Below are 57,287 nucleotides of genomic sequence, written 5' to 3'. Positions count from 1 at the left end.
GTAGTTGCCGGCCCGGATCTTGGCGAGCTTGGTATTCATGCGGAACATTGAATTCTCCTTGGGTACTTGTTTTCTTGGTTGGGATGCCGCCGTTTTCCGGGCAGCGGTGCGGAAGGGGTTCATCTTTCGCCCGGGGCGGCGATGCGGCGGCCATCCGGGTCGAACAGGTGCAATCCGGCCGGGTCGATGCTGAGACGGACGACGTCGCCCATGGCGACGGTGGGGGCGCCGACGGCCTGCAGCACCACCGGCGTGCCGTCGCTGAGGACAATGTGGATCAGCGTCAGGCCGCCGAGATGCTCGGTCAGGGTGACGCGACCGCCGAGCGGGCCGTCGGCCGACAGCAGCAAGGCCTCCGGACGGATGCCGACGCTGAGGGGGCTTCCCTCTCCGAGCGTCACCGGCTGCCGTAGCGCGATGGCGCTGCCGTCGGCAAGGCGCGCTTCGGCGGCGCCGGCCAGACGCGCCGGCAGGATGTTCATCTGCGGCGAGCCGATGAAACGGGCGACGAACAGGTTCTGCGGCCGCTCGTAGAGGCGGACCGGCGTGGCCACCTGTTCGAGCGTGCCCTTGTTGACGACGGCGATCTTGGTGGCCAGCGTCATCGCTTCCACCTGATCGTGCGTCACGTAGATCATGGTGGTGCCAAGCTTCTGATGCAGCTCGGCGATCTCCACCCGCATCTGCATGCGCAGGGCGGCGTCGAGGTTGGATAGCGGCTCGTCGAACAGGAAGACCTTGGGATTGCGGACGATCGCCCTGCCCATGGCGACGCGCTGGCGCTGGCCGCCGGAGAGCTGGCGCGGGTAGCGATCGAGCAGATCGGTGAGGCCGAGAATGCTGGCGCTGGCCCTGATCTTCTCGGCCGCCTCCGCCTGGGGCATCTTGGCGAGGCGCAGGGAAAAGCCCATATTCTGCGCCACCGTCATATGCGGATAGAGCGCATAGTTCTGGAACACCATGGCGATGTCGCGGTGCTTGGGCGGCACGTCGTTCATCACGTCGCCGTCGATCACCACCTCGCCGCCGCTGATGGTTTCGAGGCCCGCGATCATGCGAAGCAGGGTGGATTTGCCGCAGCCCGAGGGGCCGACCAGAACGACAAAGGCGCCGTCTTCGATTTCGAGGTCGATGCCATGGATGACCTCGAAAGCACCGTAGGCCTTGGTGACGGATCTGAGGGAAACGGGTGCCATTACGGTCTCCGTGGGGCTGCAAGACCGGCCGAGCCGAGAATGGGCTGGTGGCTGGCGATGGAATGGATGAGCAGGCAGCCGGCGGTGAAGCTGTCGCCGAGGCCGACGGTCGAGGCGGGCCGTTCGAGATAGGGCGCGGCGACGCAGACAACCCGGCGGCCATCCGTCAGGGCGGAGATCGATGGCGCAGGCAAGGGCTCAAAGCGCGCGCCGTGCGGCACCCGGGGGTGGGAGGAGGGCTGGCCGGCCTCGGCGCGGGAAGCGGCGAGCAGGCAGCCCATGGCGAGGGCATCCATCTCCACCAGGGCGTCGCCTCGGGTGACGGCCAACGCCCAGCCATCGGCATGCACGACCAGCCGGTCGACGCCGAGCCGGCGCGACAGCTCGTCCGCCTGCGCCAGCGGGTCGTCGCCCGGCACCAGGCCGCGCAGTTCGTTCTGATTGAGGCCGATCGACGTCACCACGGGCGAAAGGGCGGTCAGCGTGGCGTCGAGCGTTCCCGGCCAGGGATAGGCGCCGAGTTCCAGGTGGACGACCGACAGACCGGCCTTACGCCAGGCGTGTGCCGCATTCGAGAGGCGCTCGAGGACGGGCGGCAACTCGGCCAGCGGAACGGTGTTGGGCGATGACAACAGACCGGCCCGCAACTGATGCCCGTTCGCCGCGACCCAGCGGTCGAACGTTGCATCCTCATGCAGGGCTTCATCGGCGAAGCGGACGATGATGCGGGTCGACCGTTCGGCCACGAAACCGGGCAGGGGCCGGCCGGCGGTATACTCGATGATGTAATGCGCCGGCTTATCTTGGAGTGCCGGCCAGCGACGCTTCGGCGAGCCGATCGCGGTGTCGCTTTCGGCCAGGCCTATGCCGGCATGCAGCGAGGCGAGCTCTTCGGGGCCGACCTCGCCCAGGGCAAGCAGGGACGGCGCGCCGATTGCCGCCAGCGTCCAGGCCGCCTGGGCCGACGTGCCGCCGATCGCCGTGCCGCCCGGCAGCGTGTGCGGATCGAAGAAGGCGGGGCCGTCCGGCCAGTCGTTCATCAGCATTTCGCCGCCGCGGCCGGCCTTGGCGCGCGCCATCAGTTCGGCGAACAGACGGCGGGCCCCGGCATCGGGATGCTCGGCCAGCAGCGGCGCGACGGCGTGCAGATCGATGCGCCGGTCGAGACAGACGGCGAAGCCGGTGACCAGCCTGGTTGCTTCGCTGACGATGGCTGGCACTTCGGCGGCGAGCCGGTCATACGCGCTGGGCCAGTCGATCGATGAGATGTGGATGGTCTGGGGGCTGTTCATGGTGGTCATTCCTTGACCGCGCCCTGCGTCAGCCCCTGGATGATCCAGCGCTGGAAGGCGAGCACCAGCAGCACCAGCGGCAGCGTCACCACCACCGAGGCGGCGGCGAGATCGCCCCAGGGGACGTAGTAGAGGTTGGTGAAGTTGGCGATGCCGACGGGAATGGTCTGGCGCTCGACGCCCGAGGTGAAGGCGAGCGCGAACATGAACTCGTTCCAGGCCATGATGAAGGCGAGCAGGCCGGTGGTGACGAAGCCGGGCAGCGACATCGGCAGGATGACCGAGACCAGCAGACGCAAGGGACCGGCGCCATCGATGATGGCGGCTTCGTCGATTTCGCGGGGAATGGTCTGGAAGTAGCCGAACAGCACCCAGATCACCAGCGGCAGCCCGAGCGACAGATAGATGATCACCAGGATGGTGTAGGTGTTCATCAGGCCGAGCGACGACGCGGCGAGGTAGAGCGGCGCGACGATGGCGATCTGCGGGAACATCGACACCGACAGGATCAGCGCCAGGATGCCGAAGTGGTAGTAGACGCGCAGCCGGGCGAGAGCGAAGGCGGCGCCGCCGCCGATGGCCAGGCAGAACAGGGTGGTCAGCCCCGCCACGATGGCCGAGTTGATGATGTAGAGGTGAAACTGCTTCTCGACGAAGATGTTGTAGAAATGGTCGAGCGTGCCGGGCCAGGGCAGGAAGCTGGGCGTCGGCGACGACAGCAGTCGGTCTTCCTGGAAGGAGGTGGAGACCTGCCACAGGAAGGGCGCCACCGACCAGACGACGATCAGCGCCGAGGCGATGTAAAGCGCGATGCGGGTGATCAAGAGTTGGGCGCGCCAGGACGACAGCATGGGTTTCCTCCTCAGCCGTTGTCGCGCCGCATGCGGCGAACGATGAACAGGCCGAAGCCAAGGGCGATGAGAGCCTCGGTGATGAACATGGCCGCCGACAGCGCGCTGCCGTAGCCGAAGTCGAGGCCCGAGAAGAGAACCTTGTAGGACAGGGTCGACAGCACCTCGGTGGAGTCGGCCGGACCGCCGCCCGTCAGCACGTAGACCAGGTCGAAGATGCGGAAGGCGTCGAGGGCGCGGAACATGCCGGCGATCAAGAGCGTGGTGAACAACAGCGGCAGGCGGATCGACCAGAAGCATTGCCAGGGGCCGGCACCGTCGATGCGCGCGGCCTCGACCAGCGAATGCGGCACCGTCTGCAATCCGGCGAGCAGCAGCAGCGCCATGAAGGGCGTCGTCTTCCAGACGTCGGCGATGATGATGGTGAGAAGCGCCGTCTGGCTGTCGCCATACCAGTTGACGTAGCCGTCGATCAGGCCGGTCTGCATCAGCAGCCAGTTGACCACGCCGTGCTGGCCGTCGAACAGCCAGCCGAACATCTTGGAGGTGACCACCGTGGGGATGGCCCAGGGAACCAGCATCGCGGCCCTCACCCAGCCCCGTCCCTTGAAGGTCTCGTAGAGCACGATGGCCATGGCCATGCCGAGCACCGTCTCGAGAAGGGTGGAGGCGGCGGTGAACAGCATGGTGTGACGCCAGGCCGACCAGAAATCCGGGTCAGCCGTCAGCCGAACGTAGTTGGAGAGACCGACGAAGGCGTCTTCCTGGGTCGACAGCATGGTGTTGCGCAAGGAGAGGCGCAGGCCGTCGATGACCGGATAGACGGAGACGGTGAGGAGGGTGAAGGCCGCGGGCAGGAGAAAGAGCAGAGGCGCCCACCGTTCGGCACGGCTCCTCTGCGTCAGTCGCTTGCTCCGTCGGCTGTCGGCCAAGCGGCCGACCGACGGAAGCGTGGTCATGCGCCGACGATGCCCTCAAGCTTGGCCTTGGCTTCCTTGAGCGCGTCGGCGACGTTGCCGTTGGTGACCGCCTTGGAGACGGCCGACTGCAGCGCCAGCGACACCTGGGAGTATTTCGGCGTCACCGGGCGCGCCGTGGCGCCGACGAACACCGGCTTCAGCGTCTGCATGAACGGCTGCGCCTTGCCGAGTTCGGCACTGTCGAACACGGCCGGCCGGCTTGGCGCGAGACCGAGCTCGGTGGCGAACAGCAGCTGCGTCTCCGGGCTCGACAGCCACTTCAGGAATTCGACCGAGGCGTCCCGGTTCTTGGTCGAGGCGTTGACGCCATACTGATAGCCGCCGAGGCAGGCCGCGCTCTTGCCCTTGGCGAAATGCGGCAGCGGCACGACGCCGACCTTGTCGACCACCGAGGAGGCCTTGGCGTCCTGACAGATCGGATAGACGTAGGACCAGTTGCGCAGGAAGGCGACGTCGCCGCCGGTGAATGGCGTGCGCGACGGCTCCTCGTCCCAGCTGCGGACGTCCGGCGGGCTGATCTTGTACTTCTCGATGGTGTCGTACATGAACTGCACGGCTTCCACCGCCGCGTCGTCGGCGATGTGCACGGTCTTGCCGTCGTCGCCGAGGATGCTGCCGCCGTTGGAGGTGACGAATTCCACCAGGTCGCAGATCAGCACCTCGGCCTGCTTGGCCTGCCAGGAGAAGCCGATCTTCGCCTTGCCGGCCTTCATGATATCGGTGGCGGCGGCGACCAGTTCCTCCCAGGTCTCCGGTGCCTTGGAGACGAGATCCTTGCGGTAATAGAGCATGCCGCTATCGACATACCAGGGCAGGGCGGTCAGCTTGCCCTGCCACTTGCAGGCGGCCAGCACGCCGGGGAAATAGGCGGCGGCCTCATTGGCGGTGACATACTCGTCGAGCGGCAGAGCCCAGCCGGCGCCGGCAAACTCGGCGATCCACACGACATCCTGGGTGAAGACGTCGGGCGAGCCGTCCTTCTTGGCGAGGCGTTGCACCAGGCCCTGGTGGACTTCGGTGGAAGAGCTGGGCGGCGGCAGCTCGTCATAGCGAACGAGAATGCGGCTCTGGGACTGGTTGAAGACGTCCACCATCTCGGCGACGGTCCGCTTGCCGAAGAACTTGGCGCTGGCAAACGTGATGTTGGTACGGTCGGCGGCCGAGGCCACCGAGGTCAGCTTCAGGATGGCTGGGGCGGCCAACACGCCGCCGGTGGTGATGCCAGCCACTTTCAGAAATTGGCGGCGCCCGACAGACGCGGGCTTGCCGACATGATCGTCATGGTCAGTCATGCGTTCTCACTCCCTTGCACTCGCGGGTTTCGTCCAATTGGCGAAACTTCTCTCATGAGCGGGCTGATAAAAGCCGCATAAAGTCGAACTGTCAAGCATAAAGCAGCATTAGTTTGTGCGCTATTTTGCGTCTTTATACCACTTTGTGACGCAAAACCCGGTATGATAGGGTCGGCGCGACGCTCAAGCGATTGCAACGGCAGGCCAGACGACGATGACTACAGAGGATGTTGACAAGACCGGTTCGGACGCCACGCTGCCGGCGCGGCGGCGGGCCGACATCCTGCGACTTGCCCAGCAATTGGGGCAGATTACCGTGACGGACATGAGTGCGCGCTTCGACGTGTCGCTGGATACCATCCGCCGCGATCTCGATATTCTCGCCGAACAGGGTCTGGTCAGCCGAATTCATGGCGGTGCGCTCCCGGCCTCGGGCATGGCGACGGCGGATACGCCGTTCGATCTCCGCATGAAGTCGCATCATGCGGCAAAAACACGCATCGGCCGGGCCGCGGCGGAACTGGTCGGCGATGGCGAGACGCTGCTGGTCAACGGCGGCACCACTACCATCGCCTTCGCCGCAGCGCTGGACATGCGGCGGCGCCTCACGATCGTCACCAACAATCTTGGGCTGCCGTCCGCCGTACCGCCGGCGGCCATCCTCAATCTCTATCTGCTCGGCGGCGAAATCCGCAGCGGCGCCCAGGTGACGGTGGGGCCCATTGGCTTCGTCGGCACCGGCGCCATCACCGCCGATACCGCCGTCATCGGCGTGGGCGGGGTCGACGCCACCGGCTTCTGGACCAGCCACCTCTCCGAGGCCACCATGATGGCCGCGATGATCGAGGCGGCACGGCGGACGATCATTCTGGCCGACAGCCGCAAGTTCGGGCGCCACGCCTTCGCCAAGGTCGCCTCGCTCGAACGCGTGTTCGCGCTGGTCACCGACGCGCCGCCCCCGCCCGACATTCAGGCGGCGCTCGAAGCGGCGGGCACGCTGCTCATCGTGGTGCCTGACGACGGCGAAGCCGGCGCAGGCTGATCCTTCAGCCTCCTTCCACCTTGATGGCGCCGGTCATGATGCCGACCACGTCGGCCATGGTATGGGTTTTCGGCGAGACGACCGCTGCCCGGCGGCCGAGCCGCATGATGCAGATGCGGTCGGCCAGATCGAACACGTTGGGCATGTTGTGGCTGATCAGCACCACCGGCAGGCCACGGTCGCGGATCGCCCGGATCAGTTCCAACACCTGGCCGGTTTCGCGGACGCCGAGGGCGGCGGTCGGCTCGTCCATGATCACCAGCTTGCTGGCGAACACCGCCGCCCGGGCCACGGCAACGCCCTGGCGCTGGCCGCCCGAGAGGTTCTCGACGAGGCTGTTGATCGACGGCAGGCGGAACTTCAGCTCGGCCATGGCCGCCGCCGCCCCCTCGCGCATGCGGCGCTTGTCGAGCCGGCGGAACACGCTGCCGAGGATGCCCGACGACAAGAGCTCGCGGCCCAGGAACAGGTTGCTCGGAATGTCGAGGGCGGGGGCGACGGCGAGGTCCTGGTAGACCGTCTCGATGCCGCGATGGCGGGCGTCGAGCGGTCCCTTGAAATGCACCAGCTGGCCGTCGAGCAGGATCTCGCCGCTGTCGGGCACCACGGCGCCGGTCAGCGTCTTGATCAGCGTCGATTTGCCGGCGCCGTTGTCGCCGACGACGGCCAGGATCTCGCCGGCGCGCAGGTCGAAATCGACGCCGTCGAGGGCGACGACATGGCCGTAGCTCTTGACGATCTTGCGGGCTTCGAGCACGACGCGGACGGTATTGCCGGGCTGGGGCTTGGCGGCGAGGGCAGACATCAGCGCCTCCTGCGGGAAAGCTGGTCGAAGGCGACGGCGACGATCACCAGGATGCCGGTGACGAGGTCCTGCCAGAGCGGATCGATGCCGGCGAGCGTCAGGCCGTTGCGGAGGACGCCGACGATCAACGCGCCGATCAGCGTGCCGACCAGGCCGCCACGACCGCCGAACAGGCTGGTGCCGCCGATCACCACGGCGGTGATGGAATCGAGGTTGGCCGTCTGAAGCGCGTTGGGGTCGGCGTTGGGGATGCGGCCGAGGGCGAGCCAGGCGGTGATGCCGTAGATCAGGCCGGCCAGCGCGTAGACCTGCAACAGGTGCAGGCGGACGGGAATGCCGACGAGGCGCGCCGCTTCCGGATTGTTGCCGATGGCGTAGAGGTGGCGGCCCCAGCGCGTTTCGTTGAGCAGATACCAGACGATGGCGTAGAGCAGCAGCATGGCGATGACGCCATAGGTGAGCACGAAGCTGCCGACGCGGAAGGTGTTGCCGGTCAGGCCGAGGAAATCGTCCTGCACCGGGAAGGCGCCGCCCTTGGAGATGAGGCGCAAGGCGGCCGTCAGGATGCCGAGGGTGCCCAAGGTGACGATGAAGGGTGGCAGATCGAGCCGGCTGACCAGCGCTCCGGCGACGAAGCCCGACAGCGTGCACAGGGACACCGCGAACAGCATCGACAGCACGGGATCATAGCCGAGGAGCACCAGCTTGCCGGCGACGATGGTGCCGAGCACGCAGATGGCGCCCACCGCCAGATCGATGCCGGCGGTGAGGATCACCAGCGTCTGGCCGATGGCCAGCGTGCCCACCACGATGGTCTGCTGCAGGATGATCGACTGGTTGTGGGGGGCGAGAAAGCGCGGATTGGTGATGGCGAACACCAGGCAGAAGGCCAAGAGGACCAGAATGGGCCCGACGGCGGGAATGGCCTTGGTTCGCGAAAACAGCCCGGCGCTGGCCTCGGGGGCAGACGGGGTTGCGCTGCTCATGGGGACCTCGCAACTGACAGGATTTGAAGGCGAACCGGCGGACGCGTGGCGGTCCGCCGGCCCGGGAGGGCGCTCATCGGCCGGTCAGGGGGAAGTCAACCGATGATGACGCCAAATACCGTCCCTCAACGAAGGGATCAGTCGCCCCAGCAGTTCTGGAGGCCCCACGCGCTGTCCTTGGAGTCGAGCCCCGGCATCGGCTTGTCGGTGATCAGGTAGGAGCCGGTGTTGACGAAGCCTGTGGGCTTCTTGCCGGACGCCGCATAGTCGGCCACCGCGTCGACGCCCATCGAGGCCATCTTGTAGGGGAACTGCATCACCGTCGCCGCGATGATGCCGGCCTTGACGTTGCGCACGCCGGCGCAGCCGCCGTCGATCGAGGTCAGGACCACGTCCTTTTCCTTGCCGAACGACTTCAGCGCCTGATAGCCGCCGGCCGCCGCCGGTTCGTTGATGGTGTAGACGACGTTGATGTCGCCGTTCTTGGACAGAAGGTTCTCCATGCCCACCTGGCCCTTGTCCTGGGCGCCGTTGGTGATGGCGGCGCCGGCGATGGCCGGGTCGCCCTCGGCAATGCCGAAGCCCTTCAGGAAGCCGTTGTGGCGGAAGGTGTCGACCGTGCCGCCGGGCGTGCCGTCGAGCATGGCGATCACCGGCTTCTTGTCGCCGAGCGCGGCCTTGGCATAGGCGCCCTGCTGGACGCCGGCCTGGAAGTTGTCGGTGGCGAAGGTGGCATCGACCGCATCAGCCGGGTCGGTGGCCGTGTCGAGAGCGATCACCAGCACGCCGGCGTCACGCGCCTTCTTGATGACCCCGAGCATGCCCGAGGAGTTGTTGGGCGTGACCAGAATGCCCTTGGCGCCGGCCGAGATCAGGTCCTCGATGGCGGCCACCTGGCCCTCGTTGTCGCCGTCGAACTTGCCGGCGCGGGCGATCAGCTTCAGGCCCTTGGTCTTGGCTTCGGCTTCGGCCGCCTGACGCATCTTGACGAAGAAGGGGTTGACCTCGGTCTTGGTCACCAGGCCGACGATGACGTCGTCTGCCTGCGCATAGGAGACGCCAATCGCGCCGGCCAGACCGAAGGCGATGGCGAACACCGCGCAACCCGCCGTGAGCTGCGACAACGCGTAACGAGACCTGTCGTGATGAGAAGTCTGCATGTTTTCCTCCCGGGTTTTGTCTGGAGCCGGTTCCTCGTCGGCTCCATGGCCATCCTCCGAGGCCACCTCGATTTGACACCTATTAAGGATGGAGTCAAACATAAACGATTTATATTTGTATATTTTTATCCAAAAGTAGGCTTTGGTTTGGCTGTGGCGGCTGTCACGCGGATGTCGGGCGCAGCGCCGCCCTGCGGACCGATCCGGCGCATCGCCGCGCGCACCGGCGCCAGATCGGCCATCTGGCAATAGGCGGAAAACAGCAGCTCGTAGCGCGCCGATCGCTGCGAGTCGGGGGTGAACATGCGCCGGGACCGGGCGCCGAAACGGGCGGCGCCTTCCTTGAAATCGGCGACGACGCCGGCCGCGACGGCGCCGTGGATGGCCGCCCCGCTTGCCGTGGCGTGGGCGATGGTCGGCAGCTCGATCTCCCGGCCGAGGACATCGGCCATGATCGCCACCAGCAGCGGGTTGGTCTCGGCGAGGCCGGAGGTCATCACCAGCCGCCGCGTGTCGAGGCCGCCGGCATTGGCCAATTCGAGCACCCGGCGCGTGCCGTAGCAGAGCGCCTCCATCAGCGCCCGGTAGATGCCGGCCGCCGTGGTGTCGAGGCCGAAGCCCATCAAGAGGCCTGATAGCCGCGAATCCGCGTGGGGAACGCGGTTGCCGTTCCACCAGTCGAGGCCGACGAGGTGGTTGTCGCCGGGCGCCAGCGTTGCCGCCTCGGCGTTGTAGGCGGCAAAGCTCGCCGAGAGATCGGGGCCGCGCGGAAAGGTGCGGACGAACCAGGCCAGCAGGTCGCCGAACGCAGCCTGTCCCGCTTCGTAGAGCCAGAGGTTCGGCAGGGAGCCGCCATGGGCGACGCCTTCGAGGCCGACCGGCAGGGGAACGCGGCGTTCGGCCAGAAACAGATAGCCGGCCGAGGTGCCGAGCGCGCCGACCATGGTGCCGCCCTCGACGGCGCCGACGGCCGGCAGCACGGCATGCGAGTCGATGATCGCTACCGCCACGGTGGCCGGCCCGAGGATACCGGTGCGGCGGCGCCAGTCGTCGGTCAGCTCGCCGGCCGGACTGCCCGCCGGCAACGGCCGGGCAAGGCGGGCTTCAAGGCCGGGCACGATGCCCGGGGGATAGCCGGCGGCGGCGGAATACTGCGCCTTGTAGGCGGCAAAGCCGAGATTGCGGGCCTCGCGGCCGGTGAGCCGCAGCACCATCCAGTCGCCGGCTTCCATGAAGCGGTCGGCCGCCGCCCAGACATCAGGCGCTTCGGCCGCGATCTCCGCCGCCTTGGCCAGCAGCCATTCGCCGGAGAGGCGGCCGCCGAAATCGTCGAGAAACGCGCCGCCGGCCGCGTTGATCGCGTCGGCATAGCGCTGGGCGCTGTGCTTCCAGAGTTTGACGTAGGCGTGCGGCTCGCCCGGCATAAGCGCCGACAGGGGCGTGCCGTCGGTCGTGGTCGGCAGGGGCGAGGAGGCGGTGAAGTCGAGGCCGATCGCCAAGATGTGGCGGTCTCGCCCGAGGCGGGCCAGCACTTCCTCGGCGGCGGTGAGATAGTCGCCGGGATCCTGCAGCGCGAAGCCCGGGGGCAGCGGCGTTCCCTGAGGCAGCGATCCGCTCATCACACCATGGCGGTAGGGCGAGGCGTGATGATCGACGGCGACGCCCGAACCGGCGTCGATCAGCACGCCGCGCACCGACAGCGTTCCGAAATCGAGGCCGATGAGATAACGCCCGTCCATGTCGCCGCTCCCAACCGACACTGGCGTTCTTCGCGCCATGAAGCCTTCGGCGGCAGGGCGCCTGCCGGCCGCGGTCTTCTAGTCAGGCCTGATGTGATCAAAAGTCAATATCATTTTGTATATTTCTATACATAAGTAACAGCAACGAGGCCCTTGGCGCTTTCACTGAGGACGTTTATTGGCTACATCTGGTTGAGTAGGAGACAATCGGATGCCCATCAGAGACGGCGTTGGCGATACCGCGGCGCTGACCAATGCCAGCGACATTTTTTCTCTGATTGCCACCGGTACGGCTGTCTCGCGCTCGGCGCTGCTCGAGAGGTCGGGCCTGTCGCGGGTGACGGTGACGCAACGGCTCAACGCGCTGATCGCCGCCGACCTGATCGGCGAGGCGGCTGAGACGCTGCCGAGCGGCGGACGGCCCACCCGCGTGCTCACCGTCAATCGCCAGGTCGGCCATGTGCTGGTCGCCAATATCGGCGAATCCCACCTGCATCTGGCGCTGATGTCGCCGGACCTCATGATGATTGCCCAGAGCACGCTGCGTTACGAGGTGGCGGAGGGGCCGACGGCGACGCTGAACCGGATTGCCGACGGGTTTCGTCAGTTGCAGGCTGAGACGGGCGACAACGGCATCCTGCTCGGCATCGGCCTCAGCCTGCCGGCGCCGGTGGATTACAAGCGCGGCCGTGTCGTCGGCCCGTCGGTCATGCGCGGCTGGGACGACGTCGACATCATCGGACCGATGGCCGCCCATTTCGATGCGCCCGTCTATGTCGACAACGACGTCAACCTGATGACCCTCTACGAGTATCGCCGGCATTTCCAGCTCGCCGACGACATCCTGTACATCAAGGTGGGCACCGGCATCGGCGCCGGCTTCATCGCCGACGGCAAGATCTTTCGCGGCGCCCATGGCGCCTCCGGCGATATCGGCCACATCCAGTTCGATTCCGACGATCCGCCGCTCTGCCGCTGCGGCAAGCTCGGCTGCGTCGAGGCCCGCGCCGCCGGCTGGGCCATTGCCCGCGACCTGCGCGCGCTCGGCTTCAAGGCGGAGAATGCCCGCGACGTCATCGCCCTCGTCGACGAGCAGGTGCCCGAGGCGATCATGCTGCTGCGCAAGGCCGGCCGCGTCATCGGCGAGGTGACGGCCGACGTCGTCAGCATCCTCAATCCCGGCCTGATCGTGGTGGGCGGCACGCTGGCGCGCGGCGGCGACTTCCTGCTGTCCGGTATCCGCGAGCTGGTCTATCAGCGCTGCCTGCCGCTAGCGACGCGCGAACTCAACATCGTCCTCGCCCCGCCGCAGGCCGACATCGCCCTCTTGGGCACCGGCCAACTGGTGGTCGACAACGTCTTCTCCCCACCCGGCGCCGCCGACCTCCTCAACCGCATCGTCGCCAGCATGACCCGCCCGGTCGCCGATCGACCGGAAGGGGCGAGGCGCAGAGTGCGAAGGGCTGGGTGATTTTGCGCGGACCGTGGCTTCGACAAGGTCGGGGGAGCCCCCAGTCTTGCTGACTTCTGGTAGAAATGCTCCACTCCCGGTATAGGGAAGGGCCATAGGCTGGGCGTCGGAGGAGCGGAATGAAGTATATGCTTTTCGGGCTTCGGGCCGCTGCCTATGTGGTGCTTTCATTTGCTTGCGCAGGCTTTGCGTTGGCTGACGACTGGACTTGCACCCAGCCGCCTACTGCAAACATCAGTAAAGGCATCGAGAAACTTTCGGGATCGAAACAATTCGAATCGATTGATCGGCGTGCCGTCGATTTTATTGAAAGACCTCTCAAGAAACGTCTTGGATTCAAATCGAGTATCGTTTCATGTCACGGCTCATCCTGTCGTATCGGACGGGAATTCATCCGCTTCATTGATGGGAAAATAGAGCTCCCGACCCGGGAAATGCCAATGTCCATTTGCTGGGTACACGATCCGCACATTGCGTACTGTGATAGAGTGGCTTGCTCACCTCCCCCGGAGAATCATTCCGTCGTTTATCTTTGGGATGATGGAGAATTGAGTCTGAGCTTGGATAAGTTGAAAACGAAAGAAAACCAGCTTCCCATCAATGAAGTTCATGAGAATAATTTGGCTTACGACCCAGACGTCAAGGACTATCATTCAAGAGTCGTTGGCGTTGCTAGGGATGCGTCTGTGATGATATTTTTGGAGACATACAATAAAAGGTGATCGGGACGACTCCCGATACACGCCTGCATCGGCATCGCATCAGTCCAGGCCCTCTCCAAGTTGCAGGAGATGGTCCTGAACTGGGTGGGGCAAGAGACAGCCTTGATGCCAATGTGCCGCGTTGCGCGAATGAAAACCGCTCGGTAGAACGCAAGAAGCGGTCGCTACAGACCGCCTTCCCTCACGCAAAGATCGCTGGCATTTCCGCGGCGAGTTCCTGGATGGTTTTCAGGACTTGCTTGAGGTGGTGGCGCATGGCGGCTTCGGCGCGGTCGGGGTCCTGGGTTTCGATGGCCTTGAAGATTTCGGCGTGCTGGTCGGTGAGCAGCAGCATGTGCGCCTTGTTGGGCAGGCTCAGGAAGCGGACGCGGTCCATCTGGCCCTTGACGCTCTGAATGAGGCGCCAGGAGCGCGGCATGCCGGTGCCTTCGCTGATGGTGCGGTGGAAGGCCTCGTCGAGCGGCATGTAGTCTTCCGGCGAGCCGGCGGTCGCGGCGTGGCGCTGGTCGTCGATCAGGCGGGAGAGGTCGCGGATCAGGGTGGGCGAGGGCTGCTCGGCGGCGCGGCGGACGACGGCCGCCTCCAGCGCTTCGCGCAGGAACTGCGCTTCCATCACCTCGGCGACGCGGATGGGAGAGACGACGGTGCCGCGCTGCGGGAAGACGTCGACCAGCGTTTCGTCGGCAAGGCGGATCAGCGCCTCGCGCACCGGCGTGCGGCTGACGCCGAGCCGCAGCGCCAGTTCCTTCTCGCTCAAGGCCTCGTTGGGCTTGAACGTCAGGCCGATGATCATCCGCTTCAGGAGGCCATAGACCTGGGCACCGATCGGCTGCTTGGGATCGAGCTCATATCCGGCGGCGGCAGTTGGCAACACGTTGGTTTCTCCTGTGAGATACTACCATGGCATATCCCGGCGCCGGCTGTCCAGATGGACGTCCGTGGGGCCTTGAGGCGGGCGCGGCCGGCGGGGCAGCTTTCTCCCATGGTCGAAACGGGTTGTGCGCATCGTCAGAACATGGATGATGCGTTGCCTTGTCCTGCTGGCTTGCCCGGCAGGGTCTGCCCCGAACAGCGCCCCCCGACGGCTGCATATTCGTTTTGAAGCGAACAGCACAGAGCGAACATGCACCTAAGCGAAGAGAGCTCGACATGTTGGCAAAAGGAACGTTCAAGGTCGCCGATTTCAAGCGCGCCAATCTGGCCCTGCCGGCGTCGGTGACGACGGCGCTCCCCGTCGGCGTGAGCACGATGGAAAAGACCTATGCCGGCGATATCGTCGGCCGGTCCACCACGATCTTTACCGCCGCCTTCGATCCGGCAACGGGCGTCGGCTCCTACGTGGCCATGGAGAGCTTCGAAGGGAGGATCGGCGGCCAAAGCGGCACCTTCAACTTCCTCCACTCGGCCTCGACCAAGGGCAGCGACCGGTCCAATGAGTTCTTCGCCATCGCCGAAGGCAGCGGCACCGGCGACTTCAAGGGCATACGCGGCAGCGGCGGCATTTCCGTTGACGCAGAAGCTCACCGCATCTGGTTCGATTACGAGATTGGGTAGGGGGCATATGGGAGCCCGATATGACCGGCCCGCGATCTCGTCCTGAGATCCTTCGCTTTCGCGAAGGAAGACAATCTATATATTTATTTTCATTGTATAAGGCTGTCTTCCTCCGCGAAGGCGGGGGATCTCAGGCAGGATGGAGCTGCTAGGCCGATATCGCACTCCCGCATCAATCCAGCGTCGCCGCGATCGCGCGGACCCTTTCGACAAGCCACGTGAGCCCGGGATCGGTCTCGGTGGACACATGGCGCGCCAGGCTGATGGGGAAGGCGTCGATGGTGAGGGGCGGATCGAAGACCTGAAGGCCGAAGGCGGCGCCGAACTGTCGCGCCAATCTTGCCGGCACCGTGGCGATGAGATCACTGGCGGCGACGGCGGCAAAGGCGGTGAGAAACATCGGCACGCTGGCGCGGACACGACGCGTGATCCCTTCACGGCTGAGTGCCTCGTCGACAGCGCCTGAAAACCCGCCCGAGAACGACACCAGCAGGTGTTCGAGGTCGAGATAGAGAGCCAGATCGAGGGCATCGGCGATCCGCGGATGGCCCTGGCGCGCCACCACGGAGAAGCGCTCCCACACCAGGGTTTCTGTCAGGAATTCATCGGTGGTCCCGTAGAAGCGCCCAATCGCCAGATCAAGCTCGTCCTTGCGCAAGGCGTCGAGCGCGGCCTTCCCAACGGCGAACCGGGTTGCCAATCGTGTTGCCGGTGCCTCGTCGGCCAGTCGCTTGACGAGGGGCGGGCCGAACAGCGTGGCGACGAGATCGTTGGCCGCCAGTCGGAACTGCCTGGCGGATGTCGCCGGTTCGAAAACACCGCCGCTATTGATCAGGTTCCGCGTGACGCGCATCAGGTCGCGAATCCGCGGAGCAAGCTCGAGCGCGCGGCGCGTCGGGGTCAAGCCATCGGGCCGCCTTGAAAAGAGAGGGTCGTCGAAAAGTTCGCGCAGCCGCGACAGCGCATGGCTGACGGCCGACTGGCTAAGGCCAAGCCGGTCGGCAACAACGGTCGTCCGCTGATGGCGAAGCAGTTCATCGAAAATCAGCAGCAGGGAGAAATCGAGGCGCCTGATCTTAGTTTGATCGATATCCATTATGAACGGATATCAGTTTGATGGTGGCTCGGACAAGCCTATCGTTGGCCGACCAAGCCCTTCGGTCGGATCGAGGCGACGGCCGGCGACAGAACATTCCGAGGATATTCAATGACCATCGAGTATATTCGCTATGAGCTGAACAAGCACCGCGGAGAGGAACTGATTGCCGCCTACGCAAAAGCTGCGGACGCATTGAAGGCATCGCCCGAATGCCTCGGCTTTGACCTTGCTGCATGTGAGGAAGCGGCCAACAGCTTCATCCTGCGCATCCGCTGGAGTTCGACCAGCGATCACCTTCAGAAGTTTCGGAAAGGGCCAAACTTCCCGCCGTTCCTGGCTGCCATCCAGCCCTTCATCGGCGAGATCGCCGAGATGCGCCATTATGCCGCCACCGGCGTGGAGTGGTCGCGATGAGCACTGGATCGGAGACTGCGGCGGGAACGCCGACACTTTGCGACTGGGTCGGTGGCCCGGCCGCCATCGCCGCGCTGACGGCGCGCTTCTACGAAAAGGTCGACGGCGATCCGCTGCTCGGCCCGCTGTTTGCCGACAAGGCACCCGACCACGCCGCGCATGTGGCCGCGTTCATCACCGAAGTGTTCGGCGGAGGCCGCCCTTACAGCGACGGCGGCGGATCGCATGCCGGCATGATCCGGCACCATCTCGGGCGTCACCTCACCGAGGCCCAGCGCAGCCGATGGCTGGCGCTGATGCTGGAGGCGGCCAATGAGATCGGTATGCCCGACGACCCGGAATTCCGCTCCGCGCTGGTCGGCTATCTTGAATGGGGCACGCGTATCGCCGTGATCAATTCCCAGCCGGGCGTCGCTCAACCAGGGGTCGACGCTGCCATGCCGCGCTGGGATTGGGGGCCGCCGGGCGGGCCGTATCGCGGGTGACGATCCGAACACCTCCTGGCTCGCCGCGCCCCGCCTAGGAGACGCGGCCGGCCCGGAAGGCCTCGATGGTCTTGATGGCGCCGCGCAGTTCCGCGAGGCCCTTGAGGCGGCCGACGAAGGAATAGCCGGGGTTGGACTTCTGGCCGACGTCGTCACCGAGCAGGTGGCCGTGGTCGGGGCGGAAGGGGATTTCGGCGTCCGCCCGGCCGACGGAGCGGCGGCGCTCCTCCTCGCTGAGGATGGCCGCGGCGACGGAGATCAGGTCGGTGTCGCCGCCGAGATGATCGGCCTCGTAGAAGGAGCCGTCCGCCTCGTGCTTGACGTTCCTGAGATGGACGAAGTGGATGCGCGGACCGAATTCCTTGGCCATGGCCACGAGGTCGTTCTTCGTATTGGAGCCGAAGGAGCCGGTGCAGAGCGTCAGGCCGCAGGCCTCCTGAGGCACCGCCTCGAACATCTTGCGGACGTCGTCGGCCGTCGACATGACGCGCGGCAGGCCGAAGATCGGGAAGGACGGATCGTCGGCGTGGATGCAGAGGCGGGCGCCTTCCTCCTCGGCCACCGGCGTGATCTCCCTGAGGAACTCCACCAGGTTGGCGCGGAGATCGTCGGTGCTGATCTCCGAATAGAGCGCGAGCATGTCGCGGAAGCTGTCGCGGGTATAGGCGAAATCGCGGGCCGGCAGCCAGTCGATCAGGTTGCGTTCCAGCTCGGAGAGTTCGTCGGGGCTCTTGGCGGCAAGGCGCGTCCGGGCGGCGGCGATCTCGCCGGCGGTATAGTCCGCCTCGGCCCCCTTGCGCTTCAGCACGAACAGGTCGTAGGCGGCGAAATCCACCTTGTCGTAACGCAGCGCGTAGCCGCCGTTCGGCAGCTTGAACATCAGGTTGGTGCGGCTCCAGTCGGTGATGACCATGAAGTTGTAGCAGATGGTCTTGATGCCGGAGCGGGCGACGTTGCGGATCGACTGTTTGTAATTGTCGATCTTCTCTCGGTAGTTGCCGGTGCGCGTCTTGATCTCCTCGCCGACGCCGATGCTCTCGACGACGGACCAGACAAGGCCGGCGGCCTCCACTTCCGCCTTGCGCTTTTCGATCTCCTCCACCGACCACACCTGACCCTGGTTCATGTGGTGGAGGGCGGTGACGATGCCGGTGGCGCCGGCCTGCCGGGCCTTCTGAAGGCTGACGGGATCATCGGGGCCGAACCAGCGCCAGGTCTCTTGCATTGTGGGGTCCTCCAGGGATTGGTTGGCCCAGAGCGGCAGATGCCCGGACCTATCCGGGCTGCCGCTCCAAGGTTTGTTTGCGCATCGGATTTTTCCGAAAAGCGGGGCCACTTTTCGGTCCGATGCGTTGATTAGTGGAACAGGAAAGCAGTGAGCGTGGCGGGCACGCCACGAACGAGCAGGCTCCTGAGGTGTTGGGTCGTCACCTTGCGGAAAGGGGCATTGCCGGAGATGGCGGCCGGGAAGATCTCGCTGACGGCGAACAGCGCGTCGGCCAGCGCCACCGGGTCGTCGCCATGCTCGGCGGCGATCGCCGTCAGGCGGGCCGCCATCGGGTCGGCCACCGTCCAGGTCCGCCCGCTGCCGTCGCGCTGGCGCAGGAAGGCCATCCAGGCGGCGACGGTGAGCGGCACCACCCGCGGCGCCCTGCCGATCGCGATGCGTTCGATGGCGGGGGCGAGGAGGCGCGGACCGAGCTTCTGCGAACCGTCGGAGGAGATCTGCAGCGTCAGGTGGCGGATGCCCGGATTGCGGAAGCGCGCCGCGAGGTCATGGGTATAGGCGGCGACATCGGTGCCCGGCACCGGCGGCACGGTGGGGATGAGGTCGTCGTCCCAGAGGTGGCGGATGATCTTGGGCAACTGCGGATCGGCCATGGCGTCGGCCACCGTCTCAATGCCGGCGAGAACGCTGAGATAGGCGAGCGTCGAATGGGCGCCGTTGAGGCAGCGGAGCTTCATGGTCTCGAAGGGGTGGACGTCATTGGTCAAAATGGCGCCGACCTTGTCCCAGGCCGGACGGCCGGAGGGGAAGCGATCCTCGATCACCCATTGATGGAAGGGCTCGGCCACCACCGGCCATGCGTCGGTGAGGCGGAGGCCGGCGATGACGGTGGCGCGGTCCGGCTCCTTGGTGGCCGGGGTGATGCGGTCGACCATGGAGGAGGGGAAGGCGACGCTGTCGGCGATGTAGTGGCCGAGGTCGGCGTCGCGTAGCGCCGCAAAGCGGGTCACCACCGCCTTCGTGATCCTGCCATTTTGTGGCAGGTTGTCGCAGGAGAGGACGGTGAAGGGCGGCACGCCGGCCGCCCGGCGCAGGCGCAGCGCCTCGACGATCAGGCCCGGCAGACTGCGGGGATGCATGGGGTCGACGAGATCGGCCGTCACCATCGGGTGCGCCTCGTTGAGGCGGCCAGTGGCGGGATCGTGGCAGTAGCCCTTCTCGGTGACGGTGATGGTGACGATGCGGATCTCCGGTTTCGTCATTACCTTGAGCACGGCGGCGAGCTCGGTACCGGCATTCAGCACGTCGAGGAAGGCGCCGATCACCCGGAGCCTGTCGTCGCCGTTCTCGCGGCAGAGCAGGGTGTAGAGTCCGTCCTGCGGTTTCAGGGCGTCGATGACGTCGGGCGAGCGGAAGTTGACGCCGACGATGCCCCAATCGCTGGCTCCGGCGGCCAGCACGTCGTCGGTGTAGACGCCGAGATGGGCGCGGGCAAAGGCGCCGAGCCCCAGGTGGACGATGCCGGGCGTCACCTTGGTCCGGTCATAGGCGGGGCGGCCGACGCTGGCGGGCAGCTTGGCGAGGCGGGCATTGCCGAGGCGCTTCTCAGCGGCGGACGTCGGCTTGGTGTCAGGCATTGCATGGGTCCCGATCAAAGACGGTAAGCCTTCTTGGCAAGGCGGTAGGCGAGGTCATGCGCCACTTCGTGGGCGTCGTCGAGGCCTAGCCTGTGCTCGGCAACCAAACGGGCGAGGAAGCCGCAGTCGACGCGACGGGAGACGTCGTGGCGGGCCGGGATAGACAGGAAGGCGCGGGTGTCGTCGTTGAAGCCGACGGTGTTGTAGAAGCCGGCCGTCTCGGTCATCTGCTCGCGGTAGCGGCGCATGCCCTCGGGGCTGTCGTGGAACCACCAGGCCGGGCCGAGGCGCAGGGCAGGGTAGTGGCCGGCGAGCGGTGCCAGCTCGCGCGAATAGACCGTCTCGTCCAGCGTGAACAGGATAATGGTGAGGTCGGCCCGGTTGCCGAAGCGGGCGAGCAGCGGGCGGAGCTCCTCGACATAGCCGGTGGGACCGGGGATGTCGGCGCCCTTATCCTTGCCGAAGGTGCGGAAGATCTCAGGGTTATGGTCGCGGCGGGAACCGGGATGGATCTGCAGGACCAGACCGTCAACCGTCGACATCTGGGCCATCTCGGTCAGCATCTGGGCGCGGAACAGCTCGGCGTCCTCGGCCGATGCGCTGCCGGTGCGGACGCGATCGTAGAGGGCGGCGGCATCCTCTGCCTGAAGATCGGCGGTGCGGGCGGTCGGGTGGCCGTGGTCGGTGGATGTGGCGCCGCCCACCTCCATGAAGTAGCGGCGGCGGTCGGCCAGCGCTGCGAGATAGCCCTGGTAGGTCGACGTGTCCTTGCCGGTGAGGCGGCCGAGCGCCTGGAGATTGTCGGCAAAGCCGGTGAAGGCCGGGTCGACCACCGGGTCGGGCCGGAAGGCGGTGACGACACGGCCTTTCCAGCCGCTCTCGCGGATCTTGCGGTGATGGCGGAGATCGTCGAGCGGGCTTTCGGTGGTGGCGATCACCTCGATGTTGAAGCGCTCGTAGAGGGCGCGCGGCCGGAACTCCGGCTTTTGCAGCGCTTCGGCGATGGTGTCGTAGAGACGGTCGGCGTTGTCCTTGGTGGGCACCTCGGTGATGCCGAACACCGTCTCGAAGGCGTGGGTCAGCCAGAGGAAGGAGGGCGTGCCGCGATAGAGGTGGAAGTTCTCGGCGAGGATGCGCCAGATCTTGCGCTTGTCGGTTTCCACCGGGCCGCCGTCGAGGCGGGGGATGCCCACCTGTTCGGGACGAATCCCTTGCGAATAGAGCATGCGGTGGACGTAGTGGTCGGGGATGACGAACAGGGTGGCTGGATCGGCGAAGGGCTGATCGTCGGCAAACCAGGCGGGGTCGGTATGTCCGTGCGGGCTGATGATCGGCAGCTTGGCGACGCCGGCGTAGAGGTCGCGGGCGATGGCGCGCGTCGTCGGATCGGCCGGAAACAGCCGGTCGGGGTGGAGGGTGAACTGACCTGACATGCTCGCGACAACTCCCATTCCGCCTCGCCCCTTGGGATTCGGAGCGCGGCAACCGCTTCCGGCAACAAACACGCTTTTCGCCACGCCGCCCATTATCCAATGGGTCGGCCTCGGTTTGCCGCAGGCACCACCATCCCGGCAATCCTGTCTTTCGCAAGACGCTGCCTCGAAGGCCGCGGCTTCAGTTTTTGATTGCCGAAGCCATTCTAGCCGTCTACCATACTACTCGTCAACGAGGCGCGTGGTGGAGGAACGGCGCGCCGTGTCGTTTGGGAGGAACCCATGAAATTCTTGTCTCGGGCCGCATTGACGGCTGTCTGCGGCTTGGCTGTGGCCGCCGCAACGCTCGGCGTCGCCTCGGCGGCCGACTATACGCTCAATATCAACACGGCGCTCACCACCAACGATCCGCTCTACAAGGGCCTTGAGGATCTGCAGAAGAACGTCGAGGCCCGCTCGGGCGGCAAGCTCGCCATCCGCCTGTTCCCCGGCTCGCAGCTCGGCAAGGACGAGGACGTGCTGGAGCAGGCGCGCGCCGGCGCCGGCAACGCGGTGGTGGTCGATGGCGGCCGCCTCGCCGTCTACGTCAAGGATTTCGGCGTTCTCTCCGGCCCCTATCTCGCTTCCGGCTATGACGGCATCCGCAAGGTGGTGACCTCGCCGCTGCTCGATGAGATGGCCAAGAAGCTGCACGACGGCGCCCAGTTGCAGGTGCTGTCCTTCAACTGGTGGCAGGGCGAGCGGCATCTTCTGACCAACAAGCCGATCACGGTACCGGCCGACCTCTCGGGCGTTCGCATGCGCACCCCCGGCGCGCCGGTGTGGACCGAAACCGTCAAGGCGATGGGCGCGACACCGGCGCCGATGGCCTGGGCCGACGTCTATTCGGCGCTGCAGACGCAGGTGATCGACGCCGTCGAGGCGCAGGACCCGGCGGCCTATGGCTCGCGCCTCTATGAAGTCACCAAGTATCTGACCAAGACCGGCCACTTCAACCTGATCACCGGCCTCGTCACCTCGGCCGCATGGTTCGACGCGCTGCCGCCCGACCTGCAGACCATCCTGAAGGAAGAATCGCTGAAGTCCGGCGACGTCGCCTCGCACGGCACCGAGGCGGCCATCGCCGACATCGAGGCCAAGATGAAAGCGGCCGGCATGACCATCAACGAGATCGACACCAAGCCGTTCAAGGACGCGACGGCCGGCGTCTACGAGAAGCTCGGCTATACCGACCTCAAGAAGCAGGTCGACGCCATTCTCGCTCAGTAACGGTCTGCATCACCGTGGGTCCTGGCGGACCCGCGGCGATCCAATTCCTTGTGTCGCATCGGATTGTCCGAAGCCGGTCGGTCCGACGCTCTGAAACTCTGGAGCCTGCGCTATGTCATCCTTGATCATCAGCGTGGAGTCCGTCGTGGCCCGAGTTCTGCTCGCGGCCATGGTCGGCCTCGTCTTCATGGCCGGCGTCATGCGCTGGTTCGGATATCCACTCGTATGGTCGATGGACGTGGCGCAGCTGCTGTTCGTCTGGGCGTCGTTCATCGGCGCCGACATGGCGATGCGCAAGCGCGGCCTGATTGCCGTCGACTTGTTCGTGCGCTGGATCCCGCTGCGTTATCGAGTGTTTCTCGACATCGCCACCGGCTTGCTGATCCTCGTCTTCCTGCTGTCGCTCAGCTATCTCGGCTACAAGCTGGTGATGCTTAACCTCGAGCGGCAGTTCGGCGACAGCGGCATCAGCTACGCCTATGTCACCGCCGCCGTTCCCATCGGCTGCCTGCTGCTCGCCATCACCCTGGCGGGGCAGATCCTCGAAGCCGTGCGCACGGCGATGGGCAATCCCGTTCTCGTCTTCACACCGATCCGCAGCAAGGAAGAGGCGCTCGCCGCCATCGGGGAGAGCGAACTATGACCGGCGAAATGCTGCTTCTGGTCGGCCTGTTCTTTGGTCTTCTGATCGTCGGCGCGCCGGTGGCCTTCGCCATCGGCATCTCCGGCTTTTCCTTCTTCGTCATATCGCAGGTGATGCCGGCGTCGATCGGCGTGCAGCAGGTGGCCTCGGCCTCGCAGAGCTTTCCGCTGCTCGCCGTGCCCTTCTTCGTGCTGGCCGGCCACATGATGAACAAGACCGGCATCACCACGCGCCTCATCCGATGTTCGGAGGTGCTGGTGTCGTGGATGTCGGGCGGCATGGCACAGGTCTGCATCGTACTGTCGACGCTGATGGGCGGCGTCTCCGGCTCGGCGGTGGCCGATGCCGCCATGGAGGCGCGCATCCTCGGCCCCGATCTGGTGCGCAACGGCTATTCCAAGGGCTTCACCGCCGCCACCATCGCCGTGGGTTCGCTGATCACCGCCACCATCCCGCCGAGCCTCGGGCTGATCCTCTACGGCTTCGTCGGCAACGTCTCGATCGGCCGCCTGTTCCTGGCCGGCGTCATCCCCGGCCTGATGATGATGGCCGGGCTGATGTTCACCGTCTGGGTGGTGTCGCGCCGGCGCGGCTATCGCTCGGCCACCGCCACCAAGCCGAGCTGGAAAGCCGTCGGCAGCGCGGTGTGGGACGCCAAATGGGCACTGTTCTTCCCGGTGGCGCTCTTGGTCTCCATCCGCAGCGGCGTGTTCACGCCATCGGAAGTCGGTGCCTTCGCCGTGGTCTACGCGGTGGTGGTCGGCGTGCTGTTCCATCGCGAACTCACCTGGCAGGGCGCCATGGAGGCGCTGCTGCATGGCGTGACCGACAACGGCCTGATCGTGCTGATCATCATGTTCTCGGGCATGGTGGGCTATGCCATCATCTTCGATCAGGCGCCGCAGGCGATCGCCTCGGGCATGCTCGGCCTCACCCACAATCCGGTCGCCATCCTGTTCCTCATCGTGCTGTTCCTCTTGATCGCCGGCTGCTTCATCGAGGCGACTGTACTGGTGCTGCTGCTCACGCCGATCTTCCTGCCGATCGTGCTGCAGCTCGGCGTCGATCCGGTGCATTTCGGCATCGTCATGATGACCATGGTCACCTTCGGCGGCATGACGCCACCGGTCGGCGTCGCCATGTTCACGGTCTGCGGCCTCCTCGATTGCTCGATCGACGAGTATCTGGTCGAGGCGCTGCCGCATATCGCTACCATCCTGGTCCTGGTAGCGATCCTGATCCTGTTCCCGCAGATCTCCTTGTTCCTGCCGAACCTCCTGATGTAGCGACAGGGCATGCGGGCTCTCAACTGAGTGGCGACAGCCGTCAGCCCGCGCCGCATCACCCCCTGAAGCCGCGATCGGGGTTCTGCTGGTATTCGGACTCGGCGATCTCGATGGTCTTGGAGTTGATGATGCGGCTCGACAGGGCGAGCGCCACGGCACGCGAGCGACTGTTGAAGACGGCGCGCCCATCCGGCATCAGCGGCAGGGAGGTGAGGCCGAGCTTGGCATAGAGCTGCTGTAGCCGCCCCTGGACGGAGCGCATCGACATGTTGCGGCGGGCGGCGATCGCCTGGTCGGTCAGGCCGATGGCGATGTCGAGCAGGATTTCGTATTCGACTTCCGTCAGCTCTTCGGAGTCCTTCTGCCCGCGCTTCTGAAGGCCGCGCACTTCCCGGTCGATGATGTTCTGTCCCTCGACGAACACGCACTGGATCGCCCGCCGTAGCCGGTCCTTGGATGCTGTCTTCAGAAGGTAGCCGTAGGTGGCGCCGGGCGGCACGATGCGGGCAACGCCGCGTACGTAGGCCTCATCGGCATAGTTGGACCAGAAGATGATCGGCATCGCCGGGTTGTCGGCCCAGATCGCCTTGGCAGCCTGAACACCGGTCTTTCTGGGCATTTGCAGGTCGAGGATGACGCCCTTGATCTCGTGCTCGCGGGAAAGGCGGATGGCATCCTCACCGTTCTCCGCCTCGATGACCTGCTCGCAGTCGATCTCGCCAAGCGCGATGACCTCGCGCAGAAAGCCGCGATGCAGCACATCGTCCTCGGCGATCAGGTAGGTGCTCATTCTGCCTCCCGGACTCGCGCCGGCTCAGGTAGACGGGCTAGCGGAATGGTGATGCTCAGTTGGGTTCCGATGCCGTCGGCACCGGAAGTGACCGTCAGGTCCGCCTCGATCAGCGAGGCGCGGGTGCGCATGTTGGCAAGGCCGCCCGTGCGTTTGCCTGGCGTGGGGGGCAGGCCACAGCCGTCGTCGACGATGGTGATGCGGATACCCGTCTCGTCGGAGAACACCTGAACCCCGATGGTCGAGGCGCCAGAGTGACGGCCGGCGTTGTTGATGGCTTCCTGAACGATGCGATAGAGCGCCACCTGCGTGTTGGGGGGCAGGGCGTCGATGGCCGCGCAGCCTTCGTCTTTCAGCCGGCAGACCAGCGGCTTGGCCGACGCGCGGGCATAGCGGTCGAGTACCGCCTCGATGGCTTCGGAAAAGCCGAAGAACTGCAGCACCGACGGACGGGCGTTGTCGATGATCACCCGGAGTTCGGTGAGGCAGTGCGAGATGTCGTCCTGGATCGGCTGCAGTTCGCTGCCCCTGAGGTTGGCCTTGCCTTCGAGGCGCTTCAGGTTGCGTGAGATGCGAGAGAGGTCGGCGAGCGTCTGGTCGTGCAGGTCCATGCCGATGGCCTGCCGGGCGTTTTCCAATTCCTCGGTGAGGTGGCGGGCACCGATGCGAAGCCCCTCGGCGCGTGCTTCGGCTTCCACCCGCTTGATTTCCCGGCGAGCCGCCAGATCGCTCTGCTGCAGGGCGAACATGTAGGCGGCGAGGATGTCGGCGACAATCCGCGCATTGTCGAGATCGGCCTCGCTGTAGGTGTCGGGCACCTGCGTCGAAAAGGACAGCGCGCCGATGATCCGCCCTTCCACCAGTACCGGCACGTGCAGGCGGCCCCTGAGGCCGGCGTCGAAGATCGGCTTGGACCAGGCGCCTTCGAAGTGGAAGCGAGGGTCGGCCTGGGCGTCAGCGGTGATGATGTGGTCGACCTCGCCCATGAAAAGGGTTCGGATGGGGCTGACGGCAACGGACCGCGTGCCGCGCGATTCGATGTCCCATTCCGTGTGCAGCCCGGCCTCGTAGGTGGAGACGATGGTGCGGCCGGCATTCATCAGGGCGACGTCGATGTGGTCGTGCGGCAGGATGTCGCTCACCGCCGTCGACACGGCCTGGACGACGCACTTGAGGTCGAGCTGGCCGGTGATCGACCTCAGAACCGCCATGATGCGTTGCAGATCGAACGGGGCACGACTGAGCATGGAAGCCTCTTGTCAGAACGCGTCGATTGTCGGCGCAGACATGCGATGACGCCAGCGCAAAAGCGCGTCAAGTTTTGCGGGTTCCCGCAAAAACGAGGTGGGACCTGCGCTGTCTCGGCCCATGCATCTCTGTTTCAATGACACTGAGGAAATCGCAAAGACAAGGGCATTACGTGCCAATGAGCCAGCAACGCATAACCGCGCTCGACGAGCGTCTTTGGCAGCTCGTGCTGCCAAGCAGCCCTCTCGAGACACTGAGCACGGGACACCTCTGGACCGAGGGTCCGGCCTATTTTCCAACGGGCGACTTCCTCATCTGGTCGGACATTCCGCGGGGCAGGATGTACCAGTGGATTGCCGATCTGGGCGTCCGCGTCCTCGACCATGCGGCCAACAACTGCAATGGTCACACGATCGATCCCGCCGGCCGTCTTCTGGCCTGCGAGCATCTGACGCGCTCGGTCGTCCGCTTCGAATTGGACGGCCGGCGTACGGTGGTGGCCGACGCCTTCGAGGGGCGGCGGCTCAATTCGCCGAACGACGTGATCGTGGCGTCCGATGGTGGCGTCTGGTTCACCGACCCGACCTACGGCATCATGACCGACTACGAGGGCAAGCGCTCGCCATCCGAACAGGCAGGCTGCTTCGTCTATCGCGTCGATCCGGTGACCCAAAAGGTCGAGGCGAAGATCCGCTCGATGCTTAAGCCGAATGGGCTCGCCCTGTCGCTCGACGAGCGGACGCTCTATGTCGCCGACAGTTCCGCCTCCCATGACGCGGCGGGCTTCCGCCACATCATGGCGTTTCCGCTCGGAGACGACTGGCGGGTCGGCGAGGGCAAGGTACTGATCACCCTCGAGGAAGGTGTACCGGACGGCTTACGGCTCGACGAATACGGTAATCTCTGGGTTTCCACGGCACGCGGCGTCGAGATTTTCGCGCCGGACGGATGTCCGCTCGGCATCATTCATGTGCCGGAGACCGTGGCCAACCTTTGCTTCGGTGGCCCCAAGAACAACCGATTGTTCATCACGGCGTCGACATCCGTCTACGCCGTCTACACGGCGGTGCGCGGCGCCGTGCGACCCGCGCGGTGAGGTCCTCAAGGCGAGAAACGAAAAATTAGGGAGAGAGACATGACCCAGAAAGACGATAGCAGAATGCTGGCGGATCGCCGCTCCATCCTCAAGTCCATGGCCCTCGGCTCGGCTGCCCTGACGGGCGCCGCGACCGGTCTGATGGCGGGCATCGACCCGATTGCCGGTGCCATTGGCATCTCCGCCGCTCGCGCCGAGGAGCGGGTGAAGATGGCCTTCCTGCAGATCCAGCCGCACACCGTTTCGGCCGGCTGGTCGAAGGGCATCGAGGAGGTTCTGAGCACCCAACAGAACATCGACTACACGCAACTCGACGGCCAGAACAAGGTCGAGGTGCAGGTCAGCCTGATGGATACGCTGATCAACAACGGCACCAAGGTGATCTTCCTGCAGCCGAGCGACAGCGTGGCGCTCTCCCCGTCGATCAAGAAGGCCAAGCGCAAGGGTATCATCGTCATCACGTTGAACATCGACGCTACCGAGGCCCATGCCGCCCACGTGGAGATGAACCACTATTACGGCGCCATGGAAATCGCCAAGGTGATGGGCGACAAGATGGGCGGCAAGGGCGACGTCGCCATCCTCAACGCCCCTCCGGGCATCATCATCCGCGACCAGCGCACCAACGGCTTCGTCGACGGCCTCAAGAAGTACTATTCCGATATCCGCGTCGTTGCCGATCAGGTTGCCGACTGGTCGCGGAAGAAGGCCCAGGACGTGTTTTCAACCATCCTGGCTGCCAATCCGAACCTCGTCGGCGTCTATGGCGTCAACGACTCGATGGCTCTCGGCGCGGTCGACGTCGCCAAGGAGAAGGGCCTTCTCGGCAAGATGGTGATCTTCGGCAACGACGGCGAGAAGGACGCGCTGGCATCGATCGAGGCGGGCGAGCTGAACGGCACACAGTACACTGACGTGTTCCAGCAGGGTCGCTTCGCCGCCGCCGCCGCCACGGTGCTGACCTCTGGCCTCGTCAACGCCTCCGCCTTCGGTCAGCAGGGCAAGCTTCTGATGCCCTATGTGATCGCCACCAAGGAGACGGTGGGGCAGATCCAGCCGTCGCAGCGCTGGTAAGCGGGAAGCCGCATTGTCAAACGCAGTCCGGACGGCTCAGGCTGTCCGGACCCGACCAGATTGAGCGCGACGGCCGGCTGTCGGCCAGCCGTTCGCCGCGAGCCTTGCCGTGGCCGAGTGTCTCCACGGGGCGGCCGGCTGCCTGTCAAAGCCGAACGCACCATTCCGTCAGCAACGCTGAAGCTAGAAACCGATCCATAGGTCCGCAATGCGTGTCCAATCCGCATTCATCGCCGTAGTCCTGTTCTTCCTGGCAGTGCTGGCATTCTTCTGCGCGTTCGCACCAAATTTTGCGACGGCGAGCAACTTCGAGGATCTGATGGCGGGATTCTCGTTCATTGCCATCCTCGCCATCGGTGAGTCCTTTCCCATTCTCCTGCGCGGCATCGATCTGTCCGTCGGCGCCGTGCTGGCGCTGGCCGGCATGGTCGCCTTCGACATGACACTGATGTTCGACCTGCCGGGCTATCTCGCCATACCCGCGGCGCTGATCGTGGCGACGCTGTGCGGTGCGCTTAACGGGGTGCTGATCGTCAAGCTGCGCCTCCAGCCATTCATCGCCACGCTGTCGACGCTCGCCGCCTATCGCGGCCTCGTCTACGCCATTTCCGGGCGCCAGCTGGTGCCGGAGCTCGCGACGACGCCACTTAGCGATCCCTGGATCATGGGGCTCGACACCTATTTCGACATCGGTTCGGCGACCGGCCTGTCCTCGTTCATCGAGCTACCCTGGTTTCCCCTGTCCTTCTTCATCATGATCGCGACGCTCGTGGTGTTCGGTGTCCTGTTGAGCCGCACCCGCTTCGGTCGCGATATCTTCACGGTCGGCGGCAACGCCGAGGCGGCGCGCCTCGCCGGCATCAACGTCGGGCGCACCATCATCATCGCCTATGCGATCTGCGGCTTCTGTGCCGGCCTCGCCGCGCTTCTGATGATCGCCCGCTTGTCGACGACGACGGAATCGCTGGGTCTCGGCATGGAGATGAGCGCGATCGCCGCGGCGGTGATCGGCGGCGTCAGCCTGTCGGGCGGCATAGGCGGTCTCTCCGGTCCGGTGATCGGCACCTTCCTGCTCGGCATGGTGCTGATCGGCCTGACGCTGCTCGGCATCTCCCAGTTCGTCCAGCAGATTCTCACCGGCGTCATCCTGCTGATCGCCGTCGGCCACGACCGATTCCTCGCCATCCGCCGGCAGAAGCGCCTTGCCGCCAACCTCGCCGAGGAGGCCTGAGATGCCCGCAGCAGCCAACCCGAATGCCGCTTCATCCTCGCTCGTCGAGGCGCGTGGCCTCACCAAGATCTATGGCAACCTTGTTGCCCTCGATAAGGCCGACTTCCGCGTGATGCGCGGCGAGGTCCGGGCCCTCATCGGTTCGAACGGCGCCGGCAAGTCGACGTTGATCAAGATCCTCACCGGCGCGGTGATGCCAACCTCGGGCAGCGTGAAGCTCGACGGCGTCGAACTGCCGCTCGGCCGTCCGGAGGAGATGATCCGCCACGGCATCGGGTGCATCTACCAGCACTCGAACATGGCGCCGGCGATGAGCGTCCTCGACAACATCTTCCTCGGCCGCCAGCCGACCCGTCGTTTTGGCCTCGTCGACGTCAAGGCGCAGCGGCGCGAGGCGGAAGAACTCTTGGAGCGCTATGGCATCGACCTCGACCTCGATGCCGTGGTCGGCGAGCTGCCGACCGTGAAGCAGAAGGAGGTCGAAATCGTCAAGGCGCTGGCGTTGAACGCCAAGGTGCTGCTGATGGACGAGCCGACCGGCTGGCTGGCCACCTCCGAGGTCCGGCGCCTGCACGACACCATTCGCCTCCTGAAAAGCCGCGGCGTCGGCATCGTCTACATCAGCCACATGCTCGACGAAATCTTCACGGTCTGCGACACCATGACGATCATGCGCGACGGCTGCGTGATCGCCGAGGCCGATGTCTCCGATATGACGCGTGCCAAAGTGATCGAGCTGATGGTCGGTGATCGCCTCGCCCGCGAAAGCTCGGCGGCGGCCCACGAGGCCCGCCACCCACGCGGCAATGGCGAGGTTCGCCTGTCAGTCAAGGGGCTCACCCGCCGCGGCATGTTCCGCGACGTCAGCTTCGACCTTTACGGCGGTGAAATCCTCTGCATCACCGGCCTTATCGGATCCAAGCGTACCGAACTCATGCACGCCATCTTCGGCTCGGAGCCGTGCGACGCTGGCACGGTGGAAGTCGACGGTAAGCCGGTCAACTTCCGTTCGCCGGGGGATGCCATGGCCGGCGGCGTCGGCTTTGTGCCCGAGGATCGCCATCGCGACGGCCTCATGTCCGGCATGACGGTGACCGAGAATCTTGTCATGACCACGCTCAACCGCTTCCGGCGGCTGTTCCTGCTCGACCGCAAGGGTATCGAGGCCGCTTCGCGCCGGTCGATCGACGACCTCAGCGTCAAGCCGCCCGACGGCCGCAAGCTGGTCCGCCACCTCTCGGGCGGCAACCAGCAGAAGGTGCTGGTCGGCAAATGGCTGCGGCTCGGGCCGAAGGTGATCATCCTTGACGAGCCGACCGTCGGCGTCGACGTCGGTGCCAAAGCGGAAATCTACGCCATCCTGCGCGCCGAGCGTGACCGGGGCGCTGCCGTCCTGGTGGTCTCCTCCGACCTCGAGGAGGTGATGACCGTCGCCGACCGTATCGGCATCATGGTGTCGGGGCGACTGAGGTCGATCCACGATGCCGCCGGCATGAGCATGGCCCAGGTGGTGGCCGAAATCGGAGCCGAATGATGAGCGCCCTTTCTCCCAATATCGCCACTCGTCTGGCTCCGCATGCGCTGCCCCTCGCCATCGCGGCCTTCGTCGTGGTCTTCTCGATCATCGAGCCCGCCTTCCTCAAGCCGGACAATCTCGTCGGCATCGTGCGGCAGGTGGCCATGGTCGGCATCATGGCGACCTGCATGACCTTCGTGATCATGACGGGCGGCATCGACCTGTCGGTCGGCCCGGTGCTGGCCTTGTCGGGCGTCGTCGCCTTCTTCGTCATGGAGGCCGGTTATCCGCTGCCGATCGTGCTGGCGGTCGGGCTGGCGTCCGGTGTTGCCGTCGGCATGGTCAGCGGCGCCATGATTGCCTTCTTCGGCCTGCCACCGATCATCGTCACGCTGGCCATGCTGTCGATCGTGCGCGGTTCGGCGCTGCTGCTTGGCGGTCCCGACCTGCACAGCATCCGCGACCAGCCCGGCTACACCTTCATCGGCACGGGCTCCATCGCCGGCATTCCGTTCTCGATCTACCTGTTCATCGCCGTCTCCCTTCTGGTGATCTTCCTGCAGAAGATGACGCCGATCGGCATCTGCGTCGCCGCCATCGGCGAGAACGAGCGCGCCGCCTTCCTGAGCGGCCATCGCACCCGCACCACCAAGATGTGGCTTTATGCCCTCTCCTCCTTCGGGGCGGCGCTTGCCGGCATCATCCAGTCGTCGCAGGTTCACACCGCGTCGGCCACCTATGGCGAGTTCGGCACCGAGCTCGACGCGATCGCCTCGGTGGTGCTCGGTGGCACCAGCCTGATGGGCGGCAACGGTTCGGTTGCCCGGACGATCGTCGGTGTGATGTTCCTCGGAATCATGAGCAACGGGATGAACATCCTCAACGTGTCGATCGACATCCAGCTGATCGCCAAGGGTGCCATCATCGCGCTGGCCCTGGCGCTTGCCGAGCGCGGCTGACGAGCGTCGAACCACTCACATTGTGGACCGGACCGGACGGCTCCGCCCGGTTGGCCGGAGTTTGGACAAGAGAACTGTTTCCACGCACGCACTCAAGATCGACGGTGCGGGTGCACCGCTCGCGCTGCTCCGGAAGCGGCTCGACCGCTGGCAGTGGGTCGCCCTCCTTTTTCTCGACAGTGGTTTGAAGCTGTAATAGTGAGGTCCCACTTGGGGGAGAGCAGCCAGCCATGTCCGTCGCCATCGTCATTCCTGCCCGTTACGGTTCCCAGCGCCTGCAGGGCAAACCGATGCTGAACATTGCCGGCGTCAGCCTCTTGGAGCGCGTCTGGCGCATTGCCCGCGCCGCCAAGGGGGCGTCGCGCGTGGTGATCGCCACCGAGGACGAGCGCGTGGCGGCGTTCGCCCGCGGTTTCGGCGCGGAAGCGGTGATGACCTCGGAGAGCTGCCGCAACGGTACCGAGCGGGTGGCCGAGGCGATCGAGGCGGCGGGGATCGTCGAGGAGGGCGTCATCAACTTTCAGGGCGATGCGGTGCTGACGCCGCCCTGGATCCTCGAGGAAATGATCGCCGCCTTCTCCTCGCCTGTCAGCTTCGACATCGTGACGCCGGCGGTGCGGCTCACCGACGACATGTTGGCCGAACTGCGCGCCCACAAGGAAAAGGCGCCGTCGAGCGGCACCACGGTCACCTTCGATCTCAATCACAACGCGCTCTACTTCTCCAAGCAGATCATTCCCTTCATCCGCAAGCCGGGCTTCACCAGCGTTCACCGCCACATCGGCCTTTACGGCTACACGCAGCCCGGCCTGAAGCGCTACGTGGCGCTGCCGCCGTCGCCGCTCGAGAACACCGAGGGCCTCGAGCAGTTGCGGGCGCTGGAAAACGGCATGACGGTGCGCGTCGTGGTGGTCGACTATCGCGGGCGGACGCATGCCTCGGTCGACACGCCGGAGGACATCGCGGTCGTCGAGCAACTGATCGCCCGCGAGGGCGAGCTGGTTTCTGCCTAAAAGCGAGGAGTGCCGGAATGCATCTGATCCTGGTTCGCCACGGCAACACCTTCGGTCCCCAAGACAAGGTCGTCTGGGTCGGCGCGCGCACCGATCTCGATCTGGTGGAGAAGGGCCGCGAGCAGGCGGCCGCCGTCGCCGCCGGCCTTGCCACGGCCGGGCTCAGGCCGTCGCGCATCTATGCCGGCCCGCTGAAGCGCACGCGGCAGACCGCCGACATCATCGCGGCGGACCGGGGGCTCGATGCTGACAAGATCGTCATCAGCGACGATCTGCGTGAGATCGATTACGGCACTTGGGAGGCCCGCTCCAACGACGAGATTCGCGCCGAAGTGGGCGATCATGTGATCGACGACTGGCAGAAGCGTTCGATCTGGCCGGAGGGCTGCGGCTGGCACCCCGATGAGGCCGGCGTCATCGCCGGCTGGAAGCGGCTGCTCGTCCGCATCCGCAAGGAGAACGAGGGCGATGCCGTGGTGCTGGTGGTGTCGTCGAACGGCATCTTCCGACTGGTTGCCAAGAGCCTGGGGCTGTCGGCGGCGGCGGCCAAGATGAACACCGGCGCCGTCGCCCATCTGATCGGCGATGGCTTCGGCTTCTCGATCAAGGCCTGGAATGTCGCTCCGGCCGAACTTTTTATCTGAGGCGGACCGTCTCAGCCGAAGAACAGCCAGGTCATGATCAGGAACAGCGGGATCAGGATGCCGCAGGACCAGGCCATGTAGCCGAAGAAGGAGGGCATCTTGATGCCCGATCCCTCGGCGATCGACTTGACCATGAAGTTGGGGGCATTGCCGATATAGCTGTTGGCGCCCATGAACACGGCGCCGGCCGAGATCGCCACCAGCGTCGTCGACATCTCGCCCATCAGGTGGGCGGGATCGCCGCCGGCTAGGTTGAAGAACACCAGATAGGTCGGCGCGTTGTCGAGGAAGGACGAGAGCAGCCCGCTCGCCCAGAAATACATGGCGTTGACCGGCGTGCCGTCGGCGGCGGTGACGAGGCCGACCAGCGGTGCAAAGGCGCCTTCGTGGGCGGCCCTCAGCATGGCCAGCACCGGGATGATGGTGACGAAGATGCCGGCAAACAGCTTGGCCACCTCCAGGATCGGGGCCCATTCGAAGCCGTTGCGGATGCGGAGCTGCTTCGGCGTCAGAAGCAGCGAGGCAAGCGCGGCGGCGATCAGGATCAGGTCGCGGCAGAGGTTCTGCAGCTCCACCTCGACGCCGAGCACGGGAAAGCCGATGCCCGGCTTCCACGAGCCCGACAGCAGCACGGCGGCCACCACCACCATCAACAGCGCGATGTTGCGCTTGCCCTCGACGCCGACGCGGCCAGTGTCGGGCGTCGGGTCGAACTTGCCGCGGAAGTCGGCGTCGTTGCGGTAGAGCCTGCGGTCGATGAGCCAGAACAGGGCGAGCAGCACGATGGCGGCAAAGCCCGTCTCCTTCAGCATATGCGACATGGTCCAGAAGAAGCTGACGCCCCGGAGGTAGCCGAGGAACAGTGGCGGGTCGCCCAGCGGGGTCAGCGAACCGCCGATGTTCGACACCAGGAAGATGAAGAAGACGATGACGTGAACGTTGTGGCGGCGGCCGTCGTTGGCGCGGATCAGCGGCCGGATCATCACCATGGACGCGCCGGTGGTGCCGATCACCGAGGCGAGCAGCGTGCCTATGGCGAGGAGCGCCAGATTGGTTTTTGGCGAGCCGTGCAGGTTACCGGTGACCAGGATGCCGCCGGCGATGGTGAAGAGGGCCCCGAGCAGGATGACGAAGGGCAGGTATTCGAGCAGCACCGTCTCGACCAGCGGCTCGACGATGATGCCGCCGTTCTGCAGCGTGAAGGGCACGACGAAGGCCAGCGCCCAGGCGGCGGCGATCTTGCCGAAGTGATGATGCCAGACCTGCGGCGCCAAGAGCGGGAAAAGGGCGATCGACAAGAGCATGCCGACGAAGGGTACTGCCCAGATGGCGCCGAGCGAGGCGCCGTCGAGGCCGTGGCTCTCGGTGGCGGCAAGGGCAGGGGAGGCGAAAAGCGGCAGCAAGGCCAGCGAGGTGAGGGGGGCACGCCTCAGCGCGGCGCGAAAGACTCGAAAGCTCGTCAAAAGACTCGTCCTCACACTACCGTTCGAAACTGCCACGGTAGTCGACCAAACCACTTTCAAGCCCGTCTCGCAATGTCGAGGTGATCAGCAATCCCACGGAAGCGGTGAGGGTAACAGACACTGTCGAGGCCGAGCGCCGTGACGGACGGGACAGCTCAATTCAACTCGTCATCTGGCGCTTCTGTTTCCTCGTCGTGCGTTCGCTTGTATTGACTGAGTGTTCGCAAGAGCCTGTAGCGCGGCTCCATTCCCTCATGAAGAACACGAAGGATAATGACGCCCACCTCTCCGTTCGACACCTTTCCCCTGGTGTAGAAAAGGCAGTGCGTGGCAGCGCCCCGTCGGCCGGCAGCCAATTCGAGGTGGAAAAGTCTGACATTGGGGGCGATCGATGAGCGGTCGATTGATCCGGGCCTCTCCGGATCTTCCGCCACCAGAGCTATCCCACGTTCGATGATGCCCGTGTAGACCGACAGTTGGTGCGTTCCGAACATCTTGAGCGTTGCCGTCAGGATCTCTCGGATATCGCGTTCCGCCGTTGCCGTGATGTCGTAGATCACTTGCCGAGGTGCTCCCGCCGTACCTCTTTGGCAATGTCCTTCACCGACTTGCGAGAAAACCGTCCTTCGGCGACATCGGCCAGACCAATCCCGATTTCGCGACGCAGGATGGCCAGTTTTTCCGCTTCAAGCGCCTTGTCCCGCTGCAGCAAACGCAGCGCCTCGCGAACGACTTCGCTCGATGACGCGTAACCACCGCCCTCGACTTCGTCTTCAACAAATCTCGCCATATCGGATGGCAGGCTGACGTTCATGGTGGCCATGCTGGACGCTCCATTCTTGCCTGGGATTATGGATGTTTGGCAAAGTTTGTCAAACGTCCAGTCAACCTTAGAAGGGACGTTCGAATTTGTCCGTCTCACGTCGTCAGTGCGCTACGGCGGCCGTTACCTTTATCGCAGCTTTGTGTGCATCAAAATTGTTTTTGCTGCACACTTGTCTCCGTGTGCAGCGTAATTATAATTGATGCACACACCCGAGATTGTCCAATGGCCATCATCTCCCATTCCCGAGCCGCCCAAGTCGCCTATCAGGATTTGCTGCGGCTTCATCTCGACGAATTCGCTTCGGAGTTGATCGGCAGCATCGAAGAGCGGTCGCGTAACGGGCGGGTCTATCTTTACGACAAGTTCCGGATCGGCACCGAGATGAAGAGCCGTTATCTCGGGGAGGGAACGCCCGAGTTGTGCGCGCGCCTGGGCCGTGCCGCCGAGCTGAGGGCGGCGGGTGAGGAGCGTCGCAAGACAATGGCGCGGCTGGCCCGCGTGCTGCGCGCCGAAGGGCTCATCGGCACTGACCGCGACACCGGCTCACTGCTTCTGGCTTTTGCGCGCGCTGGGGTCTTTCGGCTAGGTGGCACGCTCGTTGGTACGGCCGCCTACGCCCTCCTTCAGGGCGATTTGGGAGTTCGCTTTGATTCCGAAGAGTTGGCGCAAACGGGCGACATCGACTTTGCCAGTTTCGAACGGCTTTCGGTCGCGTTGGGGGATGAAGTCGAAGAGAATCCGGGCGACATTCTGCAGGCGTTGAAGTTCGACCCGGTACCGGGGGTGCTGGACCGGCAGGTCTGGAAATGGCGACAGAGTCGGGGCGCGGCGATGGTCGAGTTTCTAACGCCGGCTTTTGGAGACGAGCGGGTCAAGCCTCTGCCTGCGTTGGGAGTGAGTGCGCAGGCTCTCAACTATCTGAACTTTCTGATCGCCGAGCCTATTCCCGCGGTCGCACTCTATCGCTCAGGTGTGCTGGTGCAGATCCCCCGACCCGAGCGCTTCGCGATCCACAAGCTGATCGTCGCCGACCGTCGCCAGGGCGGCCCCGATCACGCCAAATCCCGCAAGGACCGTGGGCAGGCAGCGTTTCTGATCGAGGTCCTGGCTGAAGACAGACCTGACGACCTGCGCGAGGCCTATGAGGATGCGCTTTCGCGCGGTCCGCGCTGGCGGGAGCGGCTGGAAGCAAGCCTTGCTCGTATGCCAAAGACCGCCGAGATCCTTCACACTCTGACGTGATGGTGCCTGTCGAGAGCGTCCCCAAAATCCTTCAGAGTGTTGGCGATCGGTGAGGGCGAGACGCTCAATCCGTCTCGTCCACCGGTTCCAGCGTTTGCGGGTTGAGCTTGATGCGGCGTTTTTCGCCGGTGTCGGTCAGCACCTTCACCTTGTAGCAGCCGTCGTCGGAGCGGATCGACAGGACGGTCCAGCCCTTGGCCTCAAGCGCCGCTTCGACCGCCGCGCGCGGTTTCCAGTCGCTGAGGGGGATGTCGCAGCGCGAATAGTCGTCGCTGTCGGCCCGCGCGGTTCCCGACGACAAGGCGATCAGCAGGCTGCTCGCAAGCATCGCGGCGAGACCAAGGCGGTGGGACATCGACCAAATTCCTCGTTCCATGAGCGGGATTTACTTTTTCCTGGCCTAGATTATCCCATGTCCATCTGACGGCAACCTGAACGGTGGGTGAGAACCGCATTCGTTTGGCGTCCACCGTTACGGGAAAGTGGCGATGCGGATTCTGCTGGTTGAGGACGACGCGGTGTTGGGGATGGCGGTGCGCGACCAGATCGTCGCCGACGGTCATTCGGTCGACTGGGCGCAGCGCATCGCTGACGCCGGCGACGCCGTGCTGGCGGCAGCCTATGATCTGATCCTGCTCGACTTGATGCTGCCGGACGGGCGCGGCCTCGATTTCCTGAAGGCGCGCCGGGTGGCCGGCGACGTGACGCCGGTGATCATCCTGACGGCGCGCGACCAGATCTCCGACCGCATCGCCGGCCTCAATGCCGGTGCTGACGACTATCTGGTGAAGCCCTTCGATCTGTTCGAACTGTCCGCCCGCATCCGCGCCGTCGGCCGGCGCTACGGCGGCAATCCCAATCCGCTGGTCAGGATCGGCGATCTCGACATCGACCTCGCCGCCCGCACCCTGCGCCGCGCCGGTAAGCCGGTGCGTCTCACCGCCCGCGAGTGGGCGCTGTTCGAGGCCTTCGTGCAGCGGCCGAACGTGCTGCTCTCCAAGGCGCAGATCGAGGAGCACCTCTATTCGTTCTCCGACGAGATCGAGAGCAACACCATCGAGGTCTATGTCGGCCGGCTGCGCAAGAAGCTGGGGCCGGATGTGATTGAGACGGTGCGCGGCCTCGGCTATCGCCTGGGCGTGCCGGTGGGGGCTGGCTGATGCGCCTCCTGCCGAAAAGTCTCAGGGCACGGCTCGCTACCGGCCTTTCCGTCAGCCTGACACTGCTGTGGATAGGCGCGTCGCTGTTTGCCGGCCATGTGTTCCAGCACGAAACCGACGAGGTATTCGACAGCACCTTGCGCGAGGTGGCCGAGCGCATCTTGCCGCTCGCCTACGAGCAAATGCTGGCCGACGAGGACGGCGGCGGCGGCGGGCTGCGCCTGCCGCCGGTCGGCAGCCACGAGTTCATCTCTTACGTGGTGCGCGACGGCAACGGCCGCGAGCTGCTGCGCTCGAGCGCCGCCGACGCCATGCATATTCCCGCCGGCTTGGCGCCCGGCTTTCAGACCACCGAAACCCTGCGCACCTATACGGAAACGGCGGTCGAGGGAACCATCGTCGTCACCACCGCCGAATATCTCGACCATCGCCGGCATGTGTTCGGCGGCGCCGTGGGGGCGTTCGTCTGGCCGCTCTTGGCGCTGCTGCCGCTCACCGCGCTGGTGGTCTGGCTGGCGATCCTCCTGTCCTTCCGGCCGGTCATCGCCTTCCGCAACGCCATCGAGCAGCGCGGGCGTGGCAATCTGACGCCGGTGGACGGCGGCGGGTTGCCGAGCGAACTGTCACCGGTGGCCGCCGCCGTCAACGCGCTGCTTGCCCGCCTGCGCAATGCGCTCGACGCCGAGCGCAGCTTCACCGCCAACAGCGCCCATGAGCTCCGGACGCCGATCGCCGCCGCGCTGGCTCAGACGCAGCGCCTGATCGCCGAAATGCCGGAGGTCCACCGCGAGCGCGCCCGCTCCATCGAAAGCGCGCTCAGGCGTCTGACGCGCCTGTCGGAGAAGCTGTTGCAGCTCGCCAAGGCGGAGGGCGGCGGCCTGATTGCCGAACAACCGTCAGACCTTGCGGGGGTGCTGGCGCTGGTGGTCGACGAGATCGGCCGGTCGAGCGATGAGGATGACCGTATCGATCTCATCATGCCCGACGACGGCGTGCCGTCCGATGTCGATCCCGACGCCTTCGCCGTGCTCGCTCGCAACCTCATCGAGAATGCCCTGAAGCATGGCGCGCCGGATGAGACGGTGGAGATCGTGCTGGAGCGCGACAGCCTCACCGTTCGCAACCACGGCCCGGTGGTGGCGGCCGACGAGGTGGAGCGGCTGATGCGCCCGTTCGAGCGTGGCCCCAGCCGATCCGATGGCTCCGGCCTCGGCCTCGCCATCGTCGCCGCCGTCTGTCAGGGCGCCGGCCTCGACATGACGATCGGCTCGCCGGTGGCGGGATGGCCGGACGGCTTCTCGGTGCGAGTGACAGGGCTTGCCGGCTCCAAGGCGGCTTAACGAAGCTGACAATCAGCTGAACAGCTTTCCGCACGTCTGTCAGGTAGGTGTCAGGTCCCCCAGTCATTGCTCTCCTGTCGCATCAGTACAGGAGTGCCTTCCGTGAAAACTTATTATGCCCTGCCGCTCGGGTTTGCCGCCGCCGTCGCGCTGCCGACGCTCGCCATGGCCAAGCCCGTCACCGTCACGGCGCAGTTCGTCGATTACGGCGGCTACGGCCTCTACGCGGCGGTCTACGTCACCGATCCGCAGGGCAAGGTGGTGCAGACGCTGCACGTCGCCGGCTCCCGGGCGAAATACTATCGCCACCTCTCTGGCTGGGCGCGCGGCGCTCGCGGTTCGATCGACGGGCTGACCGGCGCCAGCATCGGCTCGGGCGGCACGCTGAAGGTAACTGCCGAGGTTGCCGACGCCATGCTCGACGCCGGCTACAAGGTGCAGGTCGATACCGCCATCGAGGGCGGCAATGAATTTGCAGCCGATGCCGCTGCGCCGCTCAGCGCCGCATCGGCCGGCAAGCCGGCGCCGGGCAATGGCTACGTCCAGTCGCTCACCGTTTCCTATTGAGTTCGGGACCGCTCACATGTTGCGTCGCATCCACTCGCTGCCCGGTGTCGTCTTCGCCATCCTCCTGACGGTGATCGCCGTTTCCGGTGCTTTCTTGTCAGTCACCCCGGCACTCGACCGGCTGGCGAACCCGGCGGCCTCTTCCAATGTCAGCGTCGCCACGCTGGCCGAGGCGGTGAGCGCACGCCATCAGGAGATCGACAAGATCAGCGTGCGGCCGAGCGGCGCGGTGACCGTCACCTATGCCGACAATGGCGTGACCGGCACCGAACAGGTCGATCCCACGACCGGTGCCGCGATCGGCGCGCCGCAGACCCCATCGGCGCTGGTGCGCTGGATGACCGAGCTGCATCGTTCGCTGTTCCTCGGTAACGCCGGCAAGATCGGCACCGCTGTTGCCGCCGTCGGCATGCTGGCGCTCAGCCTTTCCGGCATCTTCCTGCTGATGCGGTCGCTGGGCGGCTGGCGCGGCTTCTTCGCGCCGGTGCGCGGCGACCTCCTGACGCGACTGCATGGCGAGGTCAGCCGCTTCGCCGTCGTCGGCCTGATGCTGTCCTCGCTCACGGGCCTCTATATGTCGGCCGACACCTTCGGCTTCCTGCCCGATCCCTCGGCCGACGCCATGCCGCCCATGGCTGAGAGCAGCGGCGGCCCGGCGGCGCCGGTCGGCAGCCTGTTCGGCCTGCAATCCATTTCCGTCGCCGACCTCCGCGAGCTGACTTTCCCGGCGAAAGGCGATCCTGCTGACGTCTACATGGCCACCACGACCCAGGGCGACAGCTGCGTCGATGCGTCGACCGGCGCCATCGTCAGCTTCATGCCGGCCAACACCTGGGACCGCATCCGCGAAACCGTCCTCATGCTGCACACCGGCCGCGGCGCCTGGGCGCTCGGCCTGTTGCTCGGCGCCGCCTCCGGCTCTGTGCCGCTGCTCGGCGTCACCGGCGTGTTGATGTGGTGGCGCCGCCGCTCCAGCCGCCCGGCGATTGCCGCCAACGTCGCCGCCCGCCTCGCCGACACGGTGATCCTGGTCGGCAGCGAGGGCAACACCACCTGGGGCTTTGCCGGCACGCTGCACGCGGCGCTGACCGCATCAGGCCATCGCGTCCACATCGCGCCGATGAATGCGCTGTCACCAGCCCATCTTTCCGCCGAACGGATGCTGATCCTGACCGCCACCTATGGCGACGGCGCCGCGCCGGCGTCGGCCAATGCCTTCCTGACGCGCCTTGCCGGTCTTGACGGTTCGGTGCCGGTGACTGTGCTCGGCTTCGGCGATCGCAGCTTCCCGCATTTCTGCCGTTTCGCGCAGCATGTGTCGGAGGCGGTGGCCGCCAAGGGCTGGCCTGTCATGATGGGCTTGAAGCGTATCGACCGTCAGTCGGCGCAGGAGTTCGCCGCCTGGGGTCGCGATCTCGGCGAACTGCTCGGCCATGAGCTGACGCTCAACCACCGCGCCCGCCTGCCGAAGACCGAGCCGATCGAGCTCATCTCGAGCGAACTTTATGGCGAGGCGGTCGGCGCGCCCGTTGCCATCATGCGCTTTGCCACCGACAAGAAGTCGCCCGACTTCGAGGCCGGCGACATCCTCGGCGTGCTGCCGCCGGGCGAGACCATGCCGCGCTTCTATTCGCTGGCCTCGTCGGCGCGCGACGGCTTCCTGGAGATCTGCGTGCGTCTCAGAGAGGGGGGCGTCTGCTCGTCCTACCTGCATGCCATTGCCCCGGGCGAGCGCGTCCCCGCCTTCATCCGCACCAATGCCCGCTTCCGGCCGATCGAGGGGCGCGCGCCGCTGATCCTGATCGGCGCCGGCGCCGGCATCGGCCCGCTGACCGGTTTCGTGCGCGCCAACGACGACCGCCGGCCGGTGCATCTCTACTGGGGTGGCCGCAGCCCGTCGTCGGATTTCCTCTACGAGCACGAGCTGGCCGAGCATCTCGCGGAGAAGCGCCTGACCTCGCTGACGACAGCCTTCTCGCGTGGCCCCGATGGCGGCTACATCCAGGACCGCCTCGCCGCCGACGCGCCCAAGCTGCGCGAGCTGATCCGCCATGGCGCCCAGGTGCTGGTGTGCGGCGGCCGCGACATGGCCGAGGCCGTCACCCATGCGCTTGGTGGTGTCGTGCGGCCGCTCGGCCTCGATCTCGCCACCCTCAAGTCGGACGGACGCTATGTCGAAGATGTATACTGATGCTCCCGTGAAACTGGCGCTGAGCGGCCCCACCATGGGCGCCCGCTGGTCGGCGGTGTTCTACGGTGATCCGCTCGGCTGGCACGATGATCTCCGGCTTGCCTTGCAGGCGGCGGTCGATCAGGTCGACCGGCAGATGTCGACCTACCGGCGGGATTCCGACCTCAACCGGCTCAACGTTGCGCCGGTCGGCGCCTGGGTCGACCTGCCGGCCGAGACCATTGCGGTGATCGAGGCGGCGCTGGCCATCGGCGAGGCGTCGGGTGGCGCCTTCGATGTCGGCGTCGGCGAACTGGTGGCCGCCTGGGGTTTCGGCGCCGATGCCCGCGAGGGCGTGCCCGATGGCAAGTCGGCCTTGCACAGCGTTGCCCTCAAGAACCTGGAACTCGACGCCGCCGGCCGCCGGGCACGCAAGCGGACGCCGCTCAGGCTCGACCTCTCCGGCATCGCCAAGGGCTATGGCGTCGACCGGCTCGGCGAGGTGATGGACCGGTTCGGCATCGCCGCCTGGCTGGTCGGCATCGACGGCGAGATGCGGGCGCGTGGCCGCAAGCCGGACGGCAGCGCCTGGGCCATCGGCCACGAGCGACCTGTCATCGGCGAGCGGGAGCTGATGGGCGTCCTGGAGCTCGAAGACGTAGCGGTGGCCACCTCCGGCGGCTATCGGCATTGCCGCGAGGTGGCCGGCCGCACGGTGTCGCACACCATGGACCCGCGCTCCGGCCAACCGCTCGACAACGGCATCGCCGCCGTCACTGTGCTGGCGGACAACTGCATGGCCGCCGACGCCTGGGCAACCGCGCTCCTGGTACGCGGCCTCGACGAAGGCGTGGCCCTGGCCCGGCGCCTCGGCATGTCGGCCCTGTTCGTCGACGGCCAGGACAGGGTGATCTCGACCTTTGCCACGTGAGCGGGTAGGGCCTGGTCCCTCAGTATCCGTCGACCATTGCGCAGCTCGAAACCAACTCGTCTTGCCCCAGGCCGCGGCAGGGGAGCGAACCGCCCTCTTCGCCGTTCGCCGATCAATTCGCGCGTGCATTAGGGCAGGATTGAAGGGAGCAAACTTCAATTGCTCTGGAATATTACATACATAGCTAAAGTTGCGTGCAGAAAATAACTCCCATTAAACGGGAATTTTTCTATTGAAGGCTGTGAGGAAATGAGCTACACAGTTGGACCGCAATGGCAGAAGATCGCTCATATAAAGCGGCCTCCCTTTTAGTTAATACTGTATAATTCCTGCCGCAGTTTCAATATATCGATCTCACATTGAGATATGAATGAGCAAAACCTCAGGATAATTTCCAGAGGCGCGATTTTATTTTGAAAATTTGGAGGGTCAAATGGGGTCCTTTGCTCGTTCTCTCGGAGTTGTTGCCGGGTTTTGGTTGGCGCTGGCCTTCCCCCCGGCCTCGTTCACAGCGAGGGCTCAGTCGAACCTTGAGAACGTCAACCCCACGCCAACTTTCCAAACCGGCTTCATAGCAAAGCCGGTGCCCTTCAATGAAGCGATCCAGCAGCTATCTGCACAACCTGCGGCGTCAGCCAATGCCTCCCGAGCGGCGGCCGCGACACTCGCCGCAACCCCGGCTCCTGAAATAGTGGCGCTGGCGCGAGCGCTGAAGAACGATCCAGATCTTATCTATCAGTATGTCCACGATAATATAGAATTCACGCCGCTGTTTGGCACCCTGAAGGGGCCGGTTGGTACGCTTCTTGACCTCAGAGGCGATAGCTTCGATCAAGCCGCCTTGATGGTGGCACTACTGCAGCAGGCCAGCCTTAGCAATACGGCCATATCCAATATCAATTTCGAGTTCGGGCAAATTCAAATCACCGGCGCCCAAGCTATGAGCTGGCTGGGCGTCGATAATAATTGGCATTCTCTGTCTGGCGTATTGGGAAGCGGGTGGATCCCATCTTTCGTCGTCTACGGAGCAAATGACACGATCAATTACGTACAGATGGGTCATGTTTGGGTCAAAGTAAGTATCGGCGGAACCGACTATGTCTTCGATCCTGCCTTTAAAAGCTACAATCGAACGGCGGGCATAGACCTCTCTGCCGCGATGACGGGTGCCGGATATAACCAGTCGACATTTGTCTCAGACGCGCAAGCTACGGTAACTTCGACGACAGTTCAGATACCTGCGGCCGGTCGTGCAAAGCTCCGCTCCGATCTGACGACATACGCTAATGCCCTCACAAGCAATATCAGGACGAACTATCCCAATGCTGGTGTAAGTGACATCATTGGCGGTGGCACGATTGTTCCGGTTACCATGACGAACGGCCAAACGATCCGTCAGACGTCAAACCCCAATCTTATGCCTGGTACAACGCCAACAGATTGGGGAACCACCATTCCCGCAAGCTATCACGCTACACTTGCAATTGGTCTTCCCGGCGCCGCCACCCAAACATATAATTCGGACGACATTTACGGCCGCCGGTTGTCTGTCTTCTATAGCGCGGGATGTACTACGTCCTGTGTGCCGACGCTGTACTTGGATGGCACGAGCGTTGTCAGTGGGGCAGCAGCAACCTCCGGTACCTATGTCCCGATTTCCTTGACGGTTAACGTTCCCTGGGCGACGACTGCAAGTAACAGCAGGCAACAATACATGAGCGCCGGCGGCGCCTACATCATCCAAAATGGATGGGATCAGGTGGGGCGCGGGATGGTTGAAAGGCATCGCGCAACACTAAATCAGGCAATCGCCGCTGGTGGGGCTGCTACTTCGGAGCCTGTGCTGGGTGAGAGTCTTGCCGTACTCGGCTATACATGGCTTGCAGAGGTCGCAGCCCAACAGCATCTTGCGGATCAAATTCTCGGCACGACAACACAATATTTCTATGGTGTTGGGCTTGTTGGCCAAGTAACTTCAGCCTCGTTTAGCACACCTTACGTCGATTTGCCACTGAATATTTTCAATACGCCAGCCCGCATTAATGGTGCGGCACAGCAGACGCCAAAGTCGCTCGCGGCTTTTCTAAATAGTGTTAGCGCAATGAGCGCACTGGAATCGGGAATTCTCGAACAGACCCAGGCCAAAACGTCAGGTTTTGTCGCTGCGTCGACAATGAAGCTTCTTGATACGGGCATGCAGAATGCGGACACGTTCTTTGATATAAATAGCGGCGGGACGACCTCCGGGCAGCAATATTACACAACGACGATCAGGCCGCAGTTGGTCCCCAACTATCGCACAGAAACGCTGGCGTCTCTCGATGCATATGTCAGCGCCAATTACCGAGTCATTGCTCCACTCCACGGATTGGTTTCCATCGGATCTTGGAAAGGTGCAGGCTTCATAGCGCTCCTACCACAGCCTGGCGGCTATCTATTCGCCGAGATCATATCTGGCGGGTTAAGCGGAGGCTATGCGGGCGTTAATGATCCGCCTGCTGCTCAAACCGCCAATACCGCGGCAGCGCAGGCCGCTAGTCCCACTTCCCCTTCGGCCTTCCCCGGCGGGTTTTCCTTCAGTTCGGTTTTCGATGCGATCAAGGATGCCCTTGCCGATCCCATCAATCGGCAGACCGGCGCATTCCTCTACCAGCATGATGATCTGGCTGTCGGGCCTCTCCGCCTTCCGTACTCGTTGCCTCTCCAGCGAACCTACTCATCGGCGGCGAACTTGTTGGACGGCCCTCTCGGCAAAGGCTGGACGCATAATTTTGCCGTCAGCGCCGTGGTCGGCAGTGATGCCTTTGACGGACTTGGGCAGGCTTCGCCGCTTAGCGCCGCCAGCTCGATTGTGGGTATCTACATTTCCTCCGACCTTATGGTTGCTCCAGCTTCAGGCGTTCCAAACGCTAACAACTTCCTCATTCAAGCCGCGGTAAGCCGATGGTTTACCGACCTATTGACGCAGAATATTGTCACCATCTCCCAGGCGGGCAGCACCGAACACTTTACCAAGCTTGCCGACGGGGTCACCTACGCTGCGCCACTTGGATCCGCGACCGTCCTTTCACAAAGCGCCGGGATCTTCAAATATAGAACGTCGTCAGGCATTACGCTGACCTTCAATAGCGCCGGGAATATTGCGTCATGGGTAAACCCTGCTGGGGCAAGTCTGAGTTTCACCTATAATACCTCGAACCAGTTGACGACGGTGTCCAACGCGGCCAGCGGCAGGACGCTCACATTCGCCTATACAGGCAACCACATAACGTCGGTTTCTGATGGCAACGGACGCAGCGTAAGTTACGGGTATACCGGCAATAACCTCACGAGTCTGACGGATCCGCTCTCTCAAACATACACCTACGCCTATGATGGTTCGAGCCGCCTGACCAAGGTCTTCTATCCGAGCCATCCGACTGTCGCCTTCGTCGCAAATTCCTACGATGTCTTTGGTCGTGTCGTTCAGCAGCTGGATGCCAATGGTAACGCGACGAAGGTGTACGCTGCGGGCTCTCGCATGGAGGTCGTCAATCCTGCTGGCGATCGCGACGTGTGGATCAGTAATCCATTCGGCAACCCGACGGTTCATGTAGAGGACTTCGGTTCGAGCTCCCACTTCAACAATGTAACTTCATTCCAATACGACGGGCAGCAGAGGCTGAGTATTCAAACCCAGGCTGAAGGCGACCAGATCACTTACACCTATGACCGTCTTTCCCATCCGCTAACGGTCACGCGCATCGCCAAGCCAGGCTCCGTTGATCCAAATACAGGCACAACGCCGGTTCCGATAACGCAGAAATTTACCTACGTAAAACCGGTGGCGGCGCTCTCGAATTTCGAGCAAGTCCAAACCGCAATTGACGGAAACAACAATACGACAACGTATAAGTATGATGGAACGACCGGCAATCTCACGGAGATGGATCAGCCGGCCGTGACCAAGCCGGGGCTGTCGGGCACCGTCGTTCCCAAAACAACGTACACTTACACTTCACAGGGACTTCCTCAAACGGTCGTTGACCCAGAAGGTCGGACAACCCGTTACGATTACGACCCGACCCATGCGGACGAAGTCGTAACGATCACGGGCGACTACGGTGCCTCACCGCACCTTAATCTCGCGACCCATTTTACCTACGATGCCTATGGTGACATCAACGGGATCACAGACCCCAACGGCCATCATACGACAAACACCTACAACGCGTTGCGGCAGCTGACCGAGGTGGATGCGCCGATCGCCAACGTCGTTACCAAGTATCAGTATGATCCCAACGGGCTCGTCATCTCAATTCAGAGACGGTCCAATTCCACCTCGCCGTTCACCTATCAGACATTCGGCAAGACCTATACGCTGGACGACCAGGTTCAGACGGCCACCGATCCGGACAACCGGACGACGACCTTTGCCTATGACACCACACGTCGTCTATCGACCGTAACGAGCAGCAGCGGCCGTCAAGTCACATACGCATATGACATTCTTTCCAGAATATCGACGATCACGGACGGTGTGTCTGGCACGCTCGATCCCTCGATCACGGTGAATCTTGGATCGGTCGTTCGCGAAACGCGCAAATACACGAAAAACGGGCTTATCGCGTCGTCGAAGGACGGCAATAACAACCTGACCAGCTACGTGTATGATGGCTATGACCGCCTTCAGAAGATTACATATCCCGGCGGAGCCTTCGACTATTTCAAGACTTATGACGCCAATGGCAATCTTCTGGGATACTACCCACGGGGTGGTGCCTCTCATGTCAGGACTTTCGATGCGCTCAATCGACCGCTGACCTTGTCGCTGAGTGCCACTTCGGTGTCTGCAGCCAGCTCCACGTCATATGGATATGACCTTTCGAGCCGTCTTCTACAGGCCAAACTGAGCACCGATGCCTCGCCTCTTGCTCTCGTGTATGACAGTGCCGGCCGCCGGATCGGCGAGACCAATCCCGATGGAAAGGCCGTTTCCTGGAAACTCGACGCCGTCGGTAACCGCACGGAGCTGGATTGGCCCGCTGACTCAAGCAACTACCGGGTTACCTACAGCTTCGATGCGCTTGACAGGCTGACGGACGTCTTCGAGGGCGTTGGCACCGCCGGATATCGTCTTGGTCACTACGGTTATGACCTATTGTCCGAACGGGCATCTCAGTCTCTCGCAACGTCTGCGGGCAGTTCGGCCAAGATCACCGGCAGTTTTGGCTATACCGCTTCCGGCGACGTACAGCAGATCACGCACACTCTTACGGGCGGCGCGATCGGGCTCACCTACGCCTACAATCTGGATCGCCAACGCAAAAGCCTTCAGATCACCGACAGCAGCTACCTTCCGTCGGCGCTTCCGACGGGTGCCAACGCCTATACCGCCAATGCTCTCAATCAATATACCAAGCGCAATGCGACGACGCTGACCAACGACGGCGCGGGGAACCTGAGCTATGACGGAACATTCGCCTATTGCTACGACGCGCTGAACCGCCTGGCTCAGGTGGGCAGCGCCGTTACGGCGCCGGCAACCCCATGCGCTGCCGGCAGTGCGACGCTTCTTTCATCTTACGGCTACGATCCGCTTGGGCGCCAGACGAAGAAAGTCGTCGGGTCTGCCACAACGCGCTTCGTTTATGCCGGCAACGAGATGATTGGCGAGTACTCGTCCTCTGGCTCGTTGATCCAAAGGCATGTTTTCGGCGCCAACGACAACGAACCGCTGGCGGCGGTGGATGCCGCCGGTACCCGCAGCTTCCACCTTCTGGACGCGCAGGGTTCGACACTGGCGCTCGCCAATGCAAGCGGGACAGTCACCGAGAAGCATTCCTACACCGCATATGGCGTGTCCAAGATCGTGACGGGCACCCCGTTCCAATATGCCGGAATGCGCATCGATCCCGAGACGGGGCTGTACTACGACTACGCTCGTTATTACTCACCCGTATTCGGCCGTTTCCTGCAGCCAGATCCGATCGGGACGGTCGATAGTCTCAATCTCTATGCCTATGTTCGGAATGATCCGGCCAATCTGATTGACCCCGAGGGGTTGTTAACGGGTACGGTCGGTCACTTCTTGACGTACGATGTCGTGAACTTTCCGCAAGTGGGGCGCGACCTCGGCGGCTTGATTACCCACCCGCGCGAAATTCCGGAAGCTATTGGAAGTGTGGTTCCGGGTCTTCCTATTGGGGAGTTTGCCAATCTTGTAACCTTCACTTCAGACGCGTTCGAAGCAGCTGCGGCCGCACGTTGGTGGGTGGGGGAGTCGTCCCTATATGATACGTCCATCACCTGGCGACGAGCCATCACCCCAAATGTGCGGACTGACGTGGGAGCGGCGGAATTTCAGCAGAACTTGATGGCGAACGGATATCAGATTCAAGGGCAGGTGAACGGCCGCACGATTTTAAGTAACGGAACAAATAGGTGGACTATATATCCCCGGACGAGCGCAGGAGGGCGCGCCGGAGCAGAGTTTTTGGGAGCCGACGGTGGCCACGTGAAATATTCGCTCGGCGGGCCATGAGTAGCTTGTACGAGGAGGAGCATTAAAATGTCGGGCACGGGTGCTTCCGAGGAAGCAAAGCGACGCGCGTTTGAACACGTGGTTAGCTCGATCGATCTTTCGACATCTTTTCCTGCGCAGGTGTTTCTTGGCAGCTGGGATGCATTCTTTTTTTTCGAGCCTGATCACTTATTCATTCCAGAGTTTGCCACGTTCATGGCTGGTTTGTTGAACGCGGAGGGAGCGGAGGTTTGTTGCCTTCTGAATTTCAGCAAAACGGAACGGACAGAATATGGGTCGGCAGACATGTTATTCATCGACGCCGAGACAAAGCCGGATGAGTATGGCGCTCGGTTGCGAGAAGGCGGTCCAGCTAGCGGTTGGTTGTACGTCGTGGACTTTTATGGAAGTGCCTCGGATCGAGGGAGGTGGTGCATCTACTGTGAAAGGTGGAACGAAATCGCCGTCATTGCCTTGCGTCAATCTGAAGATGTTGAGAAATATCGAGAGTGCTTAGAACGAGTGTATGCAGAGCCAATCTCGGCTCTACTCAGAGCTGATTCAGAGGGGCCATATATATTTAGCCAGCTGATTGATTCTTGGCGACAAGGTCTTGTCCAGAACTACGATGGACCCAAGCGTTGAGTAGCGCTTTATCATAAAGATGCAGTGGGCGCGAGTAAGGGATAAGTTATATGCCTCAGTTCCCGACGTCCTTTTAGGGGGTATTATGATGAAAAGAAATATTCGTCTATTCTTGTTGACTCTCTCAGTGATGTTAGCACTCGCAGGCGGATTGGTCGCGTCTCGTAGCCAAGCGGCGGGCTCTCCCGCCGTAACCTATACTTATGATAGCCTTGGCCGCTTGGCCGGTGATGCGTATTCGAACTACACTGGGGCCAACGTAGTGGGCTACACATACGATAACAGCGGAAACCGAACCCAGGATAATATTCAGTAGGAGAAGCGGTTCGAGTATGCCGCAAATTCGAGCGCTCCGCGGCGATGCGCTCGTCGTCCTAATCGGGGGGGGCAAGCCGGACAGTCCGATCTCGACCTTTGCCGCGTGAGTGGGAAGTCGTTCGCCTGAAATCGCGGCAAATATTGGCCTATAATTTAGGCGTTAGCCGATATGAGTAGAAACTAGCCATTCATGCTTGCCTTTGGGAGCGTGGTCGGGCATCCCTAGGCCATGAGCCACTTCGATCTGACCATTCTTGTGATCGACGAGAATGCCGTCCGCGCGGCCATCATCGAGGATGGGCTGCGGGAGGCCGGGCATGCGCACGTCACCGTCGTGCACACGGTGAACGGCATTGCCCGCGTCATCGAGACGACGCGGCCGGACGTGATCATCATCGACATCGAGAACCCCAATCGCGACATGATGGAGCACCTGTTCCAGCTGACGCGGTCGGTCAGCCGTCCCATCGCCATGTTCGTCGACCGCTCGGATTCGGCGTCGATCGAGGCGGCGGTGGAGGCCGGCGTGTCGGCCTATATCGTCGATGGCCTCAAGAAGGAGCGGGTGAAACCGATCCTCGACATGGCGGTGATCCGCTTCAACGCCTTCAGCCGCCTGCAGCGGGAGCTGGCCGATGCCAAGTCGGCGCTGGAGGATCGTAAGGTGGTCGAGCGGGCCAAGGGCATTCTGATGAAGCTTCGCAACCTCAGCGAAGAGGAGGCCTACGCGCTGCTGCGTCAGACAGCCATGAACGAGAAGAAGAAGTTGGCCGATATCGCCCAGTCCGTGGTGACGGCGGCCGGCCTGCTGATGTGATCAGAGTGCCTCGTTGGCCGAGGCACTCTGATCGTTTGTTTAAACGCAATTCCGGACGCAAAACCGCGATGCACTTTTGCTGGAATTGCTTTGGGAGCCCACGGCGATGAACACGATCGACCATCCCGATATCGCCGCCCCGGCCATCACGTCCGGGCCCGAGCAGACGCATCTCCGCGCCGGCTTCATTCCGCTGGTCGATGCCTCAGTGCTGATCACCGCCGCCGAGCTGGGCTTTGCCGCCCGCGAGGGGCTGACGCTCGACCTGGTGCGTGACGTCTCCTGGGCCAACATCCGCGACCGCCTGGCTTACCGGCAGTTCGACGTGGCGCACATGCTGTCGCCGATGCCGATCGCCGCCATGCTGGAGCTCGGCTCCAACCCGTCGCCGACCATCGCGCCCTTCGTGCTGGGGCGGGGCGGCAACGCCATCACGCTCTCGGCGCGCCTGTTCGAGACCATGCAGGCGCAGACCGGATTGGCCGACGACGCCGGGGCGCTTGATTGCGCCAAGGCATTGGCGGCCGTCATCACCGCCCGCCGGCGTGACGGCGAGCGGCCGCTGGCGCTCGGCATGACCTATCCCTATTCCTCCCATAATTACGAGCTGCGCTACTGGCTGGCGGCCGGTGGCATCGACCCGGACCGCGACGTGCGCCTTGAGGTGGTACCGCCGCCCATGACCTCGGATGCGCTGGCGGCCGGCGCGATCGACGGCTTCTGCGTCGGCGCGCCGTGGAACATGATCGCCTCGGAAAAGGGCGTCGGCCGCATCGTCGCCACCAAGCAAGACATCTGGGCGTCGTCGCCGGAGAAGGTCATCGGGTTGCGGCCCGATTGGGCCGATCGCAACCGCGACAGCGTCTCGCGCCTGATCGTGGCGCTGAACGCTGCGGCCCGCTGGTGCGACGATCCGGCCAACCACGGCGCGCTGGCCGACCTGCTGGCGCAAGGGGCCAACCTCGGCGCGCCCGTCGATATCATCCAACGCGTGCTGGCCGGCCAGTTCGCGCTCGACGCCAAGGGCAACGCGCGCGTGGTGCCCAACTATTTCGTGTTTCACGGGGCGGCGGCCAATTGCCCATCGTCCACCCAGGCGCTCTGGGTCTACAGCCAGATGGTCCGCTGGGGGCAGGTCGCCTATTCGCCGGAGGCCGCCGCGACGGCCGCTTCCGCCTTCCGCGCCGACCTCTACGCGGCTGCGCTAGGGCTCTCGGAAAGCCCCTGCGAGGAGGGCGTCGCCGATGCCTTCATCGACGGCCGCAGCTTCGATCCGGCTGAGCTCGAGGCTTATGTCCGAAGCTTCATCACGCCCAATCAGGGTGCAACTGCCTAGGCTATCGGCGTCCATTTAAGCAGAAAGTCGTATGGTGCGAAATTAGGCGACAGTGCCTTCAGCTGCCAAAATGTCTGTGAAAACAAGAACCATTCCAGTTTGCGGCCAAGTGGCACGGCTATTGCTTTACTAGAATTGCCTCGGTCAATGGCGACCTGAAGGCAATGGGCGCTCTGAAGCGCGCACTCCATTCGACATCGACGTCGCAAGCTCCTGCTGGCGGGATCCTCCCATCCCACGACCGGCTCAGCTTCGCGACGTTTTTTGTTTTTCAGGCTCCGCCAAATTCGAGGGCATCCCATGACCGATATCTCCCGGCGCTCCATCCTGAAGACCTCCGCCACGGTGGCCCTGCTCGGCGCCGTCCGCACCGCCTTTCCCTCCGGCGCCTTCGCCGCCACGGCCGGCCCGGAAGTAACCGGCGTCAAGCTGGGCTATATCGCGCTGACCGACGCGGCGCCGCTGATCATCGCGCAGGAAAAGGGCCTGTTCGCCAAATACGGGCTGCCCAATGTCGAGGTGTCAAAGCAGGCATCCTGGGGCGCCACACGCGACAACCTGGTGCTCGGCGGTGCCGCCAACGGCATCGACGGCGCGCATATCCTGACGCCGATGCCCTACCTGATCTCTACCGGTAAGGTGACGCAGAACAGCGTGCCGGTGCCGATGTCCATCGTCGCCCGGCTCAACCTCGACAGCCAGGGCATCTCGGTGGCCAAGGATTACGCCGGCACCGGCGTCGGCCTCGATGCGAGTAAGCTCAAGGAGGCCTTCGCCGCCAAGAAGGCCGGCGGCGGTGAGGTGAAGGTTGCCATGACCTTCCCCGGCGGCACCCACGACCTCTGGATCCGCTACTGGCTGGCGGCCGGCGGCATCGACCCCGACAAGGATGTGTCCACCATCGTCGTGCCACCGCCGCAGATGGTCGCCAACATGAAGGTCGGCAACATGGACGCCTTCTGCGTCGGCGAGCCGTGGAACGAGCAGCTGGTCAACCAGGGCATCGGCTTTACCGCCTGCACCACTGGCGAACTGTGGAAGGGACACCCGGAAAAGGCGCTGGCCCTGCGCTCCGACTGGATCGAGGCCAACCCGAACGCCACCAAGGCACTGCTGATGGCGGTGATGGAGGCTCAGCAGTGGGCCGACAGCATGGACAACAAGGAGGAGATGGCGGCGATCCTCGGCAAGCGCCAATGGTTCAACGTCCCGCCCAAGGACGTGCTCGGCCGCCTCAAGGGCACCATCAACTACGGCAACGGCCGCGTCGTCGAGAACACCGGCCTCGAGATGAAGTTCTGGAAGGAGCACGCCTCCTATCCCTTCAAGAGCCACGACAGCTGGTTCCTCACCGAGAACATTCGCTGGGGCAAGCTGCCTGGCGATACCGATATCAAGGCGCTGGTCGACAAGGTCAACCGCGAGGACATCTGGCGCGCCGCCGCCAAGGATCTGGGCATTGCCGCAGCGGATATCCCGGCAACGGCCTCGCGCGGCCCCGAGACCTTCTTCGACGGCAAGGTCTTCGATCCCGAGAATCCCCAAGCCTACCTGTCGAGCCTGTCGATCAAGGCCATGGCCTGAGCCTTCCCCTGAATTACCGGAGACAGCCCAATGACTGCCACCGCCAGAAAAGCACCCATCGAAACGGTTGCCCGCCCGGCTCCATCCGGCAAGGTCGTGCCGCTCGGCCGCGCCCCGGTGAGCCGGATCGATCTCGGCCGCATCGCCGCCAACCTCGCTCGCAACGTCATCCCGCCGCTCGTCGTGCTCGCCGTGCTGCTCGCTATCTGGCAGGTGAGCTGTTCGGGCGCCGGTGCGCCACTGCCGCCGCCGTCGCAGATCTGGGCCGACAGTTCCGACCTGATCGCCCAGCCCTTCTTCAACAATGGCCCGCAGGATATCGGCCTTGCCTGGCGGGTGCTGATCTCGCTGGAGCGGGTCAGCATCGGCTTCGGCCTCGCCGCCATCATCGGCGTGGCGATCGGCGCGCTGATCGGCCAGTCGGTCTGGGCGATGCGCGGTCTCGACCCGATCTTCCAGATCCTGCGCACGGTGCCGCCGCTCGCCTGGCTGCCGCTGTCGCTGGCCGCCTTTCAGGACAGCAAACCGTCGGCCATCTTCGTGATCTTCATCACCTCGATCTGGCCGGTGATCATCAACACCGCCGTCGGTGTGCGCAACATCCCCGAGGATTACCGCAACGTCGCCCGCGTCCTCAGGCTCAACCAGCTGGAATTCTTCCTGCGCATCATGCTGCCGGCGGCGGCGCCCTACATCTTCACCGGCCTGCGCATCGGCGTGGGCTTGTCGTGGCTGGCCATCGTCGCGGCGGAAATGCTGACCGGCGGTGTCGGCATCGGCTTCTTCATCTGGGACGCCTGGAACTCCTCGCGCCTCTCCGACATCATCGTGGCGCTCGTCTACATCGGCGTCACCGGCTTCGTCCTCGACAAGCTGGTGGCCTTCCTCGGCCGCGTCATCACCCGCACGGCAGCCTGAGGAGAGCCCGATGAGCGCCTATCTGAAAATCGATCACGTCGACAAGAGCTTCGCCCGTGGCGGCGTCGACACCCACGTGCTCAGCAACATCACGCTGACCATCGACAAGGGCGAGTTCGTGTCGATCATCGGCCATTCCGGCTGCGGCAAGTCGACGCTGCTCAACCTCGTCGCCGGCCTGACGCGCGTCTCCGCCGGCGCCATCCTGCTCGAGGGCAGGGAGGTGAACGAGCCCGGCCCCGAGCGTGCTGTGGTGTTCCAGAACCACTCGCTGCTGCCCTGGCTCAGCGTCTACGAGAACGTCAACCTCGCGGTGTCCAAGGTGTTCGCCGGCAAGAAGAGCCGCGCCGAGCGTCATGACTGGGTGATGCACAACCTCGACCTGGTGCAGATGGCCCATGCCAAGGACAAGCGGCCGGCCGAGATTTCCGGCGGCATGAAGCAGCGCGTCGGCATCGCCCGGGCGCTTTCGATGGAGCCGAAGATCCTGCTGCTCGACGAGCCCTTCGGCGCGCTCGACGCGCTGACCCGCGCCCACCTGCAGGACGCGGTGATGGATATCCACGCCCGCCTCGGCAACACGATGATCATGATCACCCATGACGTCGACGAGGCGGTGCTGCTGTCCGACCGCATCGTCATGATGACCAACGGCCCGGCTGCCCATATCGGCGAAGTGCTCGACGTGCCGATCCCCCGGCCGCGCGACCGCATCGCCCTTGCTTCCGACCGTTCCTACCTCAAGTGCCGCGAAGCCGTGCTGAAGTTCCTCTACGAACGTCACCGCTTCGTCGAAGCCGCGGAGTGAGCCAAATGACCGAGAAACTCGTCATCATCGGCAATGGCATGGCCCCCGGGCGCATGCTCGACGAACTGTTCGAAAAGGCGCCCGGCGCCTATGACGTCACCATCTTCAACGCCGAACCGCGGGTGAACTACGACCGCATCATGCTGTCGCCGGTGCTGTCGGGCGAAAAGAGCTACGACGACATCATCATCCACGACGAAGCCTGGTACGAGCGCAACGGCGTGACGCTCTTGAAGGGCGCCCGCGTTACCGAGATCGATCGCGAGAGCCGCACGGTGACCGCCGCCGACGGCCGGACGGCCAGCTACGACAAGCTGGTGATCGCCACCGGGTCGTCGCCGATCATCATCCCGGTGCCCGGCCACCAGCTTCCCGGCGTGCTCGCCTACCGCGACCTCGATGACGTCGAGCGCATGCTGGAGATCGCCAGGAATGGCGGCCGCGCCATCGTCATAGGCGGCGGTCTCCTCGGTCTCGAAGCCGCCTATGGCCTGAAGCGCCAGGG

Annotated in this window: 52 protein-coding genes (2 of these 52 running past the window's edge); 31 read left to right on the top strand and 21 right to left on the bottom strand. The window is 64.1% G+C overall.

What is annotated here, in order from left to right:
* The 6 genes from G522_RS0120135 to G522_RS27860 all read right to left on the bottom strand — a co-directional run.
* Nucleotides 1-48, bottom strand: partial view of a hypothetical protein gene (locus tag G522_RS0120135; protein ID WP_026792582.1) — the 5' portion only. 957 nt of this gene lie to the left of the window's left edge; only the first 48 of its 1,005 coding nucleotides appear in the window; it begins with the start codon at nt 46-48; its stop codon lies off the left edge, out of view.
* 71 nt (nt 49-119) lie between these two features.
* Nucleotides 120-1,196, bottom strand: coding sequence for an ABC transporter ATP-binding protein (locus G522_RS0120130; protein ID WP_026792581.1), 1,077 nt, complete (start codon nt 1,194-1,196; stop codon nt 120-122).
* A complete protein-coding gene (locus G522_RS27865; protein ID WP_051228905.1) occupies nt 1,196-2,488 on the bottom strand; it encodes an ADP-dependent glucokinase/phosphofructokinase in 1,293 nt (430 codons plus the stop codon). Before G522_RS27865 ends, G522_RS0120130 begins: the two co-directional genes overlap by 1 nt.
* Nucleotides 2,489-2,493: 5 nt before the next feature.
* Nucleotides 2,494-3,339 (bottom strand): carbohydrate ABC transporter permease, encoded by an 846-nt coding sequence (locus G522_RS0120120; RefSeq protein ID WP_036840158.1) that lies wholly within the window; start codon nt 3,337-3,339, stop codon nt 2,494-2,496.
* Between the two features lie 11 nt (nt 3,340-3,350).
* Nucleotides 3,351-4,298 carry a carbohydrate ABC transporter permease gene (locus G522_RS0120115; protein ID WP_084633305.1) on the bottom strand — a complete coding sequence of 316 codons (948 nt, stop codon included), beginning with the start codon at nt 4,296-4,298 and terminating at the stop codon, nt 3,351-3,353.
* Entirely contained in the window at nt 4,295-5,611 is a 1,317-nt protein-coding gene (locus G522_RS27860) for an ABC transporter substrate-binding protein (protein ID WP_051228903.1), read from the bottom strand. The genes G522_RS0120115 and G522_RS27860 overlap by 4 nt, the downstream gene beginning before the upstream one ends.
* Nucleotides 5,612-5,825: 214 nt before the next feature.
* Between G522_RS27860 and G522_RS0120105 the strand changes: the two genes are divergently transcribed.
* A complete protein-coding gene (locus G522_RS0120105) occupies nt 5,826-6,653 on the top strand; it encodes a DeoR/GlpR family DNA-binding transcription regulator (protein WP_026792578.1) in 828 nt (275 codons plus the stop codon).
* 4 nt (nt 6,654-6,657) lie between these two features.
* On the opposite strand, the gene G522_RS0120100 is transcribed toward G522_RS0120105, so the two are convergent.
* From G522_RS0120100 to G522_RS27855, 4 genes are all read right to left on the bottom strand, one after another.
* The gene (locus G522_RS0120100) at nt 6,658-7,458 is read right to left on the bottom strand and encodes an ATP-binding cassette domain-containing protein (RefSeq protein ID WP_026792577.1); all 801 of its coding nucleotides are present in this window, start codon (nt 7,456-7,458) and stop codon (nt 6,658-6,660) included.
* Nucleotides 7,458-8,444, bottom strand: coding sequence for an ABC transporter permease (locus G522_RS0120095; protein ID WP_026792576.1), 987 nt, complete (start codon nt 8,442-8,444; stop codon nt 7,458-7,460). The genes G522_RS0120100 and G522_RS0120095 overlap by 1 nt, the downstream gene beginning before the upstream one ends.
* Nucleotides 8,445-8,581: 137 nt before the next feature.
* Nucleotides 8,582-9,604, bottom strand: a complete 1,023-nt coding sequence (locus tag G522_RS0120090) for a substrate-binding domain-containing protein (protein WP_026792575.1) — start codon at nt 9,602-9,604, stop codon at nt 8,582-8,584.
* A gap of 125 nt (nt 9,605-9,729) precedes the next feature.
* On the bottom strand, nt 9,730-11,343 hold the full coding sequence (locus G522_RS27855) for an FGGY-family carbohydrate kinase (protein ID WP_156886996.1): 1,614 nt from the start codon (nt 11,341-11,343) through the stop codon (nt 9,730-9,732).
* Between the two features lie 211 nt (nt 11,344-11,554).
* Here G522_RS27855 and G522_RS27850 point away from each other — a divergent pair, with 211 nt between their 5' ends.
* Nucleotides 11,555-12,814, top strand: coding sequence for an ROK family protein (locus tag G522_RS27850; protein ID WP_084633304.1), 1,260 nt, complete (start codon nt 11,555-11,557; stop codon nt 12,812-12,814).
* Nucleotides 12,815-12,933: 119 nt separating this feature from the next.
* Entirely contained in the window at nt 12,934-13,536 is a 603-nt protein-coding gene (locus tag G522_RS30130) for a hypothetical protein (RefSeq protein ID WP_156886995.1), read from the top strand.
* 181 nt (nt 13,537-13,717) lie between these two features.
* Here the strand turns inward: G522_RS30130 and G522_RS0120070 are convergent, their stop codons facing one another.
* Entirely contained in the window at nt 13,718-14,410 is a 693-nt protein-coding gene (locus tag G522_RS0120070; protein WP_026792574.1) for a GntR family transcriptional regulator, read from the bottom strand.
* Nucleotides 14,411-14,685: 275 nt separating this feature from the next.
* Between G522_RS0120070 and G522_RS0120065 the strand changes: the two genes are divergently transcribed.
* Entirely contained in the window at nt 14,686-15,090 is a 405-nt protein-coding gene (locus G522_RS0120065; RefSeq protein WP_026792573.1) for a DUF3224 domain-containing protein, read from the top strand.
* Between the two features lie 172 nt (nt 15,091-15,262).
* Here the strand turns inward: G522_RS0120065 and G522_RS27840 are convergent, their stop codons facing one another.
* Nucleotides 15,263-16,123 (bottom strand): LysR family transcriptional regulator, encoded by an 861-nt coding sequence (locus G522_RS27840; protein WP_425414084.1) that lies wholly within the window; start codon nt 16,121-16,123, stop codon nt 15,263-15,265.
* Here G522_RS27840 and G522_RS30540 point away from each other — a divergent pair.
* The 3 genes from G522_RS30540 to G522_RS30305 all read left to right on the top strand — a co-directional run bounded on the left by G522_RS30540 (nt 16,055) and on the right by G522_RS30305 (nt 17,088).
* The gene (locus G522_RS30540) at nt 16,055-16,207 is read left to right on the top strand and encodes a hypothetical protein (protein ID WP_245586698.1); all 153 of its coding nucleotides are present in this window, start codon (nt 16,055-16,057) and stop codon (nt 16,205-16,207) included. The genes G522_RS27840 and G522_RS30540 overlap by 69 nt on opposite strands.
* Nucleotides 16,208-16,297: 90 nt before the next feature.
* Complete coding sequence (locus tag G522_RS30310) at nt 16,298-16,603, top strand: putative quinol monooxygenase (RefSeq protein ID WP_026792572.1); 306 nt, start codon at nt 16,298-16,300, stop codon at nt 16,601-16,603.
* On the top strand, nt 16,600-17,088 hold the full coding sequence (locus G522_RS30305; protein WP_026792571.1) for a group II truncated hemoglobin: 489 nt from the start codon (nt 16,600-16,602) through the stop codon (nt 17,086-17,088). Before G522_RS30310 ends, G522_RS30305 begins: the two co-directional genes overlap by 4 nt.
* A gap of 34 nt (nt 17,089-17,122) precedes the next feature.
* On the opposite strand, the gene uxuA is transcribed toward G522_RS30305, so the two are convergent.
* The 3 genes from uxuA to uxaC all read right to left on the bottom strand — a co-directional run bounded on the left by uxuA (nt 17,123) and on the right by uxaC (nt 21,386).
* Nucleotides 17,123-18,313, bottom strand: a complete 1,191-nt coding sequence (uxuA, locus tag G522_RS0120045; protein ID WP_026792570.1) for a mannonate dehydratase — start codon at nt 18,311-18,313, stop codon at nt 17,123-17,125.
* Between the two features lie 131 nt (nt 18,314-18,444).
* Nucleotides 18,445-19,953, bottom strand: a complete 1,509-nt coding sequence (locus tag G522_RS0120040; RefSeq protein ID WP_026792569.1) for a mannitol dehydrogenase family protein — start codon at nt 19,951-19,953, stop codon at nt 18,445-18,447.
* A gap of 14 nt (nt 19,954-19,967) precedes the next feature.
* Nucleotides 19,968-21,386, bottom strand: coding sequence for a glucuronate isomerase (gene uxaC / locus G522_RS0120035; RefSeq protein WP_026792568.1), 1,419 nt, complete (start codon nt 21,384-21,386; stop codon nt 19,968-19,970).
* Between the two features lie 282 nt (nt 21,387-21,668).
* On the opposite strand from uxaC, the gene G522_RS0120030 reads away from it, so the two are divergent.
* The 3 genes from G522_RS0120030 to G522_RS0120020 all read left to right on the top strand — a co-directional run bounded on the left by G522_RS0120030 (nt 21,669) and on the right by G522_RS0120020 (nt 24,584).
* Entirely contained in the window at nt 21,669-22,655 is a 987-nt protein-coding gene (locus G522_RS0120030; protein ID WP_026792567.1) for a C4-dicarboxylate TRAP transporter substrate-binding protein, read from the top strand.
* A 112-nt stretch (nt 22,656-22,767) separates the two neighbouring features.
* The gene (locus G522_RS0120025) at nt 22,768-23,298 is read left to right on the top strand and encodes a TRAP transporter small permease (RefSeq protein WP_026792566.1); all 531 of its coding nucleotides are present in this window, start codon (nt 22,768-22,770) and stop codon (nt 23,296-23,298) included.
* Nucleotides 23,295-24,584, top strand: a complete 1,290-nt coding sequence (locus tag G522_RS0120020; protein WP_245586697.1) for a TRAP transporter large permease — start codon at nt 23,295-23,297, stop codon at nt 24,582-24,584. The genes G522_RS0120025 and G522_RS0120020 overlap by 4 nt, the downstream gene beginning before the upstream one ends.
* Before the next feature lie 55 nt (nt 24,585-24,639).
* On the opposite strand, the gene G522_RS0120015 is transcribed toward G522_RS0120020, so the two are convergent.
* A complete protein-coding gene (locus G522_RS0120015) occupies nt 24,640-25,374 on the bottom strand; it encodes a response regulator transcription factor (protein WP_026792564.1) in 735 nt (244 codons plus the stop codon).
* Complete coding sequence (locus tag G522_RS0120010) at nt 25,371-26,621, bottom strand: GAF domain-containing sensor histidine kinase (RefSeq protein WP_026792563.1); 1,251 nt, start codon at nt 26,619-26,621, stop codon at nt 25,371-25,373. The genes G522_RS0120015 and G522_RS0120010 overlap by 4 nt, the downstream gene beginning before the upstream one ends.
* Before the next feature lie 179 nt (nt 26,622-26,800).
* On the opposite strand from G522_RS0120010, the gene G522_RS0120005 reads away from it, so the two are divergent.
* The 7 genes from G522_RS0120005 (at nt 26,801) to G522_RS27825 (ending at nt 34,155) form a co-directional block, all read left to right on the top strand.
* The gene (locus G522_RS0120005) at nt 26,801-27,718 is read left to right on the top strand and encodes an SMP-30/gluconolactonase/LRE family protein (protein ID WP_026792562.1); all 918 of its coding nucleotides are present in this window, start codon (nt 26,801-26,803) and stop codon (nt 27,716-27,718) included.
* Nucleotides 27,719-27,757: 39 nt separating this feature from the next.
* Nucleotides 27,758-28,792 (top strand): sugar ABC transporter substrate-binding protein, encoded by a 1,035-nt coding sequence (locus G522_RS0120000; RefSeq protein WP_084633303.1) that lies wholly within the window; start codon nt 27,758-27,760, stop codon nt 28,790-28,792.
* Between the two features lie 319 nt (nt 28,793-29,111).
* The gene (locus G522_RS0119995; protein WP_169453565.1) at nt 29,112-30,023 is read left to right on the top strand and encodes an ABC transporter permease; all 912 of its coding nucleotides are present in this window, start codon (nt 29,112-29,114) and stop codon (nt 30,021-30,023) included.
* 1 nt (nt 30,024) lies between these two features.
* Complete coding sequence (locus tag G522_RS27835) at nt 30,025-31,557, top strand: sugar ABC transporter ATP-binding protein (RefSeq protein WP_051228899.1); 1,533 nt, start codon at nt 30,025-30,027, stop codon at nt 31,555-31,557.
* A complete protein-coding gene (locus G522_RS27830) occupies nt 31,554-32,498 on the top strand; it encodes an ABC transporter permease (protein ID WP_084633302.1) in 945 nt (314 codons plus the stop codon). The genes G522_RS27835 and G522_RS27830 overlap by 4 nt, the downstream gene beginning before the upstream one ends.
* Nucleotides 32,499-32,728: 230 nt before the next feature.
* Nucleotides 32,729-33,511, top strand: coding sequence for a 3-deoxy-manno-octulosonate cytidylyltransferase (gene kdsB / locus G522_RS0119975; RefSeq protein ID WP_026792559.1), 783 nt, complete (start codon nt 32,729-32,731; stop codon nt 33,509-33,511).
* Nucleotides 33,512-33,528: 17 nt separating this feature from the next.
* Nucleotides 33,529-34,155: a histidine phosphatase family protein gene (locus tag G522_RS27825; protein WP_051228895.1), complete on the top strand. Its 627-nt coding sequence runs from the start codon at nt 33,529-33,531 to the stop codon at nt 34,153-34,155.
* An 11-nt stretch (nt 34,156-34,166) separates the two neighbouring features.
* On the opposite strand, the gene G522_RS0119965 is transcribed toward G522_RS27825, so the two are convergent.
* The 3 genes from G522_RS0119965 to G522_RS27815 form a co-directional block, all read right to left on the bottom strand.
* Nucleotides 34,167-35,618 carry a sodium:proton antiporter gene (locus G522_RS0119965; RefSeq protein ID WP_210162950.1) on the bottom strand — a complete coding sequence of 484 codons (1,452 nt, stop codon included), beginning with the start codon at nt 35,616-35,618 and terminating at the stop codon, nt 34,167-34,169.
* 155 nt (nt 35,619-35,773) lie between these two features.
* Complete coding sequence (locus G522_RS27820; protein WP_051228894.1) at nt 35,774-36,178, bottom strand: type II toxin-antitoxin system RelE/ParE family toxin; 405 nt, start codon at nt 36,176-36,178, stop codon at nt 35,774-35,776.
* Nucleotides 36,175-36,441, bottom strand: a complete 267-nt coding sequence (locus G522_RS27815) for a type II toxin-antitoxin system ParD family antitoxin (RefSeq protein ID WP_036840149.1) — start codon at nt 36,439-36,441, stop codon at nt 36,175-36,177. The genes G522_RS27820 and G522_RS27815 overlap by 4 nt, the downstream gene beginning before the upstream one ends.
* A gap of 225 nt (nt 36,442-36,666) precedes the next feature.
* Here G522_RS27815 and G522_RS0119950 point away from each other — a divergent pair, with 225 nt between their 5' ends.
* Nucleotides 36,667-37,686, top strand: coding sequence for a nucleotidyltransferase family protein (locus G522_RS0119950; protein WP_026792557.1), 1,020 nt, complete (start codon nt 36,667-36,669; stop codon nt 37,684-37,686).
* 64 nt (nt 37,687-37,750) lie between these two features.
* Here G522_RS0119950 and G522_RS0119945 read toward each other — a convergent pair whose 3' ends face one another.
* Entirely contained in the window at nt 37,751-38,041 is a 291-nt protein-coding gene (locus G522_RS0119945) for a PepSY domain-containing protein (RefSeq protein WP_036840147.1), read from the bottom strand.
* A gap of 133 nt (nt 38,042-38,174) precedes the next feature.
* Between G522_RS0119945 and G522_RS0119940 the strand changes: the two genes are divergently transcribed.
* From G522_RS0119940 to nirB, 13 genes are all read left to right on the top strand, one after another.
* Entirely contained in the window at nt 38,175-38,846 is a 672-nt protein-coding gene (locus tag G522_RS0119940; RefSeq protein ID WP_026792555.1) for a response regulator transcription factor, read from the top strand.
* Nucleotides 38,846-40,186, top strand: coding sequence for a sensor histidine kinase (locus G522_RS0119935; RefSeq protein ID WP_036840145.1), 1,341 nt, complete (start codon nt 38,846-38,848; stop codon nt 40,184-40,186). Before G522_RS0119940 ends, G522_RS0119935 begins: the two co-directional genes overlap by 1 nt.
* Before the next feature lie 102 nt (nt 40,187-40,288).
* Nucleotides 40,289-40,753, top strand: coding sequence for a DUF2271 domain-containing protein (locus G522_RS0119930; protein ID WP_245586696.1), 465 nt, complete (start codon nt 40,289-40,291; stop codon nt 40,751-40,753).
* 16 nt (nt 40,754-40,769) lie between these two features.
* A complete protein-coding gene (locus G522_RS0119925) occupies nt 40,770-42,944 on the top strand; it encodes a PepSY domain-containing protein (protein WP_026792552.1) in 2,175 nt (724 codons plus the stop codon).
* A complete protein-coding gene (locus tag G522_RS0119920; protein ID WP_245586695.1) occupies nt 42,925-43,854 on the top strand; it encodes an FAD:protein FMN transferase in 930 nt (309 codons plus the stop codon). Before G522_RS0119925 ends, G522_RS0119920 begins: the two co-directional genes overlap by 20 nt.
* A gap of 433 nt (nt 43,855-44,287) precedes the next feature.
* Entirely contained in the window at nt 44,288-50,377 is a 6,090-nt protein-coding gene (locus G522_RS0119915; RefSeq protein WP_026792550.1) for an RHS repeat-associated core domain-containing protein, read from the top strand.
* Between the two features lie 27 nt (nt 50,378-50,404).
* Nucleotides 50,405-51,001, top strand: coding sequence for a hypothetical protein (locus G522_RS0119910; RefSeq protein ID WP_026792549.1), 597 nt, complete (start codon nt 50,405-50,407; stop codon nt 50,999-51,001).
* A gap of 547 nt (nt 51,002-51,548) precedes the next feature.
* Nucleotides 51,549-52,136, top strand: coding sequence for an ANTAR domain-containing response regulator (locus tag G522_RS0119900; RefSeq protein ID WP_026792548.1), 588 nt, complete (start codon nt 51,549-51,551; stop codon nt 52,134-52,136).
* Nucleotides 52,137-52,242: 106 nt separating this feature from the next.
* Nucleotides 52,243-53,472 (top strand): CmpA/NrtA family ABC transporter substrate-binding protein, encoded by a 1,230-nt coding sequence (locus tag G522_RS0119895; protein ID WP_026792547.1) that lies wholly within the window; start codon nt 52,243-52,245, stop codon nt 53,470-53,472.
* Between the two features lie 300 nt (nt 53,473-53,772).
* Entirely contained in the window at nt 53,773-55,056 is a 1,284-nt protein-coding gene (locus tag G522_RS0119890; protein ID WP_036840143.1) for a CmpA/NrtA family ABC transporter substrate-binding protein, read from the top strand.
* A 30-nt stretch (nt 55,057-55,086) separates the two neighbouring features.
* Entirely contained in the window at nt 55,087-55,974 is an 888-nt protein-coding gene (gene ntrB, locus G522_RS0119885; RefSeq protein ID WP_026792545.1) for a nitrate ABC transporter permease, read from the top strand.
* A gap of 10 nt (nt 55,975-55,984) precedes the next feature.
* Nucleotides 55,985-56,782 carry an ABC transporter ATP-binding protein gene (locus G522_RS0119880; protein WP_026792544.1) on the top strand — a complete coding sequence of 266 codons (798 nt, stop codon included), beginning with the start codon at nt 55,985-55,987 and terminating at the stop codon, nt 56,780-56,782.
* A 5-nt stretch (nt 56,783-56,787) separates the two neighbouring features.
* Nucleotides 56,788-57,287 carry the start of a nitrite reductase large subunit NirB gene (nirB, locus tag G522_RS0119875; protein ID WP_026792543.1) on the top strand. It continues 1,948 nt past the right edge of the window, so 500 of the gene's 2,448 nt are visible here — the first part of the coding sequence; the start codon lies at nt 56,788-56,790; the stop codon falls past the right edge of the window.

It is taken from the genome of Pleomorphomonas oryzae DSM 16300 (assembly GCF_000422965.1).
In the GTDB taxonomy this organism is placed as follows: domain Bacteria; phylum Pseudomonadota; class Alphaproteobacteria; order Rhizobiales; family Pleomorphomonadaceae; genus Pleomorphomonas; species Pleomorphomonas oryzae.
Note: the sequence above shows the minus strand (reverse complement) of the source record. Positions and strands in the feature narration are given on the sequence as shown.

What these genes read in the sequence shown, in the direction of transcription:
- G522_RS0120130 (WP_026792581.1), bottom strand. Translation starts at nt 1,196, where the DNA reads ATGGCACCCGTTTCCCTCAGATCCGTCACCAAGGCCTACGGTGCTTTC.
- G522_RS27865 (WP_051228905.1), bottom strand. Translation starts at nt 2,488, where the DNA reads ATGAACAGCCCCCAGACCATCCACATCTCATCGATCGACTGGCCCAGC.
- G522_RS0120120 (WP_036840158.1), bottom strand. Translation starts at nt 3,339, where the DNA reads ATGCTGTCGTCCTGGCGCGCCCAACTCTTGATCACCCGCATCGCGCTT.
- G522_RS0120115 (WP_084633305.1), bottom strand. Translation starts at nt 4,298, where the DNA reads ATGACCACGCTTCCGTCGGTCGGCCGCTTGGCCGACAGCCGACGGAGC.
- G522_RS27860 (WP_051228903.1), bottom strand. Translation starts at nt 5,611, where the DNA reads ATGACTGACCATGACGATCATGTCGGCAAGCCCGCGTCTGTCGGGCGC.
- G522_RS0120105 (WP_026792578.1), top strand. Translation starts at nt 5,826, where the DNA reads ATGACTACAGAGGATGTTGACAAGACCGGTTCGGACGCCACGCTGCCG.
- G522_RS0120100 (WP_026792577.1), bottom strand. Translation starts at nt 7,458, where the DNA reads ATGTCTGCCCTCGCCGCCAAGCCCCAGCCCGGCAATACCGTCCGCGTC.
- G522_RS0120095 (WP_026792576.1), bottom strand. Translation starts at nt 8,444, where the DNA reads ATGAGCAGCGCAACCCCGTCTGCCCCCGAGGCCAGCGCCGGGCTGTTT.
- G522_RS0120090 (WP_026792575.1), bottom strand. Translation starts at nt 9,604, where the DNA reads ATGCAGACTTCTCATCACGACAGGTCTCGTTACGCGTTGTCGCAGCTC.
- G522_RS27855 (WP_156886996.1), bottom strand. Translation starts at nt 11,343, where the DNA reads ATGGACGGGCGTTATCTCATCGGCCTCGATTTCGGAACGCTGTCGGTG.
- G522_RS27850 (WP_084633304.1), top strand. Translation starts at nt 11,555, where the DNA reads ATGCCCATCAGAGACGGCGTTGGCGATACCGCGGCGCTGACCAATGCC.
- G522_RS30130 (WP_156886995.1), top strand. Translation starts at nt 12,934, where the DNA reads ATGAAGTATATGCTTTTCGGGCTTCGGGCCGCTGCCTATGTGGTGCTT.
- G522_RS0120065 (WP_026792573.1), top strand. Translation starts at nt 14,686, where the DNA reads ATGTTGGCAAAAGGAACGTTCAAGGTCGCCGATTTCAAGCGCGCCAAT.
- G522_RS30540 (WP_245586698.1), top strand. Translation starts at nt 16,055, where the DNA reads ATGGCTGACGGCCGACTGGCTAAGGCCAAGCCGGTCGGCAACAACGGT.
- G522_RS30310 (WP_026792572.1), top strand. Translation starts at nt 16,298, where the DNA reads ATGACCATCGAGTATATTCGCTATGAGCTGAACAAGCACCGCGGAGAG.
- G522_RS30305 (WP_026792571.1), top strand. Translation starts at nt 16,600, where the DNA reads ATGAGCACTGGATCGGAGACTGCGGCGGGAACGCCGACACTTTGCGAC.
- uxuA (WP_026792570.1), bottom strand. Translation starts at nt 18,313, where the DNA reads ATGCAAGAGACCTGGCGCTGGTTCGGCCCCGATGATCCCGTCAGCCTT.
- G522_RS0120040 (WP_026792569.1), bottom strand. Translation starts at nt 19,953, where the DNA reads ATGCCTGACACCAAGCCGACGTCCGCCGCTGAGAAGCGCCTCGGCAAT.
- uxaC (WP_026792568.1), bottom strand. Translation starts at nt 21,386, where the DNA reads ATGTCAGGTCAGTTCACCCTCCACCCCGACCGGCTGTTTCCGGCCGAT.
- G522_RS0120030 (WP_026792567.1), top strand. Translation starts at nt 21,669, where the DNA reads ATGAAATTCTTGTCTCGGGCCGCATTGACGGCTGTCTGCGGCTTGGCT.
- G522_RS0120025 (WP_026792566.1), top strand. Translation starts at nt 22,768, where the DNA reads ATGTCATCCTTGATCATCAGCGTGGAGTCCGTCGTGGCCCGAGTTCTG.
- G522_RS0120020 (WP_245586697.1), top strand. Translation starts at nt 23,295, where the DNA reads ATGACCGGCGAAATGCTGCTTCTGGTCGGCCTGTTCTTTGGTCTTCTG.
- G522_RS0120015 (WP_026792564.1), bottom strand. Translation starts at nt 25,374, where the DNA reads ATGAGCACCTACCTGATCGCCGAGGACGATGTGCTGCATCGCGGCTTT.
- G522_RS0120010 (WP_026792563.1), bottom strand. Translation starts at nt 26,621, where the DNA reads ATGCTCAGTCGTGCCCCGTTCGATCTGCAACGCATCATGGCGGTTCTG.
- G522_RS0120005 (WP_026792562.1), top strand. Translation starts at nt 26,801, where the DNA reads ATGAGCCAGCAACGCATAACCGCGCTCGACGAGCGTCTTTGGCAGCTC.
- G522_RS0120000 (WP_084633303.1), top strand. Translation starts at nt 27,758, where the DNA reads ATGACCCAGAAAGACGATAGCAGAATGCTGGCGGATCGCCGCTCCATC.
- G522_RS0119995 (WP_169453565.1), top strand. Translation starts at nt 29,112, where the DNA reads ATGGCGGGATTCTCGTTCATTGCCATCCTCGCCATCGGTGAGTCCTTT.
- G522_RS27835 (WP_051228899.1), top strand. Translation starts at nt 30,025, where the DNA reads ATGCCCGCAGCAGCCAACCCGAATGCCGCTTCATCCTCGCTCGTCGAG.
- G522_RS27830 (WP_084633302.1), top strand. Translation starts at nt 31,554, where the DNA reads ATGATGAGCGCCCTTTCTCCCAATATCGCCACTCGTCTGGCTCCGCAT.
- kdsB (WP_026792559.1), top strand. Translation starts at nt 32,729, where the DNA reads ATGTCCGTCGCCATCGTCATTCCTGCCCGTTACGGTTCCCAGCGCCTG.
- G522_RS27825 (WP_051228895.1), top strand. Translation starts at nt 33,529, where the DNA reads ATGCATCTGATCCTGGTTCGCCACGGCAACACCTTCGGTCCCCAAGAC.
- G522_RS27815 (WP_036840149.1), bottom strand. Translation starts at nt 36,441, where the DNA reads ATGGCCACCATGAACGTCAGCCTGCCATCCGATATGGCGAGATTTGTT.
- G522_RS0119950 (WP_026792557.1), top strand. Translation starts at nt 36,667, where the DNA reads ATGGCCATCATCTCCCATTCCCGAGCCGCCCAAGTCGCCTATCAGGAT.
- G522_RS0119945 (WP_036840147.1), bottom strand. Translation starts at nt 38,041, where the DNA reads ATGTCCCACCGCCTTGGTCTCGCCGCGATGCTTGCGAGCAGCCTGCTG.
- G522_RS0119940 (WP_026792555.1), top strand. Translation starts at nt 38,175, where the DNA reads ATGCGGATTCTGCTGGTTGAGGACGACGCGGTGTTGGGGATGGCGGTG.
- G522_RS0119935 (WP_036840145.1), top strand. Translation starts at nt 38,846, where the DNA reads ATGCGCCTCCTGCCGAAAAGTCTCAGGGCACGGCTCGCTACCGGCCTT.
- G522_RS0119925 (WP_026792552.1), top strand. Translation starts at nt 40,770, where the DNA reads ATGTTGCGTCGCATCCACTCGCTGCCCGGTGTCGTCTTCGCCATCCTC.
- G522_RS0119920 (WP_245586695.1), top strand. Translation starts at nt 42,925, where the DNA reads ATGTCGAAGATGTATACTGATGCTCCCGTGAAACTGGCGCTGAGCGGC.
- G522_RS0119915 (WP_026792550.1), top strand. Translation starts at nt 44,288, where the DNA reads ATGGGGTCCTTTGCTCGTTCTCTCGGAGTTGTTGCCGGGTTTTGGTTG.
- G522_RS0119910 (WP_026792549.1), top strand. Translation starts at nt 50,405, where the DNA reads ATGTCGGGCACGGGTGCTTCCGAGGAAGCAAAGCGACGCGCGTTTGAA.
- G522_RS0119900 (WP_026792548.1), top strand. Translation starts at nt 51,549, where the DNA reads ATGAGCCACTTCGATCTGACCATTCTTGTGATCGACGAGAATGCCGTC.
- G522_RS0119895 (WP_026792547.1), top strand. Translation starts at nt 52,243, where the DNA reads ATGAACACGATCGACCATCCCGATATCGCCGCCCCGGCCATCACGTCC.
- G522_RS0119890 (WP_036840143.1), top strand. Translation starts at nt 53,773, where the DNA reads ATGACCGATATCTCCCGGCGCTCCATCCTGAAGACCTCCGCCACGGTG.
- ntrB (WP_026792545.1), top strand. Translation starts at nt 55,087, where the DNA reads ATGACTGCCACCGCCAGAAAAGCACCCATCGAAACGGTTGCCCGCCCG.
- G522_RS0119880 (WP_026792544.1), top strand. Translation starts at nt 55,985, where the DNA reads ATGAGCGCCTATCTGAAAATCGATCACGTCGACAAGAGCTTCGCCCGT.